The sequence below is a fragment of the Rhodothermales bacterium genome (genome assembly GCA_017643395.1).
Taxonomy (GTDB): domain Bacteria; phylum Bacteroidota; class Rhodothermia; order Rhodothermales; family UBA10348; genus JABDJZ01.
This window is the reverse complement of sequence record JAEPNP010000005.1, coordinates 288,358-346,028: the sequence shown is the minus strand read 5'-3', so window position 1 is coordinate 346,028 and position 57,671 is coordinate 288,358. Positions and strand designations below refer to the sequence as shown.

General features: G+C 63.4%; 36 protein-coding genes and 2 tRNA genes (1 of these 38 running past the window's edge). 23 read left to right on the top strand and 15 right to left on the bottom strand.

Annotation, left to right across the window (positions count from 1 at the left end; translation table 11 throughout):
- The 4 genes from JJ896_15905 to JJ896_15890 all read left to right on the top strand — a co-directional run.
- Positions 1-596, top strand: partial view of a hypothetical protein gene (locus JJ896_15905; GenBank protein MBO6781139.1) — the 3' portion only. Its footprint begins 52 nt before the window's first position; only the last 596 of its 648 coding nucleotides appear in the window; the start codon falls outside the window, past its left edge; it ends in the stop codon at positions 594-596.
- Between the two features lie 180 nt (positions 597-776).
- On the top strand, positions 777-1,427 hold the full coding sequence (locus tag JJ896_15900) for an ABC transporter ATP-binding protein (protein MBO6781138.1): 651 nt from the start codon (positions 777-779) through the stop codon (positions 1,425-1,427).
- On the top strand, positions 1,424-2,722 hold the full coding sequence (locus JJ896_15895) for an ABC transporter permease (GenBank protein ID MBO6781137.1): 1,299 nt from the start codon (positions 1,424-1,426) through the stop codon (positions 2,720-2,722). Before JJ896_15900 ends, JJ896_15895 begins: the two co-directional genes overlap by 4 nt.
- Before the next feature lie 62 nt (positions 2,723-2,784).
- A complete protein-coding gene (locus tag JJ896_15890) occupies positions 2,785-3,219 on the top strand; it encodes a DUF3299 domain-containing protein (GenBank protein MBO6781136.1) in 435 nt (144 codons plus the stop codon).
- Between the two features lie 53 nt (positions 3,220-3,272).
- Here JJ896_15890 and JJ896_15885 read toward each other — a convergent pair.
- The 4 genes from JJ896_15885 to JJ896_15870 form a co-directional block, all read right to left on the bottom strand.
- A tRNA-Leu gene (locus JJ896_15885) sits at positions 3,273-3,356 on the bottom strand.
- Between the two features lie 178 nt (positions 3,357-3,534).
- Positions 3,535-4,194 carry a hypothetical protein gene (locus tag JJ896_15880; GenBank protein MBO6781135.1) on the bottom strand — a complete coding sequence of 220 codons (660 nt, stop codon included), beginning with the start codon at positions 4,192-4,194 and terminating at the stop codon, positions 3,535-3,537.
- A gap of 24 nt (positions 4,195-4,218) precedes the next feature.
- Positions 4,219-6,000 (bottom strand): T9SS type A sorting domain-containing protein, encoded by a 1,782-nt coding sequence (locus tag JJ896_15875; GenBank protein ID MBO6781134.1) that lies wholly within the window; start codon positions 5,998-6,000, stop codon positions 4,219-4,221.
- Between the two features lie 17 nt (positions 6,001-6,017).
- A complete protein-coding gene (locus JJ896_15870) occupies positions 6,018-7,688 on the bottom strand; it encodes a sulfatase (protein MBO6781133.1) in 1,671 nt (556 codons plus the stop codon).
- 35 nt (positions 7,689-7,723) lie between these two features.
- Between JJ896_15870 and JJ896_15865 the strand changes: the two genes are divergently transcribed.
- Both JJ896_15865 and JJ896_15860 read left to right on the top strand, forming a co-directional pair.
- Positions 7,724-8,134 carry a TerB family tellurite resistance protein gene (locus JJ896_15865; protein ID MBO6781132.1) on the top strand — a complete coding sequence of 137 codons (411 nt, stop codon included), beginning with the start codon at positions 7,724-7,726 and terminating at the stop codon, positions 8,132-8,134.
- 10 nt (positions 8,135-8,144) lie between these two features.
- Positions 8,145-9,461: a hypothetical protein gene (locus tag JJ896_15860; protein ID MBO6781131.1), complete on the top strand. Its 1,317-nt coding sequence runs from the start codon at positions 8,145-8,147 to the stop codon at positions 9,459-9,461.
- A gap of 20 nt (positions 9,462-9,481) precedes the next feature.
- Here the strand turns inward: JJ896_15860 and JJ896_15855 are convergent, their stop codons facing one another.
- Positions 9,482-10,312: a hypothetical protein gene (locus JJ896_15855; GenBank protein MBO6781130.1), complete on the bottom strand. Its 831-nt coding sequence runs from the start codon at positions 10,310-10,312 to the stop codon at positions 9,482-9,484.
- Between the two features lie 30 nt (positions 10,313-10,342).
- Between JJ896_15855 and JJ896_15850 the strand changes: the two genes are divergently transcribed.
- From JJ896_15850 to JJ896_15840, 3 genes are all read left to right on the top strand, one after another.
- Positions 10,343-10,975, top strand: a complete 633-nt coding sequence (locus JJ896_15850) for a hypothetical protein (protein ID MBO6781129.1) — start codon at positions 10,343-10,345, stop codon at positions 10,973-10,975.
- Positions 10,976-11,008: 33 nt separating this feature from the next.
- Positions 11,009-12,001 (top strand): acetamidase/formamidase family protein, encoded by a 993-nt coding sequence (locus tag JJ896_15845; GenBank protein MBO6781128.1) that lies wholly within the window; start codon positions 11,009-11,011, stop codon positions 11,999-12,001.
- Positions 12,002-12,105: 104 nt separating this feature from the next.
- Positions 12,106-12,843 carry an SDR family oxidoreductase gene (locus JJ896_15840; protein MBO6781127.1) on the top strand — a complete coding sequence of 246 codons (738 nt, stop codon included), beginning with the start codon at positions 12,106-12,108 and terminating at the stop codon, positions 12,841-12,843.
- Between the two features lie 8 nt (positions 12,844-12,851).
- Here the strand turns inward: JJ896_15840 and JJ896_15835 are convergent, their stop codons facing one another.
- The 3 genes from JJ896_15835 to JJ896_15825 all read right to left on the bottom strand — a co-directional run bounded on the left by JJ896_15835 (position 12,852) and on the right by JJ896_15825 (position 15,649).
- Positions 12,852-13,625, bottom strand: coding sequence for a HEAT repeat domain-containing protein (locus JJ896_15835; GenBank protein ID MBO6781126.1), 774 nt, complete (start codon positions 13,623-13,625; stop codon positions 12,852-12,854).
- A gap of 61 nt (positions 13,626-13,686) precedes the next feature.
- Positions 13,687-15,027, bottom strand: coding sequence for an aminopeptidase P family protein (locus tag JJ896_15830; GenBank protein MBO6781125.1), 1,341 nt, complete (start codon positions 15,025-15,027; stop codon positions 13,687-13,689).
- Positions 15,002-15,649, bottom strand: a complete 648-nt coding sequence (locus tag JJ896_15825; GenBank protein ID MBO6781124.1) for an NAD(P)-binding domain-containing protein — start codon at positions 15,647-15,649, stop codon at positions 15,002-15,004. The genes JJ896_15830 and JJ896_15825 overlap by 26 nt, the downstream gene beginning before the upstream one ends.
- Positions 15,650-15,760: 111 nt before the next feature.
- Between JJ896_15825 and JJ896_15820 the strand changes: the two genes are divergently transcribed.
- Positions 15,761-18,790, top strand: coding sequence for a hypothetical protein (locus tag JJ896_15820; protein MBO6781123.1), 3,030 nt, complete (start codon positions 15,761-15,763; stop codon positions 18,788-18,790).
- Here JJ896_15820 and JJ896_15815 read toward each other — a convergent pair.
- A complete protein-coding gene (locus tag JJ896_15815) occupies positions 18,787-24,465 on the bottom strand; it encodes a right-handed parallel beta-helix repeat-containing protein (protein MBO6781122.1) in 5,679 nt (1,892 codons plus the stop codon). The two genes, JJ896_15820 and JJ896_15815, sit on opposite strands and share 4 nt — an antisense overlap.
- 114 nt (positions 24,466-24,579) lie before the next feature.
- On the opposite strand from JJ896_15815, the gene JJ896_15810 reads away from it, so the two are divergent.
- Positions 24,580-25,215 carry a peptidylprolyl isomerase gene (locus tag JJ896_15810; protein ID MBO6781121.1) on the top strand — a complete coding sequence of 212 codons (636 nt, stop codon included), beginning with the start codon at positions 24,580-24,582 and terminating at the stop codon, positions 25,213-25,215.
- Positions 25,216-25,224: 9 nt separating this feature from the next.
- Here JJ896_15810 and JJ896_15805 read toward each other — a convergent pair whose 3' ends face one another.
- From JJ896_15805 to JJ896_15795, 3 genes are all read right to left on the bottom strand, one after another.
- Entirely contained in the window at positions 25,225-26,145 is a 921-nt protein-coding gene (locus JJ896_15805) for an aminotransferase class IV (protein MBO6781120.1), read from the bottom strand.
- Between the two features lie 97 nt (positions 26,146-26,242).
- Positions 26,243-29,515, bottom strand: coding sequence for a TonB-dependent receptor (locus JJ896_15800; protein ID MBO6781119.1), 3,273 nt, complete (start codon positions 29,513-29,515; stop codon positions 26,243-26,245).
- 197 nt (positions 29,516-29,712) lie between these two features.
- Positions 29,713-32,514: a S9 family peptidase gene (locus JJ896_15795; GenBank protein ID MBO6781118.1), complete on the bottom strand. Its 2,802-nt coding sequence runs from the start codon at positions 32,512-32,514 to the stop codon at positions 29,713-29,715.
- Between the two features lie 334 nt (positions 32,515-32,848).
- Here JJ896_15795 and JJ896_15790 point away from each other — a divergent pair, with 334 nt between their 5' ends.
- The 8 genes from JJ896_15790 (at position 32,849) to JJ896_15755 (ending at position 48,506) form a co-directional block, all read left to right on the top strand.
- Positions 32,849-35,860, top strand: coding sequence for a TonB-dependent receptor (locus JJ896_15790; protein ID MBO6781117.1), 3,012 nt, complete (start codon positions 32,849-32,851; stop codon positions 35,858-35,860).
- Positions 35,861-35,968: 108 nt separating this feature from the next.
- Positions 35,969-37,552, top strand: a complete 1,584-nt coding sequence (locus tag JJ896_15785) for a RagB/SusD family nutrient uptake outer membrane protein (GenBank protein MBO6781116.1) — start codon at positions 35,969-35,971, stop codon at positions 37,550-37,552.
- A gap of 672 nt (positions 37,553-38,224) precedes the next feature.
- Positions 38,225-40,846, top strand: coding sequence for a hypothetical protein (locus tag JJ896_15780; GenBank protein MBO6781115.1), 2,622 nt, complete (start codon positions 38,225-38,227; stop codon positions 40,844-40,846).
- Positions 40,843-41,262: a TonB-dependent receptor plug domain-containing protein gene (locus JJ896_15775; protein MBO6781114.1), complete on the top strand. Its 420-nt coding sequence runs from the start codon at positions 40,843-40,845 to the stop codon at positions 41,260-41,262. Before JJ896_15780 ends, JJ896_15775 begins: the two co-directional genes overlap by 4 nt.
- Positions 41,252-44,473, top strand: coding sequence for a VCBS repeat-containing protein (locus tag JJ896_15770; protein MBO6781113.1), 3,222 nt, complete (start codon positions 41,252-41,254; stop codon positions 44,471-44,473). The genes JJ896_15775 and JJ896_15770 overlap by 11 nt, the downstream gene beginning before the upstream one ends.
- Positions 44,458-47,610 (top strand): VCBS repeat-containing protein, encoded by a 3,153-nt coding sequence (locus JJ896_15765; GenBank protein MBO6781112.1) that lies wholly within the window; start codon positions 44,458-44,460, stop codon positions 47,608-47,610. Before JJ896_15770 ends, JJ896_15765 begins: the two co-directional genes overlap by 16 nt.
- A gap of 1 nt (position 47,611) precedes the next feature.
- Positions 47,612-48,016, top strand: coding sequence for a hypothetical protein (locus JJ896_15760; protein MBO6781111.1), 405 nt, complete (start codon positions 47,612-47,614; stop codon positions 48,014-48,016).
- A 13-nt stretch (positions 48,017-48,029) separates the two neighbouring features.
- Positions 48,030-48,506, top strand: coding sequence for a TonB-dependent receptor plug domain-containing protein (locus JJ896_15755; GenBank protein MBO6781110.1), 477 nt, complete (start codon positions 48,030-48,032; stop codon positions 48,504-48,506).
- A 19-nt stretch (positions 48,507-48,525) separates the two neighbouring features.
- On the opposite strand, the gene JJ896_15750 is transcribed toward JJ896_15755, so the two are convergent.
- Positions 48,526-51,858, bottom strand: coding sequence for a PAS domain-containing protein (locus tag JJ896_15750; protein MBO6781109.1), 3,333 nt, complete (start codon positions 51,856-51,858; stop codon positions 48,526-48,528).
- A 152-nt stretch (positions 51,859-52,010) separates the two neighbouring features.
- Here JJ896_15750 and JJ896_15745 point away from each other — a divergent pair, with 152 nt between their 5' ends.
- The 3 genes from JJ896_15745 (at position 52,011) to JJ896_15735 (ending at position 53,800) form a co-directional block, all read left to right on the top strand.
- On the top strand, positions 52,011-52,643 hold the full coding sequence (locus JJ896_15745) for a response regulator transcription factor (protein ID MBO6781108.1): 633 nt from the start codon (positions 52,011-52,013) through the stop codon (positions 52,641-52,643).
- 175 nt (positions 52,644-52,818) lie between these two features.
- Positions 52,819-53,205, top strand: a complete 387-nt coding sequence (locus tag JJ896_15740; protein ID MBO6781107.1) for a response regulator transcription factor — start codon at positions 52,819-52,821, stop codon at positions 53,203-53,205.
- Between the two features lie 211 nt (positions 53,206-53,416).
- Positions 53,417-53,800 (top strand): hypothetical protein, encoded by a 384-nt coding sequence (locus JJ896_15735; protein MBO6781106.1) that lies wholly within the window; start codon positions 53,417-53,419, stop codon positions 53,798-53,800.
- Between the two features lie 205 nt (positions 53,801-54,005).
- Here JJ896_15735 and JJ896_15730 read toward each other — a convergent pair whose 3' ends face one another.
- Together JJ896_15730 and JJ896_15725 are read right to left on the bottom strand one after the other, a co-directional pair.
- On the bottom strand, positions 54,006-54,461 hold the full coding sequence (locus tag JJ896_15730) for a DUF4440 domain-containing protein (GenBank protein MBO6781105.1): 456 nt from the start codon (positions 54,459-54,461) through the stop codon (positions 54,006-54,008).
- A gap of 1,825 nt (positions 54,462-56,286) precedes the next feature.
- Positions 56,287-56,359: transfer RNA gene (locus JJ896_15725), tRNA-Lys, on the bottom strand.
- Between the two features lie 196 nt (positions 56,360-56,555).
- On the opposite strand from JJ896_15725, the gene JJ896_15720 reads away from it, so the two are divergent.
- Entirely contained in the window at positions 56,556-57,650 is a 1,095-nt protein-coding gene (locus JJ896_15720) for a serine hydrolase (GenBank protein MBO6781104.1), read from the top strand.
- Positions 57,651-57,671: the final 21 nt, after the last annotated feature.

The following is a 57,671-nucleotide window of genomic DNA, read 5'->3' as shown; positions in this document are numbered from 1 at the left end:
GGACGCTCGGCGAGAATCCCGACACGCCTTCGGAAGAGGTCACCTACCGAATCACGTCACCCACGCCATTCGAGATGGTTGTCGGGTATACGGTCGGGCTGAATGAGCCTTCCGTGGCGAATGTGCAGGCCACTTCGCCTTGGGAAGCCAGGGTCCCTGATTTTGATGGGCTGAAGGCAGTCCAGTTTGCCACGGCTTCGGCGGCCGACTCGGTTACCCTGGAAATCTTGAGGGGGAGCGAGGTCCTGCAGCAGACGGTTTTCGCGCCGACCAGCGATGGACGCATGTATCACGGCACGTTCGCTGGTCTCCGCGTCTATCCGTTGGACGGACACATCACCAGCGCTGGAGAGGGAGACGTGGTGGTCGAAGTCAACGGGGAGCCAAAATTCCAGAATCCGTGGCCGGGCGAGGTCCATAGCGACGTGAACTACGTCCTGTTTGCCGGCGATACCCTCCGGGTGGCGAGGACGAAAACGACGCACTCGATTCTTTCTCTGCACACCATGCTTTCGGGGTCAGCCATGCACCTCGCTTCCCTCAACCACGATCAAGGGCCGTGGGAGGGCACGTGGGTGTTTGGGCACGTGTACTGATGAGTCGGAACGTGAGGTGCCGGCCGGTGTGTGCGGTGAGTCCGGCCGGTCTCCTGGCATGTTTCCTGGGGAGCCAATCCACCGCGACCAGCTGTTAGTGGTTGTGTCGCGGTGACTGTCAGCACGAGAAGTGCGATTATCCGGACCAGGTCAACCTCGCCACGCGGCAATCAAACGCACATGTTTCGAATCAACGGGCTCCGGCATCGATACGGAAGCGAGCTGGTGCTGGAGCTTGATGTCTTCGACGGAGACCAAGGCTCCCGGCATTTGGTTCTGGGCTCTTCAGGCAGCGGTAAGACGACGCTGCTCCATGTGATGGCCGGACTTCGGCGACCCACCGAGGGCAACGTCGTGGTTGCAGGGCAGGACCTGACCGCCCTCCAGGGCCATGACCTGGATCGATTTCGGGGACGCCACATCGGGATCGTCTTTCAGCGCATGCACCTGTTCGCCACGTTGACCGTGGAGGACAACCTGCTCATGGCCCCGTTCATGGCCGGTCTGCCGCAAAAGCGGGATCGTGCGCACGAGGTGCTTGAAAGCCTCGACATGCGCCACAAAGCTTCAGCCTACCCGCGTCAATTGTCGCAGGGTCAGCGGCAGCGAGTCGCGATCGCCCGGGCCGTCATGAACCACCCGGAGGTTCTTATCGCAGACGAGCCGACTGCCAGCCTGGACGATGAGCGAGCCACAAAAGTGCTGCAGCTACTGATTGGCCAGGCGGCGGCCAACAATGCCACGCTTATCGTCGCCACGCACGACAACCGCATTGCTTCTGAGTTCGAAAGCCGACTGGTTCTGCGGGCCGGTGCGGAGGTGGCGGCATGAATCTGTTCCGACTGAGTGTTTCCTACATGCGCCAGCGCACGCTGGCGACTTTGCTCAACGTGGTTGTGCTGGCACTGGGTGTGGCGACCATTGTGGTGCTGCTCATCGTCAGTACACAGGTCCGAGACAATCTGTCCCGCAACTCAACGGGCATTGACCTGGTGGTCGGTGCGAAAGGCAGTCCCCTGCAACTCATCCTGTCGGCCGTCTATCACATAGACGCACCGGCCGGTAACATCCCGATCGATGAGGCACAGCGTGTGATGAACGACAGGGGTGTGGAGTTGGCCATTCCGATGGCCCTTGGGGATTCGTATGAGGGCTTTCGACTCGTTGGTTCGACGCTTGACTATCCTGCTCATTACGAAGCAACCCCGGCGGAGGGGCGGTTCTGGGAAGCCGAAGAAGAAGCCACAATTGGTGCGCGGGTAGCCGCTCAAACCGGGCTTGCCGTCGGGGACACCTTTGAGAGCCTGCACGGGCTGAGTGGGGAAGGGGAAGAGCACGAGAATGCCCCAATCGAGGTGGTGGGGATTCTTGCCGAGACCGGCACCGTGATGGACCAGCTGATCCTCACGAGTATCGAGACCATCTGGCATGTGCACGGAATCGAAGGGCACGAGCATGCCGCAGAGGCTGCCGAGCACGATGCAGGACATGAAGGGCACGACGCCGAGAACGCGCCCGCGGCGGAGTCGAGCCGTACTTCGCGACCTGGCCCGGGTGGTCCGCGGTCTCCGGAGGCCCCTGAACCCGAGTACACGGCGCTCCTGATCCAATACTCCTCTCCAATGGCCGCCGCCGCATTTCCGCGATGGGTCAACACCGAGACCGACCTGCAGGCGGCCGCTCCGGCCTACGAGACCGCGCGCCTGTTCAACCTGCTCGGGGTGGGGTTCGACGCCCTGCGCATTTTCGGGATGGTGCTCGTACTGGCGGCCCTCCTGAGCGTGTTTGTGGCGCTGATCAATGCGCTGAAAGAGCGGCGATACGATCTGGCCATGATGCGCTCACTGGGCGCTTCCAGGACGCGACTGATGGCGCACGTCCTGTTGGAGGGGCAGCTGCTGGCCGGAATGGGAGCATTGCTGGGGCTGGCGGTAGGGCACGCCGCGGCAGTGATGCTCGCGTCCGCATTCGAGGAGAGTCGCGGGATGGCCATTGACGGATCGACATTCGTTCCAGGTGAGGGCATGGTGGTTCTCCTGATTCTTGGCGCCGGTCTCGTGGCCTCACTGATTCCGGCTATTCAGGCCTACCGCACCGACATCTCGTCTGTGCTGGCTGATACCTGATGCAGGCAACCACCGGCATGATTCGTTCGTACGACCATTTCTCGGTCCAACTGACACCCACCATGAAACGCCTAGCCTCACTCCTGAGCCTCGTCCTTCTGGCCACCACGGCATCTGCCCAAAAGGTGGTCGACTGGAATTCCCTGGCCGAAGTGACCTATGCGGAAGTGGAGTCCGAGTCAGATGGCACGACGTGGGTCCCGGAATTTCCGCAGGCAGTTTCCGACCTCAACGGCACCAAGGTCCGCGTCTCCGGATACATGATCCCGCTAGACTTCACCGAGGTGCAGACCAGCTTTCTGATCAGCGCCATGCCGGGAGACGGCTGTTACTTCCACATGCCCGGTGGTCCAGAGACGATCGTTTATATCGAGGCTCCGAAGGGTGCGGATTTCAGCTACGGCACGGTGGAGATGGAGGGCACGCTGGAACTGCTCAAGGACGACCCGTACGGCTTGCTGTACCAGATCAAGGACGCGAAGCCGGTCGAAAAGTAGGCGAGGCCTAGAAAAAGAAAGCCGCCCACCCGAAGGTGAGCGGCTTCTCTGAGTGCCCAGGACTGGAGTCGAACCAGCACGTCCTTGCGGACACCGCCCCCTCAAGACGGCGCGTCTACCTATTCCGCCACCTGGGCAGGTGGTGCGGCGCTGAATATCTCCGCGCCGCCGCAGAACCGCAAAGATAGGTCGCGGGATCCCGTGAGGGCGCGGGTCGGCGGCTCTTAACGAACACTTCGGGTGCGGCACGGCACGGCCGGCCGCTCGCGTGCCATAGGCATTCAGCGCCCAGCCGCAGACCCCATCGCCCGGGGCCTAGCCCGCCGCGGCCCGAATCGCTGCCGTCAGGGTCACCAGCGGCCGCGCCTCCTGTACCTGCGGAGAGCGTACGAGCACCTCAAGCAGATTCTCCACGTCCCGGCGCGTAGGTCGGGTGCCACGGAACGGCAGCCTCAACTCATAATGATTGCCCGGCGCTGCCTGCATGCGGACCTGACCAAACGGCGCATACAGGTCCCGCAGATGGGCCATCTGCCCGCCGGGGCGCAAAGTCACGCCCACGTACCCCGGCAGCACGACATCGACGTTGGTCCTGAACATCAGCACTTTGTCCGGCAGGAGGTTCGGTCCCGGCTTGAGCGTCACGTCCGTGAACTTGACGGGGTAGTAGTTCGGCGCGTCCACAATCACGTCCACGTCCCCGTGGCCAAGCCCGGTGAGGACCACCTTCTCGGCACCGGCCTGAACGCGACCGGATGCCAGTGTGTCAGCGTAGCTCCCGGACGACAGCACCAGCACGTCAACGCAGCGCATGAATCGCCGGCCGGTGGTCGCGCTGCCGTCCTCCTCCTCGAGCCGAATCGTCAGATTGGCATCGCCGGTGGAGAAGACGCCTTCCTCCAGCGCTGTTTCGCACGGATCCGGTCCGCAGCCTGCCAGCACGAGTATTCCCAGGACAAGAACCGATCGCAGCATGCCCCAAACTAGGGCGCAGCGGGCTTACCGGACCACCGTCAGCGTGCCCGTTTCGACGGACCGCGTGGTCACGAGGCGGGTCAGGTAAACCCCGGGCGCCAGTCCGGACGCTTCCAGAACCACTTCATGCGTCGTGGCGCCCCGGAACCCATCGACCAGCCTGGCAACCTCCCGACCCTGCATGTCGTGCACGGTCAGTGAGACCGGCCCGGCCTCGGCCACATTGAACTGCACGACGGTGCGTTCTGCAAACGGATTCGGGTAGTTGCTGAGCGATGTACTCCGTGGCAGCTCCGAAGCCTGCGTCGCCAGGACCGATGCGGTGCGAATGGTGACCTGCCCTTCGACACTCTTGCCGATTTGGTCGGTAACGCGCAGGGTCACCGTCGCGTCGCCTCCCATCGGCACGCCGGACACTTCGCCCGTGAACGGGTTCAAAGAGAGCCCTGGCGGCAGGGAGCCCGAGATGATTTCAACCAGGTAGTCGGGCACGCCCCCCGACACCGGCTGCGCACTGTAGGAGAGCGCTCGGGCGGTCAGTTCCACCTCAGCGGCGATGGCCAGCTCGTGAAACGGTGAGGTATTCCGCAGTTCGTACCCCACGTCCTCGGCCATCAGCAGGTCGGTCTTGGTGATGATCCACCGCTTGGGCGCCATGATGCCACGCCCGCTCGCCAGCTCAGATCCGAACACGCCGCGCCGGCTGGCCGGATCCACGATGTAGGCCTCGTTGCCCTGGTCATAGATATGGTCATACCGGTCCACAATCGCCGGCCCACCGAGGTAGTCGATCACGCGCGCCGCGGTCGATCCGCCGAGCGACTGCAACTGTTGCCATCGGGTGTGGCCGGAACTGAAGAACAGGGCGTGCCCGATCTGGTGATGCACCTGCGAGTGGAAGTCGACCATGCCCCGGGGGTGGTTGTCGTTCTTCCACCAATCGTTCTCGTTCGTGTAGAAGGCCCAGCCCAGCAGGTTGCGGTTGCCGCGCATCTCCATGGCTACATGCCCTGCGGCGGCCAGGTTGATCGGCCATCCGCGACGGGTCTGGAATCGCCCGGAGGCCGCGCCGCCGGAATACAACCCCACGTTTTGCATGCCCCAGGCATAGAGCAGAAAGCCCTGATACGAGACATCATTTGTCACCCAGTAGCCAGACAGAAAACCGTCAGGATTCCAGATCCAGCTGCGTGAACTTCCGCGCTGGACCTCATCCAGGCCGTTGTCGGAGAGGAAGTAGGCCCAGTCGTCGGCGGCCTGCTGCGTCTCGAAGCGCACTCCGGGGTTTGTGTAGAACGCGGTCTTGTCGTGCACGGTGGACAGCGTCACTTGGAAGTCCAGGTCACGCTCCCGGTCCTGATCGTCTACCACGATCGGCACCACCATCGACTTGAGGCCATCGGACGCTGTATGCACACCAATCCAGAGCGAGTGCGCCTCGTCCCGGGTGTCGCGGTCCGGCCAGATGGCCACCAGCACGGGATCGCTGACCTCGCCCTTTCGCAGCTGCAGAGTCAGCTTCGGGCCCGTATCCGTCATGGTGTTAGGCTCCGCATTCGGAAATCGCCGATCCGCGAAATGCAGGCGCTGATTGCTGCCGGCAATCTGGACGGTCGCGGGCAGCCAATCCTCGGGCACCTCCAGCGAGAACTCCACGGCCGGGTTGGCAATCTGGCCTTCCCAATCAATCAGCCGGATGGCGCGCGATCCGATGTCCCGGTCAAACCGATCGCGCACAACAATCTGGCCCGCGCTGTCAACGACAGCGACGATGCTGAGGACAATCAGGATCAGGAGGCCCCGCATAGGGAAAGGGGCGCGTTTTACTCATCGGCGTAGCCCTCCCAGCCGACGCCGCCTACTGTACACTCGGCTTCGCCGTCCGGTCGGACATCATCGGGTACGTTCAATTCGACCCGCAGTCGTTGCAGCTCCGTTTCGAGTTCGCTTCTGATGTCCGAAAAGTCCGGATTGTGGTACTGGTTCACGAGTTCGTCGGGGTCCGCCTGCAAGTCAAACAGCTCCCAGTCGTCCAGCGTGTAGAAATGGATCAGCTTGTACCGGTCCGTGCGCACCCCGTAATGACGACGTACACAGTGCCATCCAGGGAACTCGTAGTAGTGATAGTAGAAGCTGCCGCGCCACCCGCTGGGTGTCGTAAATGTGGCCATCGGATCGGGCGGGGTCTCGTAGATCGGGACGGCCGCCCCCGGGCGTGTAGCCTCGATCAACTCCATCGCCTGCAGGTTCGGTTGCTGCCCCCCGGATTCGGCCGCCTCAAAGACCGGAAGCAAGCTGCGACCGTGCATGGCCTCAGGAATCGCCACACCGGCAGCCGAGAGAAAGGTCGGCGCAAAGTCCACATTCGAGACCAGCGCGTCGCTCACCGACCCGGGAGCAATGGTCCCGGGCCACCGCGCAATGAAGGGCGTACGCAGGGACGGTTCATACATCCATCGCTTGTCGTACCAGCCGTGTTCGCCCAGGTACCAGCCCTGGTCTGATGCGTAGATAACCAGTGTATTCTCCGCCAGCCCGGACTCGTCCAGATAGTCCAGCACGCGTCCGATGTTGTCATCCAGACTCTGGACGGAGCGCAGGTAGTCTTTCACATAGCGCTGGTATTTCCAGTTGACGAGCGCATCGCCCGAAAGATCAGCCTCCCGAACGGCGTCATTCCGGGGACCATAGGATTGATTCCAGCGCTCCAGTTGAGCATCCGTCAGGTTGCCCGGCGGCGTGATCTTGAGGTCATGCCCGTTCAGGTTGTCGGCGATGCGCATCACCGAACGCTCCGCCGCGACGGTTCTGCCACCCTGATAGTCGTCGTAGAACGACTCAGGCATGGGCACGTCCAGGTCCGCGTAGTCATCCAGATGGTCCGGGCCGGGCGACCAGTTGCGATGTGGCGCCTTGTGTTGGTACATCAAGAGGAAGGGACTGTCGTCCGCGCGCTGGTCCAGCCAGTCGAGAGCAAGATCCGTGATGATGTCGGACGTGTAGCCCTCGACAATTGTGGTGTCGGTAGCTGTGCGAATGGGCGGATTGTAGTACGGTCCCTGCCCGATGAGCACCTGCCAGTGATCGAACCCGGTCGGCGCCGACTTGAGGTGCCACTTGCCGATCATGGCGGTTTCGTAACCGATCTCCTGCAACAGCTTCGGGAACGTCATCTGTGCCCCGTCAAAGGACTCCACGTTGGTGATCTGACCGTTTGCGTGCGAGTACTTGCCGGTAAGCACGGTGGCCCGGCTGGGCGCACAGATCGAGTTCGTGACCAGGCAGTTTGTGAACAGCAGCCCCTCGGAGGCAAGCCGGTCAATATGCGGCGTGCGGTTGATCTTGGAGCCGTACGCGGAGACGGCCTGCCGGGCGTGGTCATCGCTGAAGATGAACAGAATGTTCGGGGGCGATGGGCTCTGCGGCGCACAGGAAGCACACAGTAGAAGCAGAGCGGCGAACGCAAGCGGTCGGAGGGGGGCGGAAGCGGGCATAGCTCGTTATATTTCTTCAACCAAGGCCGCCCCTCATGAGCCGGGACCATCGCCTGGAGGATCTTGCAGCCGTGTTCGTGGGACTTGCCCACGGAGCAGACGGCAGCATGCACTTCCTGGAATTTACGCAGATCGCAGACCACCTCATTCGCTGGAAGGATCCCGGCGACGAAACCGACGTGTTGGAGCTGGTCGACGAGACGGTTGCGCGGCACTCACCGCCGTTTGTGCTCCGGGCCGTGGAGCGTCTGGCGAAAACCATGTCCGAGCGCGAGCTTCGGGCCGTCATGGAGGACCTCTCCCAGTTGGCGCTCGCCGACCGCAAATTTCTCCGGGAAGAAGCCGAATACATAGTCTGGGTGGCCAACCACTGGAAGATCACCGACTCCGGGGTCGGGGGAGGGGCGTTTTCATCCGTCCTGCGAGCTGCCTGGGCAGGACTTTAAACTCAACCGCATGCATCGATCCTATCTGGTCCTGCCACTCCTGGTCGTCCTGGTGGCAGGCTGTGTGACGACCAAGAAGCGTTATCAGGACGCGTTTGCCCAGGAACAGGCCGGCAATTGGGTGGCGGCCGCCGAGGGCTACATCCAGGTCCTCGAGAAGGATCGCAATTACGAGGATGCGCGAGCGCGGCTTCAGGACACCGGCGAGCGGGCCATCACGCTGCTGTGGAATACGGTCGAGGATCTGGAATCCACCGGTACGTTCGCGCTTGCCGTGCGTGAACTGGATCGCATGCAGGCCCTTCGCGACGGTGCGGAAGGCGTCAATGTTATCCTGACCCTTCCGGATGCCTTTGAGGACCGCCGAAGCTTTATGGTGGAGGCCGCGCTTGATGCGATTCTGCGCGACGCGGAGGACGCCATGGTCAACGGCCAACCGGACCGTGCCCTGGATCTCCTGGAGGGCGCACGACGCGATTATGTCCTGAGTGACGATCGTCAGTTTGAGGTGGATCACCGCCTTGCGGATGCGCTGTTGACGCTGGCCCGCGCGGACCTTGCCGCAGGCCGTCCGAAGAGTGGCTACGACACCGCGCTTCGTGCCGTCGAAATCCTGGATCCCTACGACGACGACGCAGAAATCGCGGCCCGGGAACTGGCGGATCTGGCGCTTGCAGAGGGCATCCGAGTGCTTGCGCTGGTGCCGTTCTGGCGCACCGAGACCTGGCAGCGAAATGCTCCAGAGGATTTGCGCGCCGACATGAATGACGCGATCGCGTTCGGCGAGGCGGGGCGGCGCTCCGAGTTTATCGCCGTGCTGGATCCGGGCAAGACCCGCCGAGGCGTGCGCGCCATGACACTCGACGCCAAGGTGTTGACGCGCGCCGAGATGCGCGACATCGGCCAGGAATTGGACTCGGACTACGTGCTGGCAGGGGAGTTCACGGGATTTCTGGAGAACGAACGGATCCGCCGAACCCGAGAGCGGGATGCCCGGACTCGGGGTCGGGGCGGTGTGGACACCACCTACACCTGGCGGCAGATGGATATCCGTCTGCAGGCGACGGCAGCGTGGCGAGTGCTCGACGTGGTTACCGGTGAGTTTGTGCTCGAGGGCACGGCAGAATCCGATGCACGCGGCCGGTTCGAGCGGGCGACGTATCCGGGGAACTGGCGATCACTGGACCTGCCGGGTAGCGAGCAGCTTCTGTTTGATCCGGAAGAGTGGGCCAGGCAGGACCGACAGCTACACATCGAGCTGTCGGACAAGCTTGCCGAGCGCATCATGCGCCGGGTCGAGGACGGGCTGGAGCGACTGATTGACTGACCGCGCCGGCGGGCGTCGAGCTACTCGCGGGTCCGCTCGGACGTGGCCCGGGGCGCATCGCCCGTAAACTGATCCTCTTCCGGGATCTGCAGGTAGGGTCCTGTCTGCCGGGCGGGGGCGGCCTGCTCCGTTTTCGCAGTGGTGGAGCGCTCGCTTCGCGTGCGTGACTTGCGTGACGCGCGATGGGCAGCGCCGGCAAGTTCATCCATCAGCTTCTGCGACTTGGCGTACTGCCGGTCCGCCATCAGGCTGGTGAACTGCCGGCCCAGGAACGCGATCACGCCTGCAATGGCGGCCCAGGCTAAGAAGGCTGGCAGGCCGCTCAGATTGAGGCCCTCGAATACAATCGGCAGGGCAATCATCGCGAAGATGACCGGGAAGACCAGACCGGGCACGGCCAGGACCTCGTTGCCGTGCAGTAGTTCGATCTCCGTGACACCGTTTCGGTAGGTCGTGATCAGGTGACCCCGGGTGCCGGAGTCTGAGCGAAACGTCAGCTGGCGCGTGGTACCTCGGCGCTCCGTCGTGCCCGTGTTTTTGGTCCGGCGACGGAGAATTGTGAGCATGTCTTCCCACGTCTCGTCCGAGAGCGGGCCTTCAACAGTCCGGACAAACGTGCTGGACATAGGGCCGCCCCACCAGGCCTTCTTCCGCCCTTCCGCGTTGGCATTCAGTTCTCCTGCGGCCGCCAATACGAGAGCCGGATCAATGCCGGCGTCGGCCGCCAGGTCCTGGATTTCGTTCAGGGACAATCCATAGCCCGTCTTACGGGGCTGCTTGCCTTGAATCTCGGCAGCGCGTTTCAGCACGCGGCCGATTTCTTCTTCGGTATAGATGCGATCTTGCGGCACGCGAAAAGATAGGTCAACCCGGCTCATTCCATGACCGCCGCCAATCGAATCAACTGGAAGCCCATATTCCTGGAAGCCATGTTTGTGGTGTTCGGCGTGTTCGTGGCGCTGTTTGCCAATGACTGGTGGGCGGAACGTCGCGCCGTGGAGGAGGCGAATGGGCTGCTGGGCACCATCGAGTCAGAGATTCTGGACAACCATGCGCTGGTTAGCCAGTCGGCGTTGTACCACATGGAGCTGTCCGGCCGGCTGTACGCGGCCATGGGCGCGGGAGAGCGCCTCAGCCCGCGGGATTTCGAACGGGGATTCATGTCGCTCAACGAGCCCCTGGCCGCCGCCTGGTCCACAGCCGTGGAAGCGGACGCTGTGCCGAATATGCCCGTTGTCGTGGTTTTGTCCCTTTCGCGCACCTACCAGGAACAGGAGCGCTACCGTACCCAACGCGCGATGCTGGCAGAACTGATCTATCAGGGCATGTACGATGGCGGACTGCAGGCGCTGCCCTCAAGGCCGGGTTCGCACGCAACACTGCTGAGTTCGTCGATCTTCCTGGAGTGTGGGCTCCTGGACCTATACCAGTCCTCGTTGCAGGTCCTGGGCCGAGAAGCCCCGCCGCAAATGCCTCAGGGCTGTCGCGACATACTGAATGGTGCCGGACGCTGAGGTATCATGGCAGGAGCCCAATCCCTCCCTGCCATGCGTTTTCTCCCCCTCCTTCTGATAGCCGCCTGCGCCGCCCCCGAGCCGCCGGCCACCGCTGAAGCCGACCGTGTCGTGCCCGAGCCGCAGTACTCGCTGACGGCGGACCAGACCCACAACAAGTTCTCCTCGGCCATCGAACCCGTGCTGCGCGTGCCCAGCGGCAGCGTCATCGAGGCGTTCACCGAAGAGGCGTCCGATGGGCAACTGCTCGCGGACGCGACCATCGAGGACGTCGTCAACCTGGACTTTGAGCCGATTCACCCGTTGACGGGGCCTGTCTATGTGGAGGGCGCTGAGCCAGGCGATGTGCTCAAGGTCACCCTGCATGAGATCGAACTGGGCGAGTTCGGCTGGACGGCCATCGTGCCCGGATTCGGATTCCTCGCGGACGAATTCCCCGACCCGTACATCAAGACCTACACCTTTGAGGACGGCGACGTGTACGCCGACTTCGACGACGGCATTCGCATTCCCCTGGAGCCCTTCCCGGGCGTGATGGGCGTGGCCCCGGCAACCGATGAAATGCTGTCCACCATCCCGCCTCGCGCCAACGGCGGCAATATGGACGACCCCAATCTCGTGGAAGGCACCACTGTGTATTTCCCCGTCTTCGTGGAAGGCGCCCTGTTCTCGATAGGCGATACGCATGCGGCCCAGGGCCTCGGCGAGGTATGCGGGACGGCCATTGAGGCGCCGATGCGCATCGTCTATGAGGTAGAGGTGATCAAGGGCGGGGTGCCAATTGCCGAGCCGCAGTACGAGAATGATGAGTACTACGCGGTCACGGCATATGCCGAGACCATTGACGAGGCCGCACGCAAGGCAACCCGGTACATGATTGACCACCTTGAGGCGACGCGCGGCATGACCCGCTCAGACGCGTACGCGCTCCTGTCCCTGGCGGGCGACCTGAAGATCGCCGAAGTCGTGGACGTGCCCCACATGCTGGTGACCATGCACCTCTCGAAAGCGCTTTTTTCGGAGTAGCGCTCGGGACGACCGCTTGTCGCGCGCAGTCGCGGCCCGGCGTCGGTCGGTATCCGGCGGCCCGGGCTCGGCGTACCTATGGGCAGATTTAGATGCAGTCTGCGATGAAAGGTCAGGTACACGTAGTGATCGGAGCTTCCGGCGGTATTGGTTCCGCCGTGGCTAGAAGGCTGGCCGAGCAGGGCGCCCTGCTCATGCTGGCCGCCCGTCGCGAAGAGCCCCTCCAGGAGTTGGCTGATGAATTGGGCTGCTCCTGGAGGTCGGTGGACGCGACCAGTTTTGACGAGGTGAAATCATTGCTGGATGCCGCGGTTGCCGAGTTTGGCAGACTGGACGGCTTGTTGAACTGTGCCGGATCCATTCTACTCAAGTCAGCCCACCTGACCTCAGAAGACGAATATCGCGCGACCATCGATACGAATCTCACTTCGGCATTTTTCGCGGTGAAGGCGGGCGCACGGGCCATGATGAAGGAAGGCGGGTCCATCGTGCTCTGCTCCAGCGCCGTGGCACAGACTGGTCTCGCCAATCATGAGGCGATCGCAGCAGCGAAAGCCGGCGTGGTCGGCCTCATGCGTTCTGCGGCCGCGACGTACGCGCCGCGCGGGGTTCGGGTCAATTGCGTAGCCCCCGGTCTCGTGGACTCGCCGATGAGCGCGCGCATTGTAGGAAACGAGGCGGCCCTCAAACAGTCCGAAGCCATGCATGCTCTCGGCCGTATCGGTCGGCCGGAAGATGTGGCCGACCCCATCGTCTGGCTGCTCGATGGCGAACGGAGCTCCTGGGTGACGGGACAGGTTATCGGTGTGGACGGCGGTCTCGGTTCCCTGCGGCCGCGCTAGGGTGCCTCTCAGATCATCTGACTGAGCGCCCACGCAGCCATCTTGCGCACCTCGACATCGTCATCTTCGAGGAGGACCATCAGTGCGTCCACGGCCCGGGAATCCTCGATGTTGCCCAGCGCCCACGCGGCCCGCTCCCGCACCACCGGATCCTGATCCTGCAACGTCTGGAGCAGTGCGTCGACCGCGCGCGGGGATTCGATGTTGCCCAGCGCCCACGCAGCCTGCTCACGAACGAGCGCGCTGTCGTCATCCAGCGTTCCAACGAGGGCCGGCACGGCATCCTTGTGCTCGATGGATCCAAGCGCCGACGCGACCTCCGCCCGCACGGCGTCATCTGATTCCCGGCTCAGCATTTCTATGAGGGGGGACACCGAGCGATAATCTTCCAGGTCTGCAAGCGCCCGGACCGCGTTCTCCCGGGCGATTGGGTCCTCGCTTTCCAGCGCGGCAATCAGCGGCTCCACCGATGGTCGACCAATATTCCCCAGGGCCTCCGCAGCCAGCAGGCCCGGAGTCTGAAGTTGCCGGGTCCACCGCCACCGGTTGCGGGAGGTGATGCCGCGGCAGACGTTTCCCTCAACCTGGCGGCCGTCGCCCAGCGTCGCAATCAATGCAGGAATGGCAGCCTCCGCGGAGCCGCGCAGTCGTGAGAGGTGACACGCAGCGCGGGATCGGGTCACGGGGTCCGCATCGCCAAGCGATGTGATGTGTTCGGTGACCGTCTGGGCCTGAGACGTAGGTACAATCAGCAGGGCGAGGAGAAGCAGCAGCAGACGCATGAATCCGGGTGTTTCCATAATGCTAAATTATTAGCACGTAGAAATCAATCCCGGGTTGCACTCAATGACGGCCGACCATCGCTTCCAGCTCTTCCGGGGTACGCGGCAAGCCGGAAGAGAGCACCTCCACGCCGGTCTCGGTAACCAACACCATGTCCTCGGTGAACACCGAAATGCCCTCCTCGTGGTTGTAGTACCACGGCTCGACGGTGATCACCATTCCCGGTGCCAGAGGAGCGGTGTAGTCCGCAGGGTCGCCCGTGGAAAGCCCGAGGTAGTGGCCGAAGAACAACCCGGCCTGCATGAACCGCTCATGCTCGTCTGGTGTAGCCTCGCGGGCGACGTCCATGAGCTCCAGCAGCGTCACGCCGGGCTTCATGGCAGCGATGATCGCGTCGGCAACAGCGGTTTCCATGCGCAGGATTTCGGCCTGCCGTTCGGTGAAGCGGCCGGAAACCGGGAAGGTGCGGCCGATGTCGCTGACATAGCCGTGCAGCTCCGTGCCCACGTCAAAGATCACCAGATCACCTGCCTGCATGGCACGATTCCGACGGTCATAGTGCGCCGCCAGCACGCGCCAGGGCCAGAGGGAGTTCGGACCGGACTTGATGATGGACGCAAAAGCCAGTCGCTGGGCGCCGCGGCGCTTGTATCCGGCCTCGAGCTCCGCTTCCAAGTCCCGTTCGGTGACTCCGGGCCGCACGTGTGCGGCCGCATCACGAATGGCATCTACCGTGAGGGCGGCAACTGCCCGAATGGTGGCGATTTCCTCCGGGCCCTTGATCTGTCGAACCGTTGCAACAGCGTCAAACGCGTTCCTCAGCAACAGGCCTGGAAACTCTGCGCGGAGCCGCCCAACCAGGAAGGCGGTCTGGTCCGGGTCGCCGAACCATCCAACGGACTCGCCGGGCAACGGACCGGCCCTGCCCGCATTGACGGCCAGTGTTCGAGCCGACGACAGCGCGCGAAGCGTATCGCTCAACTCCGCCCCGTCCCTCGCGGGCAGAGCAGCGAGTCGCCACAGCTCGAGGTCCTCCAACAGTGGCCGGCCGGGAAAGTCGTTGGGTCGGGAGGAAGAGCCAAAGTGCGGGTCTTCCGCCGGCACGAACACGGTAGAAGACCCTGTACGCCCGTCCAGAAGCAGCATGGATTGTGGCAGCTCAAGCCCAGTCAGATACCAGAAATCGTCCAGCTGCCGGAATGACTGCCCGTCGGACCGGCCGTGAAAGGACGGGACCAGCAGGACCACATCGCCCAGCGCCTGGGCCAGGTTGGCGCGCCGGGTCTCGTACACCTCCGCCCCGTGGAGCGGGCGTGCCCAATCCAGATACCGCTGCGGCGGAGTTTGCGCCGCCAGCGTTCCTGCCAGCAGCAGACTAAGCGCGAAGCAGCTTGAACGCATGACTCCAGGAGCTGTGCAGGAAGCCGGGGATGCACCACAACATGGCCAGCGGCTCTATGGCGCGGGCCGCTTCGGCGGTGCCCATGTCGGCAACGTCCCAACCAAACGCTTCAAGGATGGCTGCGACGGTGGAGCGGGCATCGGCGTCATTCCCGCAGATGAACATGGTCGGCGGACCGCCGGGAAGCACCGGATCCACCATGTAGGCGCTGCCCACGCACGAGAACGCCTTCACGAAGCGCGCGTCCGGGTAGGCCTCCTGCAGGTCCTCCATCAGGGATCGGTCCAGAGACGTGTCATAGCGAAGCACCCCGTTTTCGGGAGGAGCGGCACTGATCGGATTGCAGGTGTCGATAACCACCTTGCCGGCCAGATCATCCGGGGCAACAACGCCCAACGCCTGCTTGGCAGCCGAGCCCTTGACGGCCAGGGCCACGATATCGCCCGCTGCGGCTGCTTCCGCAAACGTTCCGATTGCCCCGTGCGGGCCGGCAGCATCCTGCCAGGCCTCCAGCTTGTCCGGGCTGCGCGATCCACGGCAGACCGCAAAGCCGTGCTTCAGAAAACCGTTGGAGAGAACCGTGCCGACGACGCCCGAGCCGAGCACTCCGATAGTGGTCATGAGCCAAGAGGTGGTTTCGGGCAATCTAGTGCGGGCGATGGGACCTGTGCCGGTTGTGTCTCGCAGCGCGGTGGTCGGATATTGCCGCGCTGCCCATCGCCCATCTGAGTCATGCGACTACTCACGCTCTCCCTGCTCTCACTGCTGCTGCTGCCGGCTTCGGCTCAGGAGGCAGACCTGTTCTCCAACCTGGACTTCCGCAACGTCGGGCCGACCCGCGGAGGCCGTGTCACGGCGGTCGCCGGACACCGGGCCCATCCGCACACCTTCTACATGGGGGCTACCGGAGGCGGGGTATGGAAAACCACCGACTACGGCACCACCTGGGAGAACATCTCCGACGGCTTTTTCCAAACGGGATCGATCGGTTCCATCGATGTAGCGGATGCCGACTCCGACGTGATCTACGTAGGAACCGGTTCAGACGGCATTCGCAGCAACGTGATCATCGGTCGGGGCATGTACAAATCCACGGATGCAGGTCGCACGTGGACCCACGCGGGACTGACGGACGCCGGGCAGCTGAGCGCGGTGGTGGTTCACCCGACCAATCCGGAAGTGGTGTACGTGGCCGCCCTGGGCAGTCCGTTTGGGCCGAACCCGGAACGTGGCGTCTACAAGAGCATCGACGGCGGCTCCAACTGGCAGCACGTGCTGTTCGTGTCCGAAAACACGGGCGCGGTGGATCTCGAGCTAAACCCCTCCAATCCGGAGGAGGTCTATGCGGCGATGTGGACGGCGCGGCGGTATCCGTGGTCCATTGACAGCGGTTCGGAGACGGAGAACGGCATCTACAAGTCCACCGACGGGGGGCTGACCTGGGCTCAGAAATCCACCGGCCTGCCGGAGGGCCCCATCGGCAAGATTGACTTCGCCGTCACGCCGGCAGACCCGACGCGCGTGTACGCGTTGGTCGAGGCGGCGCCGGAGGTTGAGGGGCTGTACCGGTCCAACGACCGTGGCGAGACGTGGCGCCTCATCTCGAATGAGAACGGCATCATGCGCAGGCCTTTCTACTACACAAACGTGGATGCCGACCCGCACGACGCGGACGTGGTCTGGGTCAACAACGAGGGGTTCTTCAAGTCGAGCAATGGTGGCGCTGATTGGCGCAGGGTGTCCACGCCGCACGGGGACAACCACGACATGTGGATCAACCCCGACAACCCGGATATTTTTGTGCAGTCCAACGATGGGGGCGCCAATGTGACGCTGGACGGTGGGCGGACGTGGTCTTCCCAGACCAACCAGCCGACGGCCGAGCTCTACCAGATCAACGCGGACGACCGCTTTCCATACTGGATCTACGCCGGACAGCAGGACAACTCCACGATCGCCGTGCCCAGCCTGCCGCCCGGCACGCGGGTAGGCGGTCATACGGCATTCTGGGAGGCGATCGGGGGCTGTGAGACCGGACCCGCCGTACCAAAGCCGGGCGATGCGGATATCGTGTACTCGAACTGCAAGGGGCGTTTCGGCCGCTTCAACAGGCGCACCGGGCAGGAAATGCACTACTACGTGGGCGCCGTCGACATGTACGGCGTCAATCCGTCCACGCTGCCCTACAGATTCCAGCGAGTGGTGCCGATCGAGGTGTCGCCGCACGATGCGAACACGGTCTACCACGGCTCCCAGTATGTGCATCGCACCAGAGACGAGGGGCGTACTTGGGAGCAGATTTCCCCGGATCTGACGGCTTTTCGGCCCGAGCGGCAGGTCATTTCCGGCAAGCCGATTACGCGGGACATCACCGGGGAGGAGCACTACTCCACGTTGTATGTCATCGAAGAGTCGCCGCTGGAGCGGGGCGTCATCTGGACGGGGGCCAACGACGGCCCGGTGCACGTGACGCGTGATGACGGAGCATCCTGGACCGACGTCACACCGCCCATGCCTCCGGAGGGACGCATTCAACATATCGACGTCAGTCCGCATGCGCCGGGCAAGGCCTATGTGGCGGCCTACCGGTACCTGTTGAACGATTTCCGACCCTACCTCTTCCGCACCACGGACTACGGGCAGTCCTGGACGCTGCTGACGGACGGGACCAACGGTATCGGCGATTTCAACCCGACGCGCGTGGTGCGCGAGGATCCGGATCGCGAAGGCCTGCTGTATGCAGGAACGGAGTACGGCCTGTTCGTGTCGTTCGACGACGGTATCTCCTGGCAGTCCATGCAGGCCAACCTGCCGATGACCCCCATCACCGACATCAAGGTGCATCGTGGTGATCTGCTGATCGCCACCATGGGGCGCTCGTTCTGGATCCTCGACGATCTGAGTCCGCTGCATCAGGTCTCAGAGGCAATCGCAGCCCGGCCCGCACACCTGTTCGCGCCGAGGGAGGCCTATCGCATGCGCTACTCGGCCTTCCAGCGCGAATCCACCGATCCGGAATACCTGCCGGCCGGGGCTACGATCTGGTACCACCTCGCGGAAGACGCAGACGTGGTGGAACTGGAGATACTTGATGGCTCCGGCACGGTGCTTCGGCACTACACCTCCGCGGAGCAGGCCGAGAACCAGCCTGCGGAGCAGGGCATGAGGGCGCCGGTGCCGATTCGGCCCGAGCCGGAGGCGCTGGAGACCACGGCGGGCCTGCATCGGTTCATCTGGGATCTCCGCCACTCAGGTCCGCTGCAGGTCAGCGGCCGCACCGGTCGGGGTCCCATGGCCGTGCCCGGTGAGTACATCGTGCGGATGAGTACCGGCGGCGAATCGCAAACGGTCGGCCTGACCGTCCTGCCCGATCCTCGGCTCGAGGGTGACGTGTCCCAGGCGGACATGGAGGCTCAACTGGCCCACAATCAGAGCATGGGTGAGCTCTTGACCCGATTCGCGCGCGCCGTACGCGCCGTCAATCAGCAACTTGAAGGCATGGAGCGCACCCATCCCCTGCGGGACCGGCTGGCCGGTCTCAAGGACCGCATGGTGACTGACAACTCCGACAGCTATCCACCTCGCATGCTGGATTCGCACCTGCGCTACCTGGCGGGCATGACGATGCGGGCTGACCAGCGGCCGGGCAGGGATGCGTATGAGCGCCTGGCCACGCTAACGCAGGAAGTCGATGCGATGGTTGCCGAAGTGGAACAGGTACTGGCGGAGTTGAGGGAGGACGCCGTTTCAAGCGGCGGTTAATGCGTCTTCAGCACGGCGCGCGATACGCGGGCACCACCTGAGCGAATAACCACGAAATAGACACCGGCGGCCCAATCGCTGGCCTGGATGCGGGCGGTGGTGCCTCCCTGCGGCATCCTGTGCTGCAGGACGGATCTCCCCAGCGCGTCATATACGTCGATGCGTGTGTCACCTGACGGAGGCACGCGCACGGAAAGTGTGCCGCGAAATGGGTTGGGAAACACGGCCAGGTCGAACGATGCCGGCGCGTCCCGCGATTCTGTGGAGGTTGGCGCTGCGATGGATCCGCCGCCGACGAGGTGGAAGCTGCCGTTGGCCTCCTGATCGGCGTCACCGGCCGCTCCGTCCGTTACGGACAGGGTCGCCACGGAGTCCTGAAGCGTGGCCTGGGGAAATGAGAACAGGACCTCGGTCCCTCCGGGGCTGCGCGCACCGTAGCTGGTGAAATTGACGTAGTTCGCGTCGGGCGGGGCCGGGAGATGGATGGTCACCGTCCCGGATGCGCCCGAGTCCAGGCCGATTCTGGCGTCCACATAACCAGCGGGGTGGGCCGCGGAATCCGCCGGCGCAGAAATGGATCGCACCTCGGAAAGCGGAGCGCCACCATCGGTGACAATCACGATGGTGCGTCCATCCACTGCGGATGGAAGGGAGGCGACGTCAGGCTGCGCGGAATCCGGAGTGCCGTCCCCGTTACCGTCACCCGTGCCCAGGTCCTCCATGGCGTCCGCAACGCCGTCCCCGTCGCTATCGGTATTCGCAGGCGGGGCGGAGAGGTGACTGGAAACCGTCACGTTGCCCGCCACTTGCGAGCCAGGCCCGCTGGGTGATCCCCACCAGTTGCCGTCTGCGACGATGGCGGTCTCGGCTACCAGATTGTTCAATGCAGGTCCCGCATTGCCGAAGAGGTTGCTGGCTGTGACGCTGAATGCGGCGCCACCCGCGAATCGAATGCCGTCGCCCCCGTTGCCGACCACCGTAACGCCGGTCAGGAGCGGGCGTGCACCCCCTTTGCCGGCGCTGGACTCCGCCTGGAGCAGCACGCCGCCCAGCGTATTGTCACACACGGTGGTACCGGCCAGGTCGATGGGGCCCGGCGCGACTTCCAGGCCCCAGCCGACATTCCTGCAGACAGTGCCTGCACCAGTCAGCAATGCTACGCCAGCCACGATGCCGGAGCCCTGATTGGTATTGACCGTGAACGGGCCGCTCATGCGCACGCCTGCGATGGGCTGCCCGTTTGCCTGCAGTCCGATGCCGCCGTTGCCGGAAATGATGTTGTCGGCGCCGTCCAGCAGGATGTGGCCGTCGCTGGCTTTGACGCCGCCGCCTTCGTTGGAGGTGGCCGTGAGCCGCTCGGAGACCGTGACAGTGCCACCTGCCTCTATCGCAAGGCCGCAGTTTCCGTGGATGCGGAGGTCGGTGGCGGTGACGTCCGTTGCGGCACTCACGGCAGCCCACGCGCTCCCGGCACACGAATCGCCACCATCCTTGCCGTTGAACTGCAGCTCGGTCGGGCCCGAAATGGTCACTGAACCGGACTCTGCCCGGAGGCCGATGTGCCCGTTCGCCTGAATCAGGTTTTCGTCTCCCTGGAGGGAAATCCAACCTGCGCGGATTCCAAATGTGCGGTTGTTGACGATTTCGGTGTTGCCGCGCACCACAACGCCGTCGACGCTGGCGTAGACCGCATCGTAACAGTTGCCGGTCACCGTGAGGGCGTCCGTCAACATGGCCTGGGCGCGTATGGCCGCCCGACCCTCCTGCTCACACTCCGGCTGGCCGAGCGGGCCGTTGTCTCGCACCGTCAGGTCGCCGTCCACAATAAGGGCGGCTTGCGCGACGATGGCACTGCCGCCGTTCTGCAGCACCGAGTGCTGCGTGCCGCGCAGTTCCACATTGGTCGCACGCAACCCCGTGCCCCCGTTGCGGGTCGCAGTGAGATTGCCGAGCACAACCACGGGATGGATGTCATTCCACACCCCGTGGTGACAGTTGTCCCGCACGATGAGCGTCTCGGTGGTCACGGGTCGCATGACCCGCATGCCGGACAGCTGGTCGCAGTTGTCGGCTGGCCCGTTGGCTTCAATCAGCAACTGCCCGGTGGCCCCAACTGAATCCGGAAAGGAATCGTTGATGTGAAGGCCAAACTCGGCGTTGTCTTTCGCGGCGATGTCGTGCAGCGTGAGGTTTCCTCCTCGGGAGACGATGCCTGAGCCGAACTCACGGACCTCCATCCCGGAGACGGTAAGGTCAGCAAATGCCAGCAGGCCGTAGATGTCCTGGCCTCCGCCTGAGAGCCTGACCGCATGCACGGTCTCCTGGTAGCCGCTCTGCGTGGTTGCGTCGATGTTCACTTCCTCGTCAATAGTCGGAAGTTGACTGCCGACTGTGACGGTGTATGGTGCGGAGCCTTCGATGATGTCAAAGGTGATTTCGTCCAGCCCGTCGTTCTCTTCGGCCTGCTGAATCGCCGCCCGCAGCGTGCACTCCGGCTCCTCATCCGTGCCCCGCATAACGTCGGTTCCGGTGTCGCAGACGGGATCGTTGACGTCGGCGTCGGGCGCATCGCCCACTGTATTCACGATCAGGCGAAGGTCATCCGAGCATCGCGAAAACTCGGACGTGTTGCCGTTTGCGTCGGTCGCGGTGGCAGTGATGTACTCCTCTTCAGCATTCAGCGCGAAGGTGCGCACGTACTCGAGCGCACCCAGTCCATTTGTGGTGACTGATTCGGCGTCAAGAAAGCGTCGTCCTTCTCCGTAGTCGGAGGGGTCGCAGGCCTCGTTGGCAAAGAACTCCAGCGTAAAGGTGGTCGATGGCGGCCCGGCGAAGGTGACGCGTACCCGCTCAGAGTCGAGAAAACCCAGCTGGGGGAAGTTCTGAAGCCCGTTCTGCCCCGTGTCGGCGTCTCCGGCGTCGTTGAGCGTCACCCCGTCGATGCCGAGGTCGATGCCCAGTGAGTCGTTGGCAAAAATGCTGTTGCCCGAGATCTGGTACCGGGACCCGTTCCAGACACCGATGCCATTCATGGCGTTGTAGGCAATCACGTTGCCCTGTCCGGAGCCGGTACCCCCAATCGTGTGGAGCGAGTCGCCGAGAATGCGAATGCCGTCAAAGGAGTTGCCGAGGTCCAGTGTGCCCGTGGCATCCGTGCCGACGGCGTTGCCCTGCACGGTGGCGCCTGTGGAACTGCCCGAAATGAAGATGCCGCCACCGCCGTTCGAGACGATGGTATTGCCTGCCCCCGGAGAACCGACGGTGATGTTGCTCGAGGACGCGATCTGAATGCCCGAACTGCTGTTTCCGATGGCTGCGGCAGCGGCCGCGTTCGACCCGATGCGATTGTCGGAGATCGTGATTCCCGAGGAGCTTTCAACGGCGATACCCCGTGAACCGTTGCCGGAAATCAGATTGGCGGTGATCGTCTGGGTGCCGACCCCATTCAGACGGATGCCTTCACGCTGATTCGCGAGGGCCACCGCTCCAGAGAGATCCGTGCCGACGTGGTTTCCGGTGATCAGATTGTCCGAGGTGGATCCGACCACCGCGACCGCGTACACCCCCTCACGAGCGTTGCCGGATATCACGTTGCGAAGTGCCTCGGTCGATCCGCCGATGGTATTGTCGAACGCATGATCGATGAACACACCGCGCTCATTCGGTATGGCGGTGTCCCCGGCGGCGTTCGTGCCGATAAGGTTGCCGACAACGAGGTTTCCGCGGGGCGGCTGATCCACGGGGTCCGTTCCGCCTGCCACGATCAGACGCGAGTTGGCCTCGATACTGATGCCCGCTCCGGCCTCCCAGCCATTGGAGATCCCCAGGGAGTTGCCGGACACCACGTTGCCCCGCACCGTGTTGCTGGACGACGCGTTGCAGAGGGCAATGCCTCGAAAATTGTTGCCTCGTGCCTCTGTGCCGGCCGGATTCAGCCCGACGTAGTTGCCTTCCACGAGGTTGCCCGAGGCGTTCGGGCCGGAGATCAGGATGCCGTCGCCATCGTACGCGCCTGAAACCACGTTCCGGGCCGTCTCGGATGCGCCCCCGATGGTATTGTTCGGTGTGCGTATCCAGACGTTGAAAAACGCGCCGAGCTCATCGCCCGTGCCCGGAGTGCCATCCGGGTCCGAGACGCTGCCGGTCTGGTCCAGGCCCATCCACACTCCGGTTACCGTGTTATTGCCGACCTCGATCATCTCGAGATTGCTGGCGGGGCGGTTATTGGCATCGGTCGTCGTGAACAGCACGCTCCGCACGGTCGAATTCCCGGCCTCCAGGGCAATTCGGGCATCGGCCAGGACAATCAGTGGCTGACCGGCAAAACCGGGTTGAGTCGAGCCGTCGATGGTGACCGGACCGGAAAAGGTGGCGCCGCCGCTCAAGACAAACGGCCCGGCACCGGGAATGGCAAACGAGATGGCGTTGCTTCCACCCGATGCGTTCGCCTGCTGCGTCGCGGCGCCCCAGGTACACACCCCCGTGTAGTCTCCCGGCGCACCGGTGTCGCAGATCCCATCGGTCGTATCCCCGTCGCCATCGACATCGGTGGAGTTGACGGTGAAGGTTGCCGATGGCCCGGAAGGGAGGAGCAGCGGCGTCGTGCCTCCGCTCACCAGCACCAGGTCATCCAGCGCGTCCGGGTTGAGGCGCATGGCCACGGCACCCGTCACGAGCGGCCGGGCGGGCGCGGGAAGCATGGGGGAGCCCTCACTTGCGCCGACTCGCCCCGAAAGGACTTCGTGAGCGATGAGCTGGTCGCCGATCAACAGGTCCTGCCCGGCCGCGCCGGTGCGCCAGGTGGCGACGGTGGCGGAGCCGGCCTGGAATTGGCCCGGCAGCCGAACCACCCGCCGCAACGGGAGGCCTGCAAACAGGTCAACACGGTTCGACTGTACGATGGCGAGGCGACGGGATCCGGCAGGGCCGAACCGGCCGAAGCTCATGCCATCCACCAGGCCTTGACTGCGAAGACGCTCAACTGAGCCGTCTTCGCCTCGGAGCACAGTCACGGATGTGCCTTGTCCGACCGCCAGATCGGCTGCCGGACCGGAATCAGCATGGCCGAGAGCCAGGTGCGTGCCGCCCCGCTGCAGCAGCGTCTCATGCGGTCCGTTCAATCCTGCGCGCAGAGTGCGATCCCGCATCCCGACAATGAGTTCGTCTACCCCGTCCAGCAGCCCGAACTCCCCTGCCGTCATGGACAGGACCGGAGCGTCTACCTGCAGCTCCTGTGTCGTGAGGCTCGCATCCGGTATTCCGTCCACGATCTGGATGCGCTGCGTGCCCGCTGCCGCAAACGCCACGTGGTCCCTGCCCGTGCCCAGGAAGTCTCCACTGGTCAGAAGGTCCGGTCGTTGTGACGTTCGCCGCAGGACGAGGGGCCCCAGAAAGGGCTGACCCCGATCCCGCATCCCGGGATGGTTGGGGAAAGGCCCACCAGGGTTGCCCCGCAGAAACCCAAGCACCGGCCCGGAGGGCGTGTTGTATCCCAGCACCAGGTCTTCGAAGCCGTCCCCGTCCAGGTCGGCCGCTACAACGGAGCTGACCGATGCGAGACCAGCGTGGTAACTCCGCGCGACGTCGGGCGGCGCATCCAGGCTACTGGCGTTGAGCGGAGTCGTCGGCGCGGCAGCAACAATGTGCAGGGCCGCAAGAAGCAGTGGGATGGCCATGGCACCAGGGGGTATGTTGAGAGCTGACAGGCGCTACAGCGCAACTGTCTACTCCTCCAACGCGATGAAGGTAACATGAAGGGGCCGCAAGGTGCCGGTTCCGTCCCTGACGACATGATGCGAAAAGCTCTGGCCATATGCTTGCTGACCTGCCTGCTGGGCGCTGCTGCTGCGAGCGCCCAACTTCCCGACGACCGTATCGACGAGGCCGCCCCGGACACCTTTGTGGTAGACATCGAAGCAACGACGGGACCCTTCGAGGTAACGGTCTATCGGGCGTGGTCACCGGCCGCGGCCGATCGGCTCTATCACCTCGTGCGGGTCGGATACTTTGACGACGTACCCGTCTTTCGCGTGGTGCCCGGCTACGTGGCCCAGTTCGGTATCACCGAGGACCCCGACGTCTACGACGCATGGCGTCGGATTTCTGTACCTGACGAGCCGGTGCTTGCGAGCAATCTCAAGGGTCGGGTTTCCTTTGCCCGCGGTGGACCCCAGACCCGCACGACACAACTGTTCATCAACCTGGTGGACAACGTGCGGCTGGACACGCTGGTGGCTGGCGGCATTCCTGGCTATCCGCCCATCGGAGAAGTCACTGCTGGAATCGCCGCCGTGGACTCGCTCAACGGGCAGTACGGCAATGAGCCTGCGCGCCGTCAGCGGGAGATTGCGATGGGAGGAAGGGCCTTCCTGGAGGCTACGTACCCGGGCCTGGACTGGATTATCTCGGCGCGCCTCAGGGATTGACGCGAGGCCTCAGGCGTGCCGCGCCTTCGCGGCGTAATGCTCCAGAGCAGCCTCGTAGGCCATCGTCAGTCTGCGCGTGACCAGGCCGGGCACAACGTAGGCCTTGGCGTCTATGCGCCGAACCGGAGTCAGTCCACCGAACGTACCGGTGACGAACGCCTCCTGGGCCGAGGCGAGCTTCGCGGGGCTGAAATCCGTGACGTGCACAACCACGCCGGACTCTCGGGCTACACGAATCACGTGTGCCCGCGTGATGCCCGGGAGGCAATGCACGGCCGTCGATGTCCACACTTCCCCGTCTACCACCGCAAAGAAGTTGGTCGCATTGCAGGTGGCCACATGCCCGTTTGTATCGAGCATCAGGGCCTCGTCTGCGCCAGCGGCCAAGGCCTCATTGAGTGCCATCACTTCATGCAGTTTGGAGTGACAGTTGAGGCGCTGATCAAGCGTTTCGGGTGGAGGCCGTCTGACTGTGGACGTGTGCAGGGAGATGCCGGTTCTGCGCACTTCCGGATCGGCCTGCTTGTGCTCGGCAATGATCACGACGTTGGCGGGCGAAACCGTCAGCCGGGGGTCCTGGGACGGCGTCTTCTTGAGACCACGCGAAACCATGAGCCGCACGTGCACGCCAGACTCCATATCGTTCGCACGAACGGTCCGGAACAGCGCTTGAATCATCTGGTCGCGCGTCAAACCCGGCTTCATGCGTACCGCGGCGAGGCCTGCGAAAAGCCGATCCAGGTGGTCTTCCAGAAAAAGCAGCACGCCCTGATGGAGCCGCATGCCCTCCCAGATTCCGTCGCCCACCAGATAGGCAGAGTCGAACACACTGATGCGCGCCTCTTCCCGAGGGATCAGCCGGCCGTTGATCCAGATCCGGACGCGCTCGTTTCGCGCGTCCGGCACGGTATGGTGCGTGCCGTAGGGCATGTTGCAAAATAGAAAGCGCTCCGGACCCAGGATCCGGAGCGCTTTGGATGCGCAGGGTGGCTGCTCGACCGCCCTGCAATGTCACTGGAACAACGGTCTAGAACAGGTAGCGCAGACCGAGCTGTGCCTGCCAGCGCGAGAACAGGCTCACGTCGTCCCGGAAGGTCTCGGTGACACCCGTGAAGTTGAAGACGGGCTCTCCATCGTCACCAAATCGGGTGAGCACCAGCGGAGACGTTGCCCGTGGGTCGGCGACCTGTCGTACGCCCCAGTCGCTGTTCAGCAGGTTCATCACATTGAGAATGTCCAGGCTGATCTGTACACGATGGTTCCGGTCGAGCGCCCCGAAGTTGAGTTCGTGCATCACACGCACGTCGACATTGGTGAACCAGGGATTCAGCAAGCCGAATCGTTCGGCAATCTGACCCCGGTTCTCGCTGAGGTACTCATCCTGCTCGATGAACTGCTCGAACTGCAGGGCCTGCACGGCCGCCGAGTACGTGGTGCTGGCGTCAAAGCGAATCTCGTTCGCGTCCGTGGCATCATTCGGGATGTAGATCAGGTCGTTGCCGCCGAAGCCGTCGCCATTTACATCGCCCGAATAGGTGAACGAATACCGGTTGCCGCCGGCGCCAAGAAATGAGTTGCCCTGGGCCCGCTCCACGAACACGCCGAAGCTGGTCCGACTGTTGTCCGTAAAGCTCTCGCTGTAGGTGGCCGAGGCGATGAGGCGCTGCCGGTTGCCGAATTCGGAGTGTGCCAACTGCGGTTGGTTGGGATCTCCCTGCACCGGGCTTTCCGAGAAGAGCACCGACGCAATCTCCGTGGACTTGAACAGGTTCTTGGCCTCCAGGAAAGTGTAGGCCGCACTCGCATTGAGTCCGTTCTCAAAGCGTTTCCTGATCTGGCCGGTCACGTTGAAGTTGTAGCCTTCCGAGCGGTTGTCGATGACATAGGCCCCGGCACCCTCGAACGGGAAGGCCTGATTCAACTCATTGAAGCCAAAACCGCCGAAGAACGGCCGACCGTCTCGCAGCGTGCGGTCTGGTGCCTTGAGGTCGGCGTTGCGCACATAGATGGAGTTGAGGTCTTTGCTGAAAAGCACCTCGACCGTGCCAAGCAGGCCGTCGCCAAAGTCGTGGTCTGCCGCCAGGTTGACCGTAAAGACCTGGGGCCACCTGAAGTCCGACACCATGGCATTCAGGTCAAAGGACTGCTGCAGCACGGAGTTGGCCTCCTGGCCGCCGTCGACGTTGGTCTTGTCCTCGCTGGCGCCGTCCCGGGTCACGACCGGGTTGTTTGCCGGATCGATGTTGGGGTTGAAACCCGGGTTGGAGATCACATTGCCGATCCACACAAAGGGCACGCGTCCGGTGAAGATGCCAACGCCGCCGCGAAGCTGGGTGGTTCGGTCTCCCGTCACGTCATAGTTGAACCCGACGCGAGGGGAGAACAGCGGGGAAGCGCCTGCCAGCTCGGCCTGGTCGATGGTCTCTGCGTCGTCGTTCTCGTCCAGCAGGTTCAGGCCGGTGGAGTAGGGGTTTGCGACCGGATCGGTGCCGTACATGGGAATGTCAACGCGCAGCCCGTACGTCAGCGAGAGCTGATCATTGACCAGCCACTCGTCCTGCGCATAGGCGGACAACTGTGCCACATCGATGTTCTCGCCCTTGAACGGACCTCCGCCGATAAATCCGCGCAGATCCATCTGATCCGGGTTATTCGGATCGGTGGCCGCGAAGAACTGGTCCAGGCTGAAGAACGTGGTCGGCGCGAACGGCAGGCCGAAGAGGCCGTGGCGGAAAATGTTGAACGAGTTGAAGAAGCTGAAGGACTCGTAGTTGGCCCCGATGGTGAACACGTGCTTGTCCCGGAAGAGACTGAAGTTGTTCGTCAGCTGGATGACATCCTGATCAAGGATGTTGTGTACCGAAAAGCCTTCGTGTCCCAGCGTGGTGTAGGTGGCACCCCCCTCGCCGATTTCCAGCAGCGGGAAGTCCTCAGAGAACGGCTCGCGATGATCGCGGAAGCGGTTGTAGCTGGCAAAGAAGCGGTTCGCCCAGCCCGTGGAGCGGCTGTTCAGTTCAAGAGCCAGGGAGTGCAGGTTGTTGTTGATCCGGTACCCGGACTTGGAGAACGGCAGCGACGTGTCGTTCGGGCCGCGTCCCGTGCCGGCGAAGCTCAGCACAAACGGGTGTGGTCCCTGCTCCCGGCTGGCGTCCATGTAGTTGTAGCGCAGCGAGAGGTTGTTGTTGTCGTTCAGGTTCCAGTCAATCTTGGCGATGACCTTCTCGTTGTCCGTGTTGTGTGTGTAGTCCTGGTACACACCCGGCTCGTAGCCGTAGGCCGAGATCATGCGCTGCTTGATGCGATCCATCACATCCGGAGAGACGCGGGACGTGCCAACGCCACCGGTGGCGCCCCCGGCCCGGAAATTGGTCCCGGGGTCTTCGCGCCGTTCAATCTCCGCATTGAAGAAGAAAAAGATCTTGTTCTTCCTGATCGGGCCTCCGATCGAAAAACCGGACTGCAGGAACGACAGGTCCGGGTTGTTGAACACCTGTGTGCCGGAAACCTCGTTGCCCACGAAGTCCTCATTGCGCGTGAAGGTGTAGACCGATCCGGCAAGCGTGTTGGTACCGCTCTTGGTGACCTGGTTGATGCCTGCGCCCGTGAATCCGCCTTCACGAACGTCAAACGGGGCCACGGAGACCTGAACCTGCTCGATCGCGTCGTAGGGGACCGGCTGGGCGTTGGACTGCCCGCCCGGTTCCGGGGCGTCGAGTCCGAACGGGTTGTTGTAGTAGGACCCGTCCAGCGAGATGTTGTTGTAGAGCCAGTTGCGGCCGCCAAACGACAGGTTGCCGTCACTGCGTGGGTCCAGTCGCGTCAGGTCGCGCGTCGAGCGCTTGATGGTCGGCATCAGCTCGACCTGCTCGATGCTGATGGTGGTGGCGGCCCCGTTCCGGTCGGAGTTGAGCACATCATCCACTTCCGCAGTGACGACGACCTCGGCACCCTGAACGACCTGTTCGCTCAGCGCAAAGTTGAGCTGCAGATTCTGGGCCAGGCTGAGAAAGACGTCCTCCTCAACAGCATCCTGGAAGCCGACGAAGGAGACGGTGATGGTGTAGGGTCCGCCGACCCGCATGTTCGGCAGGTTGTACTGCCCGCCGGTGCGCACCACCGTGCCGTAGGTGGTTCCGCTGGGTTGGTGGACGGCGAGCACGTTGGCGCCTGGAAGAGGCTCGCCTTGGGTGTCCAGAACAAGGCCGTTCATGGCGGCCGTGGTGACGCCCTGGCCGTCGGCTGTGCCGACGAGGACGAACAGGCCCAGCAATGCCGGGCAGAGTGCGTAACGCAAACGCATGTCAGGGGAGGTTTGGGTGACACAGAACCCGGCTAGTTACGCGAGCCGGATTCCTCCCCGCTACAGGTTCAACGGCGAGTTATCCACAGACACGCCGAATTGCCCCGCCTGATGTTCGCCAGCGGCGAATAATGGTCGAAATGGCCGATTTCCTGGGCGACGGCCTCCGGAGCGCGCCCCGGAATCTCCTGCGGAATCTAGCGTCCGCGATCCCCGGCGGCCGGCAACTCGAAGCCCCAGTCCTCTCCCTTGCGCACCGCCGGCACGCCCTCGTTGAGCCAGACCGGCGCCGGTGCGTCCATCAGGTAGTGGTCAAAGAACTGCTGCATGCGCATCGTCCAGTCCATGCGCTTCCAGTACGGCAGCGGCCAGTGCGGCTCGTTGTTGTAGTTGATGAGCCAGGCCGGCTTGCCGAGTCGGCGGAGCGCCACAAAGAGTTCGATGCCCTGATACCACGGCACATGGCCGTCGGCATCGTTGTGCATGATCAGGAGCGGCGTTTCCACCTTGTCCAGCCAGAAGAGCGGCGAGTTCTCGATGTAGCGGAGCGGTTTCTCCCAGATGGTGCCTCCGATGCGGCTCTGGGTCCGCTCGTACTGGAACATGCGGCTCAGGCCGGTCTGCCAGCGGATACCGCCGTAGGCCGAGAACATGTTGGCGACAGGGGCGCCGGCTTCCGCGGCCGCAAACAGGTTGGTGCGCGTCACCATGTAGGCAATCTGATAGCCTCCCCAGCTGTGCCCTTGCACCCCGACGCGGTCGCGATCAATGAAGCCCTGGTCGATCAAGCCTGTCACGCCGGGCATCACCGCGTTCATCGCGCTCTCGCCCGGGTACCCGTCCTTGTAGGGGATATCCGGTACGAACACGACGTAGCCGCGGCTGGTGTAAAACGACCGGTTGATCACCGACCGGCCGGGTGCCGGCGTGTGGTAGCTGTGCAGACCGTCTGACGACTTCTCATAGAAGTAGGTCATGAGCGGGTACTGCTGCGACGGGTTGAATCCCTCGGGCTTGTACAGGATGCCGGACAGTTGCTCGCCGTCCGCTGAGGTCCAGTGTGTGAGTTCCGCTGTGCCCCATCGGTATTCGGACTGCTGCGGGTTCGCGTCACTTAGTCGGGTCCAGTCTTCAAAGCGCGACCCCGTGGCCCAGATGTCCGGGAATTCGGTGTAGGACTCCCGGGAGAGAATCAGGACGTCGGCGTCCGGTGCCTTGCGAATCGAAGAAAAGCGGGCCGGCGCATGAACCAGCTCCCTGATGGTGGAGGTGCTGCCGCGGATTTCCGCGCGTGCGAATCCGGCCGACTTGTCGCCGTAGTCGAAGACGGACAACAGCAGCGGTTCCGCCAGGTCCACCGTGTCGGCATCCGGGTCAAGTTCGACGATGCGCAACCGACGCTCCTGGGCCGCACCGGCCCCGCCCGTGACATTCCAGGTCCGCCCGTTTGGCTGCGCCGCCCAGATGTCGAACTGGCCGTTGAACAGGAACCAGCGCCCATCGTCCGTCCAGCCCGGGGAGCCGTAGGAGCCCGGCAGCATGGGGGAGTCGTGCAACACGTTGTCCAGGCGAACGCCCTCCGGCACCGTGACCGGCGTGGTGATGGTGCTCTGAGGCTGCGTGGACCAGGACGTGATTTTCCAGGTGCGCTCTGCACCATCCCACCATGCGAGGTGCGTTCCGTCGGGAGACGGCAGAGGGTTGGAGCGGATACCCTCCAGCACCCGGGTTCGGCTGCCGTCGGAGACGTCGATCACGTAGACGTCCCGGTGGGAGGGGGTGTCCCAGGAGCCGTCGGGCATGTAGGGAAGGTTGGTGGTGCCGATTACCACACTCCCGTCGCCGTGCTCGAGATCATCCACCGTGCGAATCAGCGGGTCTGCGAGTTGGGCCAGGGAGCCCTCTTCACGGTGATACACCATAGTGTATGAGCGGCGGCGCTCGCGCTGGGCATTGACCAGCTGCACGGTCATCAGATCCTTGTCGGTCCAGCTCCAGATGTCGACGTCCACCTTCTCATCGTCAGGGCGGCTGTCCTCCTCTTCGATCTCGGGCCTGGGAGCGGCGCCGAAGAACAGGCGATTTCCGGAATCGCTGAAATCGAGTCCCGCATGCTCGGATATCCACCATCCATCGGGCAGGGCGGGGGAGTCCCCATCAACTATGCTTTCCGCCTCTCCGGGCAGCTCGCTGACGAAGACCGAGAATTCGGGCTGTTCGGCGGTGAAGTCCGCCGAGTTGCTGACGAAGCCGGCAAGCTGTCCGTCGTCAGACAGCGTGAGTTGGCGAAAGAATCCCTCGCCGGAGGCCAGCGTGAAGGAATCGCCGCTGCCGGTGTTGACGGCAAAGACCCCATCGCCCGTCCCGTCTTTGGTCTCGGCAGCGTAGACAAGCCATGCGCCGTCCGCGGTCAAATGATAGTCGATGACAGACGCATACGTCCGGGTCTCGCCGGACGCTGCATCCAGCAGCAGCAGATCTCGTCCGTCCTGCTTGTCATGCGGCGCGTCCTCGGCGGTGCTGTCCCTGGTCGTTTCGGATTCGGTGTCCAGCAAGATGGCGACGTGTCGGGCACCGTCTTCGGCGACCCTGTAGCTGCGCACCGGGCCGAACAGCGACCTGGAACCATCCGAGAGCCGCACCACGGCAAGGCTGTCTTCCGGCAGGCCCTGGCCTTTCTTCCCGTCGATGCGCGCCTGCCGGGTCGAGTCATACGGCGGGTGCACCAGGACGGCCACGTAACCGTCCGCGAACATGGGGTTGTCGCCCCTCGCCACGATGTGGCTGTCAGATCCGTCTGTACGGGCGATGTGCACCAGCCCGTCCCCCACCGTGTCGGGTGCCTCCCGCCATGCAGCCCAGCGGCCGTCCGGGGAGAGGCGCTGATCGGAGATGCTCTTCCACAACTGATAGTCGGAGTGGTCGAGGGCGCGTCGTTCCTGAGAAAGGGTGGGTTGGGCGATAAGGAGCCCGAGAAGGCAGGGGAGCAGAGAGCGCATGGTGGCGGCGGCGAGTGGTCGGACCAAGGTACAGCCGGCCGCGTGGCGCTGCCGAGACGTGACTTTGTGTGAAGGCATCCCAAAAAAACGTTCCCGAGGTGCCCATTTTTTGACCCATAACCGGCTGGAAGCGCTTCCAAATGAAAACGTTTCCATTTTGCTATTGCGTCCACCCCTGTCGAGCAGGTTTTTTTAGGAGATAGGTCCCGCCAAGGCGGGCCACCAGCCCGATTGTGTAAGCGCTTTACCCCATCGCCGGAAACCCACTCCGGTGGCGCCCGACCCTCCAGGTCGGCAACAATCGGGACCCCTTACCACATAATCAGCTTCCAACATGGTCCACCGACTAGGATTGCTCTGCCTTGGACTGCTGACGACCGCGACGCTCGCCTTTGGACAGGCGCGCGATATTTCCGGTACCGTCACCGACGCAGACTCTGGATTCCCGTTGCCCGGCGTTAACGTCGCCATTCAGGGCACCATGACCGGTACCGCTACCGGCGTGGACGGCACATACTCGATTCGCGCGAATCAGGGTGATGTGCTGGTTTTCTCGTTCATCGGCTATCTGTCGCAGCAGATTACCGTTGGCAACGACACCACCATCGATGTAGCGCTCGGCGTTGACGAAGTCCTCCTGGAAGAGGTCGTCGTTGTAGGCTACGGCACGCAGAAGCGCGCCGACATTACCGGATCGGTCGGTTCGGTCAACGCAGATGAGGCCAACGTGGGTCTCGTTAACTCGCCGGAGCAGCTCGTGCAGGGCCGCATCGCCGGTGTGAACATTATCCAGAACGGTGGCGAGCCCGGGGCCCCGGTTACGGTCCGTATTCGCGGTGGTACCTCGATCTCGGCATCGAACGAGCCGCTCTACGTCATCGACGGCGTGCCGATCGACAACTCTTCTTCCAACCCGGGGCTGATCTCCGGCGGCGGCAACACCCCGGATTCGGGTCGCAAGAACCCGCTGGTGTTCCTGAACCCGAACGACATCGAGTCGATCGACGTGCTCAAGGACGCCTCGGCATCGGCCATCTACGGCTCCCGTGGTGCCAACGGTGTGATCCTGATCACGACCAAGCAGGGCCGTGCAGGGCAGTCAACCTTCGACTACGACGCTTACGTGTCGTCTTCGCAGTTCGCCTCGAGCCTGGATCTGCTGAGCGCCAGCGAGTACCGCAATTTCGTGCAGTCGCAGGGCCTTCCGACCGTCAACCTCGGAAGCGCCGACACCGACTGGCAGGATGCCGTGACGCAGAACGCCATCTCCCAGCAGCACAACCTGTCCATGGGCGGCGGCAGCGAAAGCACGCAGTACCGCGCTTCGGTCAGCTACCTGGACAACCAGGGCATCATCATCGGTTCGGGCATGGAGCGCGTCTCCGGCCGCATGAACCTGAACCACACCACGTTCAACGACCGCCTGCGCCTGGACATGCGCATCACCGGTTCCTACGTGAATGACGACCGCGCGCCGTTCAACCAGACCGGTGGGTTTGAAGGCGGCCTCTTCACGAACGTGATGAAGTTCAACCCGACGCTTCCGATTACGAATGCTGACGGTACCTACTTCGAAATCCCGGGTCAGACATCCGTGCGTAACCCTGTTGCTCTGGCAGAGCAGGTTCAGGACCTCACGAAGACCACCCGCGTGCTCGGAAGCTTCCGCGCCGACTACGACCTGACCGAAGAGCTCACCGTGACCGCCAACGTCGGTCTCGACCGCTCACAGTCCAGCCGCTCCTACTTCATCCCGGGCTCCAACCCGCTGAAGTCCGCTGTTCGCGGCGAAGCCCAGAAGGGCGACAACGAGTTCAGCTCCAAGGTGCTGGAACTGACTGGTAACTACGCGACCGTCTTTGACGGCGGACACGACGTGCAGCTGCTGGGTGGATACAGCTTCCAACAGTTCGACAACGAAGGCTTCGGCGCACTGTCGCAGGGCTTCGTCTCGGATGTGTTCAGCTTCAACAGCCTGGCCGCCGGTCAGAGCGCGACCTACCAGATCAACTCCTTCAAGAATCGGAGCCGTCTGATCTCGTTCTTCGGTCGCCTGAACTACTCCTACAACAGCCGCTACATCTTCTCCGCGTCGCTGCGTCGTGACGGCTCGAGCCGCTTCGGTGCCGACAACAAGTGGGGCGTCTTCCCGGCCGTCACACTCGGCTGGCGTCTGTCCTCCGAGGACTTCCTGGCGGATCAGGACTTCATCGATGACCTGAAGCTGCGTATCGGTTACGGTGTTACCGGCTCCCAGGAGATCGGTAACCTGCGCTCGCTGCCCATCTTCGGTGCCTCCGGCAACGCCGTTATCGGCAACGCTGAGGTGTCCGGTGTCGCTCCGACCAACTTCCCGAACCCGGGCCTGAAGTGGGAGGAGACCTCGCAGCTCAACGTGGGTCTGGACTACGAACTGTGGAACAGCCGTGTATCCGGTTCGATCGAGTTCTACCAGAAGACCACCGACGATCTGCTCCTGGAGTTTGAGGTCCCGCAGCCGGCCGCCGTGCCGACGCGCCTGGCCAACGCAGGCTCCATGGAGAACACCGGTATCGACTTTGCGATCAACGCGTTCGTCTATGACCAGAACGATCTGACGATCGAACTCGGCACCACGTTCAACGCCAACCGGAACGAGATCACTGACCTCGGTGGTCGTGAGCAGATCTTCACCGGTCGCGCTTCCGGTGCCGGTCTCAGCCAGATCAACACCCAGGTGCTGACTCCGGGCGAGCCCTTCGGCACGTTCTGGGGAGCGACCTTCCTCGGATTCGATCCGGCGACGGGTACGCAGCTGTTCGAGACGGATGCCAACGGAAACCGCGCCGTCGGCATCATCGGCAACGCACAGCCTGACTTTACTTACGGCTTTACCGGCAACGCCACGTACAAGCAGTGGGACTTCAGCTTCTTCCTCCGTGGAGAGCAGGGTCGCGACGTGTTCAACAACACCAGCCTGGAGTACTCCTCCAAGAACCTGGTGAACACGAACGTGAACTTCCTGCAGCTCGCGCTTGATGACCCGACGCCGCTCGCGGAAGCTCCCGTGTACTCCTCGCGCTGGATTCAGGATGCTTCGTTCATCCGCCTCGAGAATCTGACGCTGGGATACACGTTCAACAACGTCACCGCCGCCGACGACTGGATCGGTACGATCCGTCGCGCCCGGGTATATCTCGCTGCCAACAACCTCTTCGTGATCACGCCTTACGAGGGCTTTGATCCTGAGGCCAACACGGAGGCATCCGCGAGTGTGGGCAACATCCCGATCACCTCGCTCGGGATCGACTACACGAACTACCCACGCCCGCGCACCTTCACGGTGGGTGTGAGCCTCGGCTTCTAATCGCACGGTCCCGTGCTTGCGACAAGTCGCTGAAACACACGGGACTGCATCGTGTCAACCGCGTCCCCCGGGACGTCGGTGCAGAACCACGAAACACACATTGAGATCATGAAAGCGAAACTCAACAGCTCCTGGGCTCTGGGACTCGTGCTGGCGCTCTTGCTGGTACCCGTCCAGGGCTGCACGGACCTCGACGAGGAGACTTTCGGTGTGATTACACCGGATCAGTTCTTCCAGACCGACGAGGAAATCATTGCTGCGCTTGCCCCGGTGTATGCCCAGCTCCGCGCGATGATGTGGAACTACCACAACATCAGCCAGGTCACCTCAGACGAGTCCATGATTCCGGTTCGCGGAACGGACTGGGACGACGGCGGCCACTGGCGCAACCTGCATCAGCACAACTGGGACGCCCTCAACAGCGACTTCAACGGTGCGTGGACGGATGCCTACACCGGTGTGGCCCGTGCCAACGTGGTGCTTGCCAACCTGCCGGACGGCGCTGACCCGGCCATCGCAGCTGAGCTGCGCTTCCTGCGCGCCTTCTACTACTACCAGCTGATGGACCTCTTCGGAGGCGTTCCGATCGTGGAAGACGCAGCCACGGACCCGGACAACCCGCCGTCGCGCTCCACGCGCTCAGAGGTGTTCGCGTTCGTGGAGAGCGAGCTGAATGCCGCCCGGACCGACCTTCCCGCCGCATGGGACGGAGCCAACAAGGGCCGCGCCACCCAGGGAGCAGCGGACGCGCTGCTGGCCAAGATCTACCTGAACGCAGAAGTGTTCACCGGAACGGTGGATGCGGGTGGTCTCACCAAGGGACAGGCCCGCTGGCAGGACGCCATCTCGGCGGCTGATCGCGTGCTCAACTCAGGCCAGTACCAGCTGGCCGGAGACTTCTTCGACAACTTCCGCACGAACAACCACGAGAGCCCGGAGATCATTTTCTCTGTGGGCCACCTCGGCAAGGGAGGCCTTGGCCTCACGTTCATCATGCGAGGTCTGCACTACAACCAGATCCCGCAGTCTCCCTGGAACGGCTTCGCCACCCTGGCTGAGACCTACAACAAGTTCGACGAAGACGACATGCGTCGGAAGATCTTCCTGTTGGGCCAGATGTACGGTGATCCCAACCAGGCCTGCATCGGAAGCGAGTGCTTCGCGACCGGCGCTCCGCTGGAAGACCGTGTCGGCAACCCGCTTGCGTTCACGCTGGAGTACCTCGACCCGAACGGCAACCCGGTGACGGGCACTCCGATTGGTGTCAACGAAACCTCCGGTGCCCGCGTCATGAAGTGGGAAATCGACCCGAATCGTGTCGGCGGCGACAATGGCAACGACTACGCGTTCCTGCGCCTGGCCGAGATGTACCTCATCAAGGCAGAGGCCCTGAACGAGCTGGGCCAGACGGCCGCAGCCATGTCGCAGCTCAACACGCTGCGCGCCCGCGTCTTCGACCCCGCGGAGCCGGTGACCGCCTCCAGCCAGGCCGAAGCCCGCGACGTCATCCTGAACGAGCGTCTGTTTGAGCTCATGTGGGAGGCCTCGCGCCGTCAGGACCTGATTCGTGCAGGCAAGTTCAACGAGGCCTGGGAGTTCAAAGCCGCTTCCCCCGGCTTCATGGTTCTTGGTCCGATCCCGCAGGTTCAGCGAGATGCGAACCCGAACCTGACCCAGAACCCTGGCTACTAGGCCGGATCTGATTCGCCATTCAGAGGCCCCGGCCGGCAGACGCCGGTCGGGGCCTTCTGGTTTGGCGTGCATGCCTTGGGGCGGTTGCCGATGGCGGGCCTGCGCGCCGGCGGGCCTGCGAGCCGGCGATCGGCCAGTCACCGCGACCGAGTGCAACGTTTGCCGGGCTGCGGCCAGGGCTGGGCGCGCTGCTCGCGCCAGGGCTCCCGGGGCTGGCGGAGGTTCAAAACCACGCCCTGATTGAACCTTTGTCCCCTTTGCGGGGCGGCAGAGGTTTAAAACCACGCCCTGATTGAACCTTTACTCCCTCGATGGGGCGGCAGAGGTTCAAAACCACGCCCTGATTAAACCTTTTGCGGGGTGGGGCAAAACCACCCACCCCGCGGCCGCTGGCCGCCGAGTGGAATCTCACCCCCCGATTACACCTAGCACCCCGCGGCGCCGGCCGTCGAGTGGAATCTCACCCCCGCGTTACACCTAGCACCCCCCGCCACCGGCCGCCGAGTGGAATCTCACCCCCCGATTACACCTCGCACCCCGCGGCGCCGGCCGCCGAGTGGAATCTCACCCCCCGATTACACCTTGCACCCCGCAGCGCCGCCCGCCGAGTGCCCCCCCGATTACACCTCGCACCCCCGCGGCCGCCGAGCTGAGCGCCCCGCCCCCCTGATCATGCGTGCATTCCTTCTTATAGCCCTGCTGCTCCCGGCCGTCGCTGCGGCCGGTCAAGACATGGCACCCGCGCCCGCCACAGACGGGCTCATTTCCCGGTTCGAACGCGCCGACAGTGGCTTGCTGCTGGAGCGACCCTCAAGCGCCGGCACCTACATGAACGTGGTCGGCCGCCGCTCCGCTGCGTTCGGCTACGAGCATCGTCCATTCGAGGTCTGGGTCTACCCGATGAAGATCGTGCGGGACTTCCAGCTCGAGTTCAAGATTCAGGACTATCCGCTGGACATCTCAGGCAACGAGATCCTGGCGCACGTTGAAGTACGGCCCGAATCGGCCGTCTTGACCTACCGCCATGCCGCTTTCACCGTAAAGCAGACCATCTTCGCCCCGGTGGATGAGATGGGCGTGGTCATGCTGCTCGATGTCGACGCCGTACGGCCGATAGAGGTGATCGGCAGCTTCCGTCCGGACCTGCGTCTGATGTGGCCGGCCGGACTCCAGACGGGCGGCATTTTCTGGGACGCAGACAGCCACCTCTACGGCATCGTCGAGGACAGCCAGCAGTTTGGCGGTGCCATCATGGCACCCGGCGCGCGGGACATTTCGGTCATGCCTTACCAGGAGGAGCCCCGTGACGTGCCGAACCGGTTCATTCTCGATGTCGACCCCCAGGTGGCCGCCACGCATCTCTATCCCATCGCAATCGCCGGAAGCATCGAGGGCATCGACGGAGCCAGGGAGACCGCCTCAGACCTCATCGCCCGTGCTGCCGATTTGTACCAGGGCACGGCGGCCTACTACCGCGATCTGCTGGACCGCACGGTTACAGTGGACACGCCGGATGACCGCCTGGACGAGGCGTTTGCCTGGGCCAAGATCGGCACCGAAAAGGGGCTCGTCACCAATCCGTATCTGGGCACCGGCTTCGTGGCGGGATATCGCACGGCCGGCAGTAGCGAACGACCCGGCTTTGCCTGGTATTTCGGCCGGGACGCAATGTGGACATCGTACGCGCTCATGGCCTACGGCGACTACGAAGCGTCCCGGTCCGCACTGGACTTTCTGGCCGGCGTGCAGACCGAGGACGGCCGCATCCCGCATGAGGTCTCCCAGAGTGCTACGCTCATCGACTGGTTCAACCGATTCGGATACGCGTACCACTCGGCAGACGCCTCGCCGCTGTACGTCGTAGCCCACGGCGACTACTACCGATTGACGGGTGACCGCGAGTACCTGTCGCGCTCCTGGGAGTCGGTGCTCGGCGCCTACAACTGGGCCGCGGCCACCGATCTGGATGACGATGGCCTGCTGAACAACTACCAGGTGGGCCACGGGTGGGTGGAGGCCAAGGCCTTCGAGCCGGAGGAGGAGATCTATATGCAGGGCATCTGGATCGAAGCCAACCGGGCCATGGCGCAGATGGCCGAAGCCATGGGGCACACGGACCTCGCCCGTGAGGCATCGGCCCGGGCCGAACGAACCAGCGCCGCCATGGAGGCTGCCTACTGGATGGAGGACGCCGGTCGCTACAAATGGGCCACTCCCATCCCGGATTTGCCCGATGAGGCGGAGAGCTACTTCACCGCCTCGACCTCGCTCACCGGCGTGCCGCTCTGGTGGGGCACCGCCCAGGAGGATCGCGCCCATCTCGAACTGGACGCACTGGGCGGCGGTGCGGTGTCTACCGACTGGGGGGCTCGCCTCTTCTCCGAGGAAGAATCTCCGTGGTACGACCCGCTGTCCTACCACACGGGCTCGGTCTGGCCGCTGTTCACGGGCTGGGTCTCGATGGGCGGCTATACCTACGCGCGCCCCCACATCGGTCATCAGGCGCTCATGGCGACCGCGTTGCTCACCCGGCAGGACGCACTGGGCTACGTGACGGAGCTCCTTTCAGGGGATTTCAATACAGCGTTCGGGCGTTCGTCGCACCATCAGATCTGGTCGGAGGCGATGGTCGTCACGCCGCTAATTCGTGGCATGCTGGGTCTCGACATGCGGGACGCCGGCTCGACGCTGGTCTTCTCGCCGCAGTTGCCCGCAGACTGGGGTAGCGTGCGGGTTGACCGGATTCCGGCGGGCGATGGGTTCGTCGCCATCCAGTACGGTCGACTCGACAATACGGTGCGCATCGCCGTCAGCCGAGAGGGCGGCGGCGGGCCATCGCGCCTGATCGTGGAGCCCGCCATGCCGCAGGACGCGCAGGTCGGCAGCATTCAGGTGAACGGAGAAGAGGTGCCCTTCACCATAGCAGATCGCGGAGACCGGCGATTCGTGCGGGTCGAAGTGCCCTTTTCCGACAATGGTGCGGTCATTTCGATCACCCGGTCCCCGGGCAGTGATGCGTACGTGACTCACGAGCCGGCCGGACCAGGCGCTCGAAGCACCGGCCTCCGCATCCTGCGCAGCCAAGCGGACGCGGACGCGATCAGCCTTACAGTCGAAGGTCTGCCCGGGAAACGCTACCTGCTGGGAATCCGTACACCCCATCGCGTGCAACCGGCGCCGGGTACGGATGTGCGCCAGGTCCCTGGCCGGGATGCGCTGGTGGCCCTGGAGTTCGACGGCGAACCTGGTCGTTATGTGCGCCGCGTTTTGCGATTCCCGCTCGATACCCAATGAACCGAATCCCCCTCATCCTTGCGTTCCTGCTGCTTGGCTGCGGTGGCTCGAACGAAGTCCGTGCGCCAGGCGAGGTGACGGCCGAGGACACCGGCCGCAGTCAGGCCGTGCGTGTACAGGACCTGCTGGTATCCCGAGTCCCGGGCATTCGGGTTTCACAAACCGCCGACGGCCGCCTGCAGGTTCGCCTGCGTGGCAATACCTCGTTCCGCGGCGACGACCTGCCGCTCTACGTGGTGGACGGCGTGCCCGTAACGCCGAATAACGACGGCACGCTGCCGGGCATCGTTGTGACGGAGATCGAGTCGATCCAGGTGCTGAAGGACCCGACCGACACGGTGCAATGGGGCATGCGCGGAGCCAACGGCGTCATTGTCGTGACCACCAAGACCGGCGCCTCGAAGCGTGACAGTTAGGGCCTGCGCGCTGCTGGTGATTCTGATGCTCGCGGGGTGCAAAGAGGCGCCCTCGCGGGAGGATCGCGTGGAGCCTGAAGTCACCGCCCGATTCACCGAACTCCCGGCCGATTACACCAATGTCGCGTTCGAAAACCGCCTGACCGACACTGCGGAGCAAAACGTGTTTGCCTACCGCAACTACTATGACGGAGGCGGCGTCGGCATCGGAGACTTCAACGGGGACGGCCTGGAAGACGTTTTTCTGACGTCCAACCAGGAAGCGAACCGCCTCTACGTGAATCGAGGCGACTTCTGGTTCGAAGACATCACGGAAGCGGCCGGTGTGGGAGGCACGCACGCCTGGTCTACCGGGGTGTCCGTGGTCGATGTGAATGCAGACGGCCTGCCGGACATCTACGTCTGCAATTCGGGCGATGTGCGGGGCGACGATCGCGCGAACGAGTTGTTCATCAACCTCGGCCCGGACCAGGATAGGGTGCCCCGGTTTGAGGAGGCTGCTGCGCAGTGGGGCTTGGCAGACACCGGCTATTCCACGCATGCCGTGTTCTTTGACATGGACCGTGATGGAGACCTGGACGTGTTCGTGATGAACAATTCCTCGCGTCCCATCACGAGTTTCCCCGAGCGTCAGATTCGCGCCACCCGTCATCCCGACGGGGGAGATCGCCTGTACCGAAACGACGGCGGCACCTACACGGACATCAGCCGCGACGCGAACATCTGGGGCAGCGAAATCGCATTCGGGCTGGGTACAACCGTGGGCGACTACGACCGGGACGGCTGGCCCGACCTATACATCTCGAACGACTTTTTTGAACGGGATTACCTGTACCGCAACCAGCGGGACGGCACGTTTGAGGATGTACTGGAGGCAGCGATGGCGCACATCTCCCAGTCTTCCATGGGTGCGGATATGGGCGACATCAACAACGATGCCCTGCCCGACATCTACGTTACGGACATGCTGCCCCCGGATGATGCCCGCATCAAGCAGGTGTCTACGTTCGATTCCTGGACCGGATACCAGAACGGCCTGGAGGAGGATTTCTATCACCAGGTGATGCGCAATACACTCCAGCTGAATGACGGCGACGGAACGTTTCGGGAGGTCGGACAGGCCTGGGGCGTCGCCGCGACCGACTGGAGCTGGAGCGCGCTGCTGGTGGATCTCGACATGGATGGTCTCAAGGATATCCATGTGACGAACGGGATCTACCGCGACCTGACCGATCAGGACTTCCTGGAGTATTTCGGCAGCGACGACATCGTGCAGCAATGGCGCGAGAACCAGGAACTGGACGTGCTGGACATCCTCGACCGCATCCCCAGCCGCCCACTTGCAAACGTCGCGTTCCGAAACGTGGGCGGGAGGTTCGAGGACGTATCGACAGACTGGGCGCTTACGGCTCCCGGGTGGTCCAATGGCGCGGCCTACTCGGATCTGGACAATGACGGCGACCCGGATCTGGTGGTAAACAACGTCAACCAGCAGGCCGGCTTCTTCCGGAACGAGACGAACCCCGCAGAGTGGCTGCGGCCGACGCTCGAAGGCGACGGCGACAACTCAGCCGGTATCGGCGCCCAGATCACGCTGCACCACGCCGGTGGTCTCCAGTATCTGGAGCAGATGCCCAACCGCGGGTTTCAGTCCAGCGTGTCCCCGCGGCCGCTGTTTGCGCTGCCAGCGCCGGCCGACTCGCTTGAGGTGCTCTGGCCGGACGGCAGGCGGCAGGTCCTCAGCGGGCCACTGACGGGCGATGTGGTCCTGCGTCAGGCGGACGCGGCGGCAAAGCGGGAGGCTGGGCCCAGGGCACGCTCCGAGGCCGCCGAAACCTGGTACCGCCGCCTGCCGGACCCCGGCATTTCGCACACTGAGAACGAGTACGACGACTTTCAGCGCCAGCCTTTGCTGCTGAAAACGGTTTCCCGCGATGGGCCTCGCCTGGCCGTGGGGGATGTAAACGGCGACGGTCGCGAGGATCTCTTTGTGGGCGGCGCCAAGGAGTCCCCGGGGCGTCTTTTGATCGGCACAGCCAGCGGCGGCTTTCGGCTCGAACAGGAATTCAGCGAGGACGCGGTGGCGGAGGACATGGGAGCCGCCTTTTTCGACGCCGACTCGGACGGTGGCCTCGATTTGTATGTGGCCAGCGGAGGCAACGAGTTCTCCCGCCAGGCTCCTGCCCTGCGTGATCGCCTGTACCTGGGGCCGGGCATGATGGCTTCCGAACTGCCGCTACTGTTTGAGAGCAGTGCGCTGCCGCTCCCGGCAGATGTCGATCGTGACGGAGACCAGGACGTGTTCGTGCCTGGCGGGATGGTGCCCTGGGCGTTTGGGCAAAAACCACCGCATCATCTGTTGAGGGGAGACGGTCGGGGCAATTTCACCGCGGAGACAGTCGCCGCCGACCTCGGCATGGTCAGTGAAGGGACCTGGGCGGACCTGACCGGAGACGGTTCACAGGAACTCGTGGTGGTCGGGCCGTGGGAGCCGGTACGCGTCCTGGACGCAGACTTCCAGCCCATCGCGATGCCCGGACTGGACAGCCTGCATGGCTGGTGGCATCGTGTGCACGCGGCAGACGTGGACGGAGACGGAGACATTGATCTCCTGCTCGGCAACGTCGGCACCAACGCGGGCCTGCACACTCCGCTGGAAATGCAGGTGGGAGACTTCGACAGCAACGGCTGGACGGAGCAGTTGGTGTCCGCGGCCGGCCGGCCCTATCCGCTGCGCGGAGAGCTTCTGGCACAACTCCCGAGCCTGGCAGACCGACTGACAAGCCACGAAGCGTACGCGACCATGACCTTCGCAGACTTCGTCGACCTGCCTTCGGAACGCGTCCTGCGCATCGACCATCTGCGCAGCTTCCTGGCAGAGAACACCCCGGACGGCTTTGTGCTTCACCCGATGCCGGAGGAAGCCCAGTGGGCCCCGGTGACGGCGTTCGCTGTGCTCGACCTGAATCGGGACGGACGCCTGGAGATTGTGGCAGCCGGCAACCACGGCGGGTTCATCCCCCGGATCGGCCCACTCGACGCCGGCAGAGGCGTAGTTTTCAACTTCGAGGGCGGGGAAATTCGCCAGGTACCGCGCCACGTGCACGGCCTCGATCTCCGCGGTGAAGTCCGCGACATGGCCGTTCTGAAAGACGGGAGACTGGTAGTGGCCCACAACAATGGACCGGTGACGCTATGGGGACGACGTTGAGGTGGTTGGCGGTGCTCGCTGTGCTGGCCGGCTGCGCCGAGGCACCTGAGACCCTGTTTCGGTCCGTTCCGGCCAAGGAGTCCGGCATCGACTTCCGCAACGATCTGACCGAGGGTCCGGGAGCGAACATCATCGACTACCTCTACTTCTATGACGGCGGAGGAGTCGGCATCCTGGATATGGATGGCGATGGGCTGATGGACGTATTCCTGACCGCCAACCAGCAGCCTAACCGGTTGTATCGCAACCTTGGCGGGATGCGTTTCGAGGACGTGACGGAGACGGCCGGCGTGGCCGGTTCCGGAGACTGGACCAAGGGTGTGCTGGTGGTAGACGTCAATGCGGACGGCCGTCACGATCTATACGTGACCAACGTGCACCATGCGCCGTTCGAGGGCCGTAACGAACTCTTTGTCAATGACGGAGACGGCACGTTCACGGAGGCTGCCGAGCAGTACGGCCTGGCCTTCCAGGGGCTTGCGACGCACGCAGCATTCCTGGATGTGGATCAGGACCTGGACCTGGACGCGTTTCTGGTCAATCATTCCACCCACGACACCGGCGTGGTTGGCGGCGCATTCCTGCGCGAGGAGACCTCGGATGTGGCGGGCGACCGCCTGTACCGGAACGATGACGGCGTGTTTGTCAATGCCACCGAAGGCTCAGGCATCATCTCCAGCTTTGTCGGATATGGCCTGTCGGCGGGAGCCTCCGACCTGGATCGCGACGGCTGCGCCGATCTCTACGTGGCCAACGACTTCCACGAGAACGACTACCTCTATCTCGGGGACTGCGAAGGCGGCTTTCAGGAGTCGATCACGACCGCCGTGGGCCATACCAGCCGCAGTTCCATGGGACAGGACATTGCGGACCTGGACGGCGACGGCTGGCCGGACATCATCGTGACTGACATGCTTCCGCAGGACGCGGCACGTCGGGTTACCAGCGCGACGGCGGAGTCCTACGAAATCTATCACACCAAGCTCAACGCCGGCTATCACGCGCAGGTGGCTCGCAACACCCTGCTTTGGAATCGCGGCAGCGTGCGCTTTTCGGAGGTCGGCCTCTTTGCGGGCATCGAGGCGTCGGACTGGAGTTGGGCGGTGCTGGCGGCCGATCTGGATAACGACGGCCTGCGCGATCTTGTGATGACCAACGGCATCCCCCGGCGGCCCAATGACCTGGACTACCTCGATTGGGTGCGCACGCCGCGCGGTCAGCGGCTGGCGTCGACGGGATACGACAGTCTCCGCGTTGCGCTGGATCGCATGCCGCAGGCCCCATCGCCCAACAGGAGTTTCCGGAATGCCGGCGGGCTCAAGTTCGAGCCCGCGGCCTGGGGACTTGAAGGACCAGGGGTTTCCAACGGCGCCGCCTACGCGGATCTGGACAACGATGGCGATCTGGACGTCATCATCAACAACCTGGGCGATGCGGTCTCGGTGCTCGAGAACACCTCTGATTCGGGCGGCCTCATGGTGGTTTTGGAAGGGGAGACCCCGAACCGCATGGCCATTGGAGCCGAGGTTGTGGCGTGGTCCGGGGGCGTGCCCCAGTACACCCAGGTCTATCCGGGCCGGGGATGGGCATCGTCCGTAGACCCGCGGGTGCATGTGGCGCCCGTGCCCGACAGCCTGCAGGTCCGCTGGCCAGGCGGGCGGGTATCGTCCGTGCGAGGCCCGGTTGGTCCCGTTTTGACGGTGTCTGAGGCCGGATCGCTTGCTGAGCAGTCCGATGCGGCATCCGCGTTGCAGGCTTCGCGGCTCGTCAAGATCGATCTCTTCGGAGACCTGAGCCACGAAGAGAATGCCTTCTTCGACTACAGCCGAGAGCCCTTTATTCCGCATCTGGTTTCGGAGGAGGGTCCGGCGCTGGCCGTGGGGGATGTAAACGGGGACGGCCTGGATGATGTCTTCCTGGGCAGTTCCAAGTGGCGCGCGTCGGTACTGGCCGTCCAGGGTGAAGAGCCCCTGGCGTGGACCGCGGACTCGCTGCATGAGGACGTCGACGCCGCGTTCCTTGACGCCGATGGCGATGGGGATCTGGATCTCCTGGTCGTGTCAGGGGGCAACGAATTCTGGGGGTCCAGTGAAGCACTTCGGGATCGGCTGTATCGAAATGACGGCAGCGGAGGGTTCGTGCGAGACGACTCCGCCCTCCCTGAGCGATTCGTGCAGTCATGTTGCCTGGCCGTGACGGACGTCGACGCGGACGGTGACCTGGATGTGTTTGTCGGTGCCCGCAGCACCAGTCGGGACTACAGCACGGTGCCGGAAAGCGCGCTGCTTATCAATGACGGGGCAGGCGTGTTCGAGGACCGCACACCCGACTCCCTGCGCCGTGCCGGCCGGCTGACCGCGGCCGTGTGGCTGGACGCGAACGGGGACGATTGGCCGGACCTGGCTGTCGCCGGAGACTTTATGCCGGTCATGCTCTACGCCGGTGGACAGGCCGGGCTGCAGGAGCCCGTGCCCCTGACGCAGAATGGCTACTGGCGCAGCCTGCATGTGGCGGACTGGGACGCGGACGGACACGACGACCTGCTGGCGGGCAACCTCGGAGTGAATTCCATGCTGGCCCGCTCTGAGTCCGCACCCGCGCTGCGGTTTGGCGACTTCGACGGGAACGGATCCCGTGAGCCGCTGCTGACCTGGACGTTCGAAGGGCGGGAACGCGCGTTTCCATCGCTGGACGTGATACGCAGGGCGCTGCCGCAGGTCGGCGTGCGCTATGGCTCCTACTCCGATTACGCCGGCGAAGACCTTTCGGGGCTGCTCGGGCGCTCGGAGTCTACCGTCGTTCCCATCGAGACCCTGGAATCCGTTGTGTTGATGTCGGACGGTGAGGGTGGCTTCAGGCCCGCCACGCTGCCGGTTGAGGCGAATCTGTCGCCCATGCAGGCTGCCGTAACCCTGCCCGGAAACGGCGTCATCACGGCCGGCAACTGGACCGGTGCGCCACCTGACCGAGGCCCATACACCGCTGGATGGGGCCTGCTGCATGGAGCCGATGGTTCCGCAGCTCCCTTACATCTGTCGGGCCTGGTGCGAAGCATGGCCCTGGCCCGCGGTCCCGATGGTGCCGTCCTGGTGGTTGCCCGCAACGACGGCCCGCTCTCTACCTATTCCTTGCGCTGATATGGTTCGATTTCTTCCTGCCCTCATTGTTCTGGTGCTTGTCGCGGGTTGCGACTCCAGCGATCCTGCTGCGGAGGAGGAGGTTCGCACGACGGTCGATGGCGAGTGGGAGGGTGTCATCACATCAGATGAGATGTCTGTGCCCATCACCGTGACCATGCGCGAGAACCTGACACTCGTTTCGGGAGAGGGCACGGTCAGCCTGCCGGCAGAGGATCGCGACTTTGTGATCGAGCGCGGAGACTACCTCCATCCGCTACTGAATCTGGACCTGTCGTTTGCCGACTATGAGCCTCCGTTCGGAAACCTGGATGGCATTGTCAACGTGGATCGCAATGAGGTGCGGGGCACCGCGGCGGGTCCAGGCTTCTCCGGTCCGGTCGAGTTGGTGCTGCGCCGCAAGTAGGCGGAGTTAGTCCATGAACAAGGCGGTGCTGATCCTGAGCGTGGTGCTGGTTGCCGGCTGTGGCGGTTCGGCTGCCGTCACGCACGGGTCGACGGCGGACCGGGAGCAGACCGAGAATGATGAGCCTCAGGCCCAGGACCCCGCTGCCGAGGCTCTCGGCGGCGAGGAGGTGGATCTCGACCGAGTCCGGCAAGGCAAGACGCCTGCGCGAATCTCCGACATGCTCAAAGGCAGGGTATCGGGTGTGCGTGTGACGGAGGGTCCACGTGGGCCGGTTGTCCGCGTGCGCGGATCGTCCGGCGATCCGCTCTACGTGGTGGACGGCGTGCCGGTGACGGCCGATCCCGGTGGAGGATTGGCGTTTCTCAACCCTGCGGACGTTGCGTCGATTCGTGTGCTCAAGGGGGCGTTTGGCACGGCGCAGTACGGTTCAAGGGGCGCCAATGGCGTGATTGTTATTCGAACCAAGGTCGGTGCCTCCGGCGACTGACCCCTTCACCAGCAGGCGACTATTGTTCGATCAGGACTTTCTGGTCCGGGTCGGGGTCCGGGTCGGCATCCACGTGGATCAGCGGTAGTTCAGCTTCGACGCGCGTCCCGTCCGGAGTGGAGTGAATCGAGAGGCGCCCGCCCAGCACCTCAGCCCGGCGCCGCATGCCTGCGAGTCCGGATGAGTCGAGCGGGGCATCTAGGATGGAAGCGTCGAAGCCGGCACCGGTATCCTCCACGCGTACCTTGAGCAGCCCTGGTTCCTTCCAGAGCTTGACGTGGATGCGGCCCGCTCCGGAATGCCGCACGGCATTGGTGAGGCATTCCTGGGCGATGCGGTAAGCGGCAGTCTGAACGTCATCCTGCAATCGTCGACCCGGGTCGAGCTCGTCCGTGAACTCAACGCGTCCCGGGTATACGTCGGCCATGCGATTCACCAGCGTGCTCACCGCGGCGCTGAGTCCAAAATCGTCCAGCGTGGCCGGCCGCAGCATGAGTGACACCGTGCGAATGGTGTTCATGAGTTCCTGCACCATGTTGACCCGTTCCTGCAGCGTCTCCTTCTCGGGCGGTCGGCCCGCGTGCAGGTCCGTAAGGAAGGCCATCTTGAGGGTGGTGAGACTGCCACCCACATCGTCGTGCAGGTCCTGCGCAAGGCGTCTGCGTTCGAGCTCCTGCACACGCTGCAGTTCCAGGGATACACGCTGCAGCTGCTCCTGGGCCCGGACCCGGTCCGTGATTTCGATACCGATCCAGAGCGCCTTGCCGATGTCTTCCAGGGCAGGCGACAGCGTAACGGCGGAGGCCGCGATGTGGACCTCCCGGCCGTCAGGCAGCTTTGGGGAGAGCAGCTTGTCGCGGATCGGTCGGCCACCCAGGACATCGTCCACCATCTCCTGCAGCCGGTCTCCGCTATTGGGGTCCACGAAATCGGCCAATCGGCGCCCTATGATGGCATCCGTAGGCAGGCCCATCAGGTCTGCCCCCGCCGGGTTGCACACCTCGACCGTGGTATCTGCGTCGAGAACCATGATGGGTGCCGGCGAGGCCAGCACGATGGCCGCCAGGCGAGTCCGGGTTTCCTCGAGAGCCAATGTGCGCTTGCGCACCCGGTCCTCCAGCGCCGTGTTGAGCCTCCGGATCTGTCGCCGTGAGCGCAGCGCGAAAATGGACGTGCCCAGCACGACGAGAAACGTGAGCACGACAATCGGCCAGAACCACGGGCGGGCCTGCAACGGAATCGGCACGACATTGAATCCGAGGCGGGCCGGTGAAGGGTCCTCTACTCCGAAGCGGGACCGGGAGCGCACCTCCAGCAGATGCACGCCCGTATCCAGGTTCTCGGTGGGAATGCGCAGCGAAGGAGACCATTCGTACAGGCTCCACGGTCCACCGTCAATGCGCCAGGAGAACTGCCGGTGCTTCTCGTCAGCCGAGCGCCAGGGCAGGCGGCTGAATACGGTAGCGACGAGGTCCTGACCGAGGGCCACCCGGTTCGACTGTACCTCCAGCCAGGTCTCGGGCTCGGTCGGGTCGAAGGGCAGGTGGAAGACGGTCCCGGGGGCGGAAATCCAGTAGTCACCGTTTCGATCCTGCAGACCGCCTGTCGGATTCGTGACGGGCGAGTCCACCAACATGACGACCCCGCGGGCCGTTGTGTCGACGATGGCGACCTCGGTCTCGTCGCCGTACATCACGTACGGATGAAGCAGTCTGACCGGAGCCATGGGGTGCATGGTCGCCCCATCGGACCCAATCATGGTAATGCCCGACTCGCCCCCGTACGCGGAGCCGTGGGCAATCCAGGTGTGGTTCCGGCCACGGTGCCAGCCCACGATGGAACGGGCAGGAAGGTCCTCCAGCCGGTTCCACTGGGTCCCGTCAAATCGGGCAACCCCGAAGTCGCCGGCAAGAAGGGGAGGATTCTCCGCCTCCAGAAAAGTGAGTTGCGTAAGGCTGGTCACAGCCGGGGCGACGCTTTCCGATGCCTGATTTCCATCGAACTGCAGCACCGTGCCGCTCTCGGCAGGGGGGGTGATTCCAGCCACCCAGGAAGAGTTGCCGGCCGCGGCCACATCGGCAATCCCGGGAAGACCCAGGTCAGACGACAGTGTGCGCCAGCCCTGGTCCATGTCCCACCTGGCAAGTGCCCAGGTATCGCCGATCGGACCAACGGCTGTTGCATAGCCCGACCTGGCAGCATCGAAGTGTTCGATGCGGTCCACGCCCAACTCTCGCGCGTCAAAGGCCAGCAGGCGGCCTTCGGCATCGTAGCGATGGATGTGCGCTTCACTCCAGAGCCAGGTCACTCCGGGTTGGCGACTCACTACCCGGTGAGAATCGGGATCTGCCAGGGTCCAGTCATCGTGCGTGCCCGTCCAGGTGCCGCGTTGGTCACTGAACCACAATCGTCCAGCCGTGTCCTCAAAGGGAGCGCCGGTCATGGTCGGGTGCTCGATCCAGTCAACTGCAGGGCCGAACCGGCCTAGCTGGCTCATGCCGGCGAACCAAACGGAGCCGTCCGGAGCCTCCTTGGCGGACTCAAAGATGGTGGACTCAAACTCCATGCTGCCGTCGGCGACCCAGCGGGTGCCGGTCCAGCGCTTCAGCGCCCCTACTCCTCGTTCCACCATGTAGATGGAGCCATCTGAGAGTCTGAGGAAGCTCGTGAATCCGGGCCGCCACAATCCTTCAGAAGCGTCGATGAATCGCCGACCCTCCAGGCGAAACACCCCCTGGTCCGTAGCCAGGAGCAGGTCGCCGGACGCTGTCATCACGAAGTCCCTTGGGTATCCCAGCTCGTCGCTGTTGCCGAGTAGTTCCCAGTCTTCGGCCATGCGCAGGTAGACGCCTCCGGCAGTCAGCAGAGCCGTTCGCCCGTCCGGCATGAACTCGACATCGGACACATAATCATCCGGCACGGCCACGTTGTACAGCGAGTCCGTTGCGGCAATGGCCAGCCCGCCGGCTTGCTGAGGATTCAGCCACGAATCGGCGCAGATCCAGATATCGCCGTTTGGGGCCGCTCGGATGCGTCGAATGTTGGAGGCTGCCGGTTGAACCGCCATCTGGCGGAACCCGTCCACATTGCCGATGGCAATGCCACGATCGGTGCCCACCCAGACACGGCCTTGCGAATCCGCCCAGATGCTTCTAACAAACTCGGAAGGCAGGCCGTGCTCCGTGCCGAAACGAGACCAGAGCACCCCGTCGAACCGGGCTACACCGTCCGCACTGGCTACCCAGAGATTGCCTGCAGCATCGAAGGTGAGATCCAGAATAAACGCGCCGGTCAGGCCGGCTTCCTCCGTGAAATCGGTGTAGCGCCAAGGGTGCTCGATTCCGTTTTGCACGGTGGTCCAGGCCCGCTCTTGCGCCTGGGCGGAGGGAAAAACCGTCCAGGCGGCAAAAAAACCCAGGGACGCGAGGATCCTAAACAGTTGTAAAGGTTTGTAAACCAAAGTTGGCGCCGCTCGCTTGCCACCGTAACGCGTACTGCCACCCCATGATTCGTATAGTCCTGGCAGAAGATCATGCTGTAGTCAGGGCCGGTGTGCGCGGACTTCTTGAGAAGGTAGACGGCTTCGACGTCGTCGCGGAAACGGAGAGTGGCGCAGAGGTGGAGGATCTTGTCAGCGACCATTCCGCGGACGTTCTGGTCATTGATCTGGCGCTACGCGGCCTTGACGGAATCGAGGGTATCCGACGTGCCCGCCGTGCTCGCCCCTCGCTTCGCGTCGTGGTTCTGAGCATGCATCGCAGCGACGCGCACATCGCGCAGGCCATGCAGGTTGGAGCGAATGCCTATGTGCTAAAGGACGACTCCTTCGAGGATCTGGTGGAGGCGGTCCGGGCCGTGCTGCGCGGCGAGCGATACCTGAGTAGAAACGTGCCTTCGGTCGAACGTGGTGGAGCTGTTGAGGACCGGTATGCCAGCCTCACTCCCAGAGAGCGGGAGGTACTGCATCTGGTCGCTGAGGGGCTGACCTCGGATGAGATCGCCGAGCGGCTGGTGCTGAGCGTGCGCACCATCGAGACGCACCGGGCAAACATCATGGCCAAGCTGGGCATCAGGAATCAGACTCGCCTGGTGCATTTTGCCATGCAGAGGGGGTTGGTGCCGCCCCCCAGGGACTGAGCGGGTTTCAGTATTCTCGCATCGCTTGGGGCGCGCCGCAGCGCCCATCGTCCGTGGCCGTGGCTGGGAAACCGGCCTGAATTACCCAAAATCACTAGTTACGTATTTGTACGCATGCGCAAATCGCGGCCGTGCTGACACATTCTCGCTTGTGATAGCAGTACCAGGCATGTAATTGCCGGAAGGGATTCCCCTGATAAACGTCCTTTCCATAGACGACGACGCGGTCTTCCAGAAGCAACTCCGACTGCTTCTGCTTCAGGACGACATCAGACTGTTGCCTTCGGCAGCAAATCTGCATGAGGGTGTGGAGTTCGCTCGTTCCATGCGCCCCGACGTGATTCTGCTCGACATCTGGCTGGACGGAGAGAGTTCACTCTCGAGGATTGCCGAGCTGCGTGACGCATCGCCATCATCGCACATCATCGTGCTGAGTTTGCACCAGGAGCCTGTGTATCACCAGGAAGCCATCCGGCGCGGTGCGGACGCCTTTGTATCCAAGTCCGACGCAAGCGAGAAACTGGTGCCGCTGGTTCAGGGCAGCATGGGGCAGGTCAACTGAGTCGACCTCGGAGGCCGGTCGGGCTGCACAACGCACAGTCCGGCGGCCCTACTACGTAGAAACCACCATTTTGGCCCTTCTAGGTGGATTTACGGATTGGGGGCGTGGGGTTGTCGCGCGATACTCGGGTCACCTCCCCGAAGGTACCCCCACCGAATCACAAGCCCGGCGAGAATCGAACTCCCTCAAGGAAACGCCGGCAGTTACCGCCATGACTGAATTCACAATGCTCAAAACCACGGATGCGCCCGAGCTCGAGATCTGGCGTTCTCCGTCCGTTACCCAGGAGGCCGTCCAGGAAACTCTCACGCTCCCCCAGCTGACCTGGCGCGATAGCTCCTCCCCTGAGGATATGGCCCGTGCTCTCGCTTCCGGCGAGGCACAGGTCGTCATCCTCTCCCTGGACGACATCCTGGGTTCTGGTTACGAAGGCATCCCGGCGCAAGCGCGCTCCACGGGTGCCTGGTTACTGGTGCTGGTCCCCGAGCCCCATCCCTTCTTTGAGATGGTGGCTGACAGGCGCCTTCTTGTTCGCTCCGAAGCGGTGCCGAAAGTGCTTCAAGGCCTGATGCGCAATTTGATCGGCAGCGACTAGGCAACAGCTGCGAACAAATGCGACAAAGGTCGTCTCTTGAGGGGGAGACGACCTTTTCGTGTTTTTGGGGGGCGGTGAGGCGGAGCCGGGTGCGTGCGAGGCGGCGGTGCGGGGCCGGTGCTGCGGCGTGCTGAGGCCCTGGCCTGGTGGGTGCGGAGTGCTCCCGGACAACGTGCGAGGCGGCGGCGCGGGGTCCGGCGCCCTGCTATTGCGCCGGGAAATCCTGGCGCGGCCGCGAGGTGGAGGTATGGCTGCGCGCGATGAGCCACGTGCCCCCTTGTTTGACCAGGTGCATGCTGATTGCTCCGGAAAAGGCGAGGTCCGAGCCTTCAAACCGCTGAGAGAAGAGAGTCTGCACGTGCGCAGCGTCCGGCCCGGCGGGGAGCACCCGCGTGTCCTCAAACTCAAGCGTGACGGAGCCTTGAACCGGGAAGGAGGCAATGGCATCGTGCACTGCCTGTCGCGAGGTGTCGGCGACCCGGCCGTCCTCCAGAATGCGCACGTCCTCCGTGTAATTCCGTGCGATGAGGTCCGCATCCGATGTGGCCGCGTCCGCAGCAAATTCGACCAGGAAGTCGCGAACCTCCTGTTCAGACGCAGGCTGGATGTCGGCGGGCCGGCAGGCGGCTGTTAGCAGCACAAGGAGGACGATGGGGCGCATGGCTCTGGTGCGGTGGGGCGTGCCCCATGGTACGGAATCACGCCTTTCGCCCCGCCACGAGTCGATTCGCCCGCGACATGGAATCGCAGGGGCGGATCCCACATTCTCCCCTCTCCTGACACAGCCAACGTGGAATCGCGCGGCCTATTCCACTACCGCCACAACCCGCTGAGCCTCGATGTCGAATCCCGGCCCTTTTTCCACAACCGGGGCGGCGTAGGGCAGTTCACAGTGTGCCGGGGCGGGGTGCAAAATGCACGGCCTCCTGAGGCTCGTCACCTCCGCCAAAACCCGGACATTTTCAACTGGAACTGACGCTTTGACTGCGACCAAGAGGGTGCCGCGGCCCAACGTCCAGGATCCGCCAGGAAGAACTACGTTGCCCGAATTCAACTCGGTGACCACTTCTTGGCGTCTACCTTTGTTGTTCGGCGATGGCTGGGGAGGGTGCCCTGCGTCTTGCCGTAACGCTCACCGCTACGGCTGCATTTGGCTCACCTTTTTGGGTCCGAGCGTAGGCCACCGGCAAACGTGCGCCGGCGACCGCGAGCGACTACCGAAGAGCAAGGCCGCCCGTGAGTAGGAGGCCGAAGAAGATCACTTGGAGGCTTCTGTACATATCAACGGCTAGTTGACCTAGGGAAGTACCTGAAAATCTAGATTGGCATTTACCCTGACGAACCCGGAGCCGTCGCGATCGACATGCACTGAGACGTTGTAGACCCCAGGGGATTCCGTTGCCACAGTCCGATGGACGGATGTCCTCGTTTGAAGGAACGGCCGTGCCGCAATGAACCAGCTAAACAGGAGATCATCTCGTAGGGAATCTGCGACGACGGTCCGGAAAGTGAGACTATCCCCGGAAACCACTGGGTTTGGTACCACCTCAAGGCTCAGGATGGTTGTTGCGTTAGTGGGCGGAGGCGCCCCTGGCTCAAACCCGTCGCATCCTAACGAACCAAGAGTGGCAATCGACAGGAACAGACAACTTGGCCGTCGTGAGGTCATGCGAGAATCTGTAAGTGCGGCGCCCTCGACGGGCTGATGGCTTGGAAGCAGGGCTCGGCGAAGTCGACCTGGGCCTGATGGCCGGAAGGAGTCTAACAGCGGACCACCGGGTCGGCCTCTGGTACCGGCAAGGAAACAACCTGTCGGGTCAAGTGAAGGAGGGAGGCCACCCATGAAGAGGAGGCCCAGAATCATCATTTGTACTGGTCTGTACCTATCAATCGCCTTTCGGAGTCTCGATGACCTGAAAATCAACGCGCGCACTTACCCCCTGGAACTGCGGACCTGTCCGGCTGACAACTAGGGATACGTTGTAGACTCCAGGGGATTCGTTTGCGACTGTGCGATAATGGACTGTGCGTGTTTCAACACGCGATCGCAATCCAATGAACCAGTTAAATCGGAGGTCATCTCGAAGGGAATCTGCAACGATAGCCCGGAAGTAGAGACTATCCCCCGAGACCACTGGGTTCGGTATCACGTCAAGACTCAGGATAGTCGTCGCGTTAACAGGAGGAGGAGGTTCTGGCTCAGAGCCGTCGCATCCTAGGGCAGCAAACACTGCACTAGAGATGAGTAAGTACCTCAGGCACCTTGAGGCCATAAAAAAACCTGTGAGTGTGGTGCCCTCGACGGGCTAAGGGGTTGGCGTTTCTTCTTACATGGCACCTCAAGTTCGGGTCGTTCGACCTTCTTGGAAGCGCCAAACCTACCAAAGCAACCCGAAGGTGCGGCCAATTGCGAGCGGCCAAGACAAACAAAAAAACCGCCTCCCAAGTCGACCTAGTGGCCATATGGAAGGCGGGTTTTCGCTTCGTGATCCCGCCAGGGCTCGAACCTGGGACCCTCTGATTAAAAGTCAGATGCTCTGCCAACTGAGCTACGGGATCGCCCTGACGCCGCAAGCAGCGTCAGACCGCGAAATATAACACTTTGCTTTTCGGGCACACGTGAAAGGGGAGCAAAGTAAACGCCTTGACGGCCAGCGGCGTCAGCGCCAGATTTAGGCACGCGCCTAACCGCACGCTCAGTCTCCCCGCAATCCCGCTGGCTCCGAACGCCCGCACTCGGACCCCCGCCGAAACCATGCGCCTCCGGCCATTCCTCTGGCTCCTTTGCCTCCTGGTCCTGCTTCCGGCCTGCTCCGATTCAGGCGTCGTCGACCCGCTGCCGGATCCGGAGCCCGAAGCTCCAACCTACCCCGGAGCCGAGGCGGCCGGCCTGGACGGAGTGCGCATCGCCCGTGTCGTGGCCCGCGCGGATTCCGGCGATTTCGGGGAGATCCGCAGTCTGCTGATCAGCCGAGACGGCAACCTCATTGTGGAAGAGTACTTCCGCGGCATCACGGCGGAGGAGGCGCGGCCGATCTACTCGGTCACCAAGTCCTTCGCGTCCGCCCTCATTGGCATCGCCATCCACGCGGGGCACATCGGCTCCCTCGAGAGCACACTGCCCGAGTATTTTCCCAACTACTCCGTGCCGTCCGAAGCCGCGGGCATCACCCTGGAGAACCTGCTGACGATGCGCGCAGGGTTCGAGTGGGATGAATGGACGGTGCCATACGGAGGCGCCGCCAACAGCGCGACCGCGATTTCCCGCTCGGGCGATGTGGTCCAGTACATGCTGGACCTCCCGATCACAAGCGATCCGGGTACGCGATTTACCTACTCAAGCGGGGTATCGATGCTGCTCTCGGGCGTGCTGCAACACGCCACCGGAGCGACCACCGAAGCGTACGCAGATGCCACAATCTTCGAGGCGGTCTCACTCGGTTCACCCCGATGGGATGAGAGCATGCCGGGCATGACCAACACGGGCTGGGGGCTCCACCTCACCGCCAGGCAACTCATGGCGTTCGGCCAGCTGTTCGAGAACCGCGGTTGGCACAACGGGGAAGAGGTGGTGCCGCGATCCTGGGTGGATCTGTCCACCTCGCAGCACACAACCACCAACAACGGGCTCGCCTACGGTTTCCAGTGGTGGCGATTCCGCAACGGGGACTCGGTGGTCTCGTCGCTGAACCAGAACGATGTGTACTTCGCTTGGGGATACGGCGGACAATTTGTCTTCGTGGTGCCCCACAAGGACGTGGTTATCGTCACGACGGCTGGCAATTTCGAGCAGGATTCCAGGGTCACGTTCGACATGCTGGAGGAGGAGATCTTCCCGGCGCTCCGCTAGGGGCCGGCCCCGCTTCCCGGG

Bases quoted from the DNA above. Each gene is read 5' to 3' on its own strand.
- JJ896_15800 (MBO6781119.1), bottom strand. From the start codon at position 29,515: ATGCGTTTGCGTTACGCACTCTGCCCGGCATTGCTGGGCCTGTTCGTC.
- JJ896_15745 (MBO6781108.1), top strand. From the start codon at position 52,011: ATGATTCGTATAGTCCTGGCAGAAGATCATGCTGTAGTCAGGGCCGGT.
- JJ896_15900 (MBO6781138.1), top strand. From the start codon at position 777: ATGTTTCGAATCAACGGGCTCCGGCATCGATACGGAAGCGAGCTGGTG.
- JJ896_15830 (MBO6781125.1), bottom strand. From the start codon at position 15,027: ATGCGTTCAAGCTGCTTCGCGCTTAGTCTGCTGCTGGCAGGAACGCTG.
- JJ896_15810 (MBO6781121.1), top strand. From the start codon at position 24,580: ATGATGCGAAAAGCTCTGGCCATATGCTTGCTGACCTGCCTGCTGGGC.
- JJ896_15835 (MBO6781126.1), bottom strand. From the start codon at position 13,625: ATGCGTCTGCTGCTGCTTCTCCTCGCCCTGCTGATTGTACCTACGTCT.
- JJ896_15795 (MBO6781118.1), bottom strand. From the start codon at position 32,514: ATGCGCTCTCTGCTCCCCTGCCTTCTCGGGCTCCTTATCGCCCAACCC.
- JJ896_15775 (MBO6781114.1), top strand. From the start codon at position 40,843: ATGAACCGAATCCCCCTCATCCTTGCGTTCCTGCTGCTTGGCTGCGGT.
- JJ896_15755 (MBO6781110.1), top strand. From the start codon at position 48,030: ATGAACAAGGCGGTGCTGATCCTGAGCGTGGTGCTGGTTGCCGGCTGT.
- JJ896_15850 (MBO6781129.1), top strand. From the start codon at position 10,343: ATGACCGCCGCCAATCGAATCAACTGGAAGCCCATATTCCTGGAAGCC.
- JJ896_15780 (MBO6781115.1), top strand. From the start codon at position 38,225: ATGCGTGCATTCCTTCTTATAGCCCTGCTGCTCCCGGCCGTCGCTGCG.
- JJ896_15785 (MBO6781116.1), top strand. From the start codon at position 35,969: ATGAAAGCGAAACTCAACAGCTCCTGGGCTCTGGGACTCGTGCTGGCG.
- JJ896_15845 (MBO6781128.1), top strand. From the start codon at position 11,009: ATGCGTTTTCTCCCCCTCCTTCTGATAGCCGCCTGCGCCGCCCCCGAG.
- JJ896_15720 (MBO6781104.1), top strand. From the start codon at position 56,556: ATGCGCCTCCGGCCATTCCTCTGGCTCCTTTGCCTCCTGGTCCTGCTT.
- JJ896_15860 (MBO6781131.1), top strand. From the start codon at position 8,145: ATGCATCGATCCTATCTGGTCCTGCCACTCCTGGTCGTCCTGGTGGCA.
- JJ896_15895 (MBO6781137.1), top strand. From the start codon at position 1,424: ATGAATCTGTTCCGACTGAGTGTTTCCTACATGCGCCAGCGCACGCTG.
- JJ896_15875 (MBO6781134.1), bottom strand. From the start codon at position 6,000: ATGCGGGGCCTCCTGATCCTGATTGTCCTCAGCATCGTCGCTGTCGTT.
- JJ896_15790 (MBO6781117.1), top strand. From the start codon at position 32,849: ATGGTCCACCGACTAGGATTGCTCTGCCTTGGACTGCTGACGACCGCG.
- JJ896_15880 (MBO6781135.1), bottom strand. From the start codon at position 4,194: ATGCTGCGATCGGTTCTTGTCCTGGGAATACTCGTGCTGGCAGGCTGC.
- JJ896_15805 (MBO6781120.1), bottom strand. From the start codon at position 26,145: ATGCCCTACGGCACGCACCATACCGTGCCGGACGCGCGAAACGAGCGC.
- JJ896_15730 (MBO6781105.1), bottom strand. From the start codon at position 54,461: ATGCGCCCCATCGTCCTCCTTGTGCTGCTAACAGCCGCCTGCCGGCCC.
- JJ896_15890 (MBO6781136.1), top strand. From the start codon at position 2,785: ATGAAACGCCTAGCCTCACTCCTGAGCCTCGTCCTTCTGGCCACCACG.
- JJ896_15840 (MBO6781127.1), top strand. From the start codon at position 12,106: ATGAAAGGTCAGGTACACGTAGTGATCGGAGCTTCCGGCGGTATTGGT.
- JJ896_15815 (MBO6781122.1), bottom strand. From the start codon at position 24,465: ATGGCCATCCCACTGCTTCTTGCGGCCCTGCACATTGTTGCTGCCGCG.
- JJ896_15825 (MBO6781124.1), bottom strand. From the start codon at position 15,649: ATGACCACTATCGGAGTGCTCGGCTCGGGCGTCGTCGGCACGGTTCTC.
- JJ896_15820 (MBO6781123.1), top strand. From the start codon at position 15,761: ATGCGACTACTCACGCTCTCCCTGCTCTCACTGCTGCTGCTGCCGGCT.
- JJ896_15765 (MBO6781112.1), top strand. From the start codon at position 44,458: ATGGGGACGACGTTGAGGTGGTTGGCGGTGCTCGCTGTGCTGGCCGGC.
- JJ896_15870 (MBO6781133.1), bottom strand. From the start codon at position 7,688: ATGCCCGCTTCCGCCCCCCTCCGACCGCTTGCGTTCGCCGCTCTGCTT.
- JJ896_15760 (MBO6781111.1), top strand. From the start codon at position 47,612: ATGGTTCGATTTCTTCCTGCCCTCATTGTTCTGGTGCTTGTCGCGGGT.
- JJ896_15865 (MBO6781132.1), top strand. From the start codon at position 7,724: ATGAGCCGGGACCATCGCCTGGAGGATCTTGCAGCCGTGTTCGTGGGA.
- JJ896_15735 (MBO6781106.1), top strand. From the start codon at position 53,417: ATGACTGAATTCACAATGCTCAAAACCACGGATGCGCCCGAGCTCGAG.